The organism is uncultured Sphingomonas sp., from assembly GCF_964021865.1.
Lineage (GTDB): Bacteria > Pseudomonadota > Alphaproteobacteria > Sphingomonadales > Sphingomonadaceae > Sphingomonas.
On record NZ_CAXIAM010000017.1, the window covers coordinates 1 to 54,237 of the forward strand.

General features: G+C 68.3%; 62 protein-coding genes (1 of these 62 only partly in view). 32 read left to right on the forward strand and 30 right to left on the reverse strand.

Annotation, left to right across the window (positions count from 1 at the left end; genetic code table 11):
• Positions 1-161: 161 nt before the first annotated feature.
• Together AADI75_RS06495 and AADI75_RS06500 are read right to left on the reverse strand one after the other, a co-directional pair.
• A complete protein-coding gene (locus AADI75_RS06495) occupies positions 162-1,529 on the reverse strand; it encodes an HlyD family type I secretion periplasmic adaptor subunit (protein ID WP_341208229.1) in 1,368 nt (455 codons plus the stop codon).
• A 3-nt stretch (positions 1,530-1,532) separates the two neighbouring features.
• Complete coding sequence (locus tag AADI75_RS06500; RefSeq protein WP_341208230.1) at positions 1,533-3,296, reverse strand: type I secretion system permease/ATPase; 1,764 nt, start codon at positions 3,294-3,296, stop codon at positions 1,533-1,535.
• Positions 3,297-3,652: 356 nt separating this feature from the next.
• Here AADI75_RS06500 and AADI75_RS06505 point away from each other — a divergent pair, with 356 nt between their 5' ends.
• From AADI75_RS06505 to AADI75_RS06515, 3 genes are read left to right on the forward strand one after another with little or no spacing between them, the layout of a single operon-like run.
• Entirely contained in the window at positions 3,653-3,937 is a 285-nt protein-coding gene (locus tag AADI75_RS06505) for a hypothetical protein (protein ID WP_341208231.1), read from the forward strand.
• Entirely contained in the window at positions 3,934-5,502 is a 1,569-nt protein-coding gene (locus tag AADI75_RS06510) for a PepSY-associated TM helix domain-containing protein (protein WP_341208232.1), read from the forward strand. The genes AADI75_RS06505 and AADI75_RS06510 overlap by 4 nt, the downstream gene beginning before the upstream one ends.
• Positions 5,495-5,788 (forward strand): hypothetical protein, encoded by a 294-nt coding sequence (locus AADI75_RS06515; protein WP_341208233.1) that lies wholly within the window; start codon positions 5,495-5,497, stop codon positions 5,786-5,788. Before AADI75_RS06510 ends, AADI75_RS06515 begins: the two co-directional genes overlap by 8 nt.
• Positions 5,789-5,969: 181 nt before the next feature.
• Here the strand turns inward: AADI75_RS06515 and AADI75_RS06520 are convergent, their stop codons facing one another.
• The 3 genes from AADI75_RS06520 to AADI75_RS06530 all read right to left on the reverse strand — a co-directional run bounded on the left by AADI75_RS06520 (position 5,970) and on the right by AADI75_RS06530 (position 8,378).
• Positions 5,970-7,271: a cation:proton antiporter gene (locus tag AADI75_RS06520; protein WP_341208291.1), complete on the reverse strand. Its 1,302-nt coding sequence runs from the start codon at positions 7,269-7,271 to the stop codon at positions 5,970-5,972.
• 67 nt (positions 7,272-7,338) lie between these two features.
• Positions 7,339-7,713 carry a hypothetical protein gene (locus AADI75_RS06525; protein ID WP_341208234.1) on the reverse strand — a complete coding sequence of 125 codons (375 nt, stop codon included), beginning with the start codon at positions 7,711-7,713 and terminating at the stop codon, positions 7,339-7,341.
• Positions 7,710-8,378: an EI24 domain-containing protein gene (locus AADI75_RS06530; protein WP_341208235.1), complete on the reverse strand. Its 669-nt coding sequence runs from the start codon at positions 8,376-8,378 to the stop codon at positions 7,710-7,712. Before AADI75_RS06530 ends, AADI75_RS06525 begins: the two co-directional genes overlap by 4 nt.
• Positions 8,379-8,465: 87 nt before the next feature.
• Here AADI75_RS06530 and AADI75_RS06535 point away from each other — a divergent pair, with 87 nt between their 5' ends.
• The 6 genes from AADI75_RS06535 to AADI75_RS06560 all read left to right on the forward strand — a co-directional run bounded on the left by AADI75_RS06535 (position 8,466) and on the right by AADI75_RS06560 (position 13,685).
• A complete protein-coding gene (locus AADI75_RS06535) occupies positions 8,466-9,458 on the forward strand; it encodes an adenosine kinase (RefSeq protein ID WP_341208236.1) in 993 nt (330 codons plus the stop codon).
• A 75-nt stretch (positions 9,459-9,533) separates the two neighbouring features.
• Positions 9,534-11,954, forward strand: coding sequence for an ATP-dependent helicase HrpB (hrpB, locus tag AADI75_RS06540; protein WP_341208237.1), 2,421 nt, complete (start codon positions 9,534-9,536; stop codon positions 11,952-11,954).
• 133 nt (positions 11,955-12,087) lie between these two features.
• Complete coding sequence (locus AADI75_RS06545) at positions 12,088-12,516, forward strand: copper chaperone PCu(A)C (RefSeq protein WP_341208238.1); 429 nt, start codon at positions 12,088-12,090, stop codon at positions 12,514-12,516.
• Positions 12,517-12,580: 64 nt separating this feature from the next.
• The gene (locus tag AADI75_RS06550; protein ID WP_341208239.1) at positions 12,581-12,787 is read left to right on the forward strand and encodes a hypothetical protein; all 207 of its coding nucleotides are present in this window, start codon (positions 12,581-12,583) and stop codon (positions 12,785-12,787) included.
• On the forward strand, positions 12,778-13,248 hold the full coding sequence (locus AADI75_RS06555) for a vgr related protein (protein WP_341208240.1): 471 nt from the start codon (positions 12,778-12,780) through the stop codon (positions 13,246-13,248). The genes AADI75_RS06550 and AADI75_RS06555 overlap by 10 nt, the downstream gene beginning before the upstream one ends.
• Entirely contained in the window at positions 13,245-13,685 is a 441-nt protein-coding gene (locus AADI75_RS06560) for a hotdog fold thioesterase (RefSeq protein ID WP_341208241.1), read from the forward strand. The genes AADI75_RS06555 and AADI75_RS06560 overlap by 4 nt, the downstream gene beginning before the upstream one ends.
• A 58-nt stretch (positions 13,686-13,743) precedes the next feature.
• On the opposite strand, the gene gorA is transcribed toward AADI75_RS06560, so the two are convergent.
• The 4 genes from gorA to pgi form a co-directional block, all read right to left on the reverse strand.
• Complete coding sequence (gene gorA / locus AADI75_RS06565) at positions 13,744-15,093, reverse strand: glutathione-disulfide reductase (protein ID WP_341208242.1); 1,350 nt, start codon at positions 15,091-15,093, stop codon at positions 13,744-13,746.
• Between the two features lie 157 nt (positions 15,094-15,250).
• The gene (locus AADI75_RS06570; protein ID WP_341208243.1) at positions 15,251-15,649 is read right to left on the reverse strand and encodes a PIN domain nuclease; all 399 of its coding nucleotides are present in this window, start codon (positions 15,647-15,649) and stop codon (positions 15,251-15,253) included.
• Complete coding sequence (locus AADI75_RS06575; protein ID WP_341208244.1) at positions 15,646-15,858, reverse strand: type II toxin-antitoxin system VapB family antitoxin; 213 nt, start codon at positions 15,856-15,858, stop codon at positions 15,646-15,648. The genes AADI75_RS06570 and AADI75_RS06575 overlap by 4 nt, the downstream gene beginning before the upstream one ends.
• A 44-nt stretch (positions 15,859-15,902) precedes the next feature.
• Positions 15,903-17,393 (reverse strand): glucose-6-phosphate isomerase, encoded by a 1,491-nt coding sequence (gene pgi, locus AADI75_RS06580; protein ID WP_341208245.1) that lies wholly within the window; start codon positions 17,391-17,393, stop codon positions 15,903-15,905.
• 95 nt (positions 17,394-17,488) lie between these two features.
• On the opposite strand from pgi, the gene lepB reads away from it, so the two are divergent.
• The 3 genes from lepB (at position 17,489) to AADI75_RS06595 (ending at position 20,003) form a co-directional block, all read left to right on the forward strand.
• The gene (gene lepB / locus AADI75_RS06585; RefSeq protein ID WP_341208246.1) at positions 17,489-18,304 is read left to right on the forward strand and encodes a signal peptidase I; all 816 of its coding nucleotides are present in this window, start codon (positions 17,489-17,491) and stop codon (positions 18,302-18,304) included.
• 2 nt (positions 18,305-18,306) lie between these two features.
• The gene (rnc, locus tag AADI75_RS06590; RefSeq protein ID WP_341208247.1) at positions 18,307-19,002 is read left to right on the forward strand and encodes a ribonuclease III; all 696 of its coding nucleotides are present in this window, start codon (positions 18,307-18,309) and stop codon (positions 19,000-19,002) included.
• A 104-nt stretch (positions 19,003-19,106) separates the two neighbouring features.
• Entirely contained in the window at positions 19,107-20,003 is an 897-nt protein-coding gene (locus tag AADI75_RS06595; protein ID WP_341208248.1) for an alpha/beta hydrolase, read from the forward strand.
• Positions 20,004-20,145: 142 nt separating this feature from the next.
• Here AADI75_RS06595 and AADI75_RS06600 read toward each other — a convergent pair whose 3' ends face one another.
• The 4 genes from AADI75_RS06600 to AADI75_RS06615 all read right to left on the reverse strand — a co-directional run bounded on the left by AADI75_RS06600 (position 20,146) and on the right by AADI75_RS06615 (position 25,288).
• Positions 20,146-20,748 carry an opacity protein gene (locus tag AADI75_RS06600; protein WP_341208249.1) on the reverse strand — a complete coding sequence of 201 codons (603 nt, stop codon included), beginning with the start codon at positions 20,746-20,748 and terminating at the stop codon, positions 20,146-20,148.
• A 221-nt stretch (positions 20,749-20,969) separates the two neighbouring features.
• Positions 20,970-21,317, reverse strand: a complete 348-nt coding sequence (locus tag AADI75_RS06605; RefSeq protein WP_341208250.1) for an HNH endonuclease signature motif containing protein — start codon at positions 21,315-21,317, stop codon at positions 20,970-20,972.
• Positions 21,302-21,727 carry a YbaN family protein gene (locus AADI75_RS06610; protein ID WP_341208251.1) on the reverse strand — a complete coding sequence of 142 codons (426 nt, stop codon included), beginning with the start codon at positions 21,725-21,727 and terminating at the stop codon, positions 21,302-21,304. The genes AADI75_RS06605 and AADI75_RS06610 overlap by 16 nt, the downstream gene beginning before the upstream one ends.
• Before the next feature lie 315 nt (positions 21,728-22,042).
• Positions 22,043-25,288, reverse strand: a complete 3,246-nt coding sequence (locus AADI75_RS06615; RefSeq protein WP_341208252.1) for a glycoside hydrolase family 2 TIM barrel-domain containing protein — start codon at positions 25,286-25,288, stop codon at positions 22,043-22,045.
• Positions 25,289-25,440: 152 nt separating this feature from the next.
• On the opposite strand from AADI75_RS06615, the gene AADI75_RS06620 reads away from it, so the two are divergent.
• Both AADI75_RS06620 and AADI75_RS06625 read left to right on the forward strand, forming a co-directional pair.
• Positions 25,441-26,751 carry a sugar porter family MFS transporter gene (locus tag AADI75_RS06620; RefSeq protein WP_341208253.1) on the forward strand — a complete coding sequence of 437 codons (1,311 nt, stop codon included), beginning with the start codon at positions 25,441-25,443 and terminating at the stop codon, positions 26,749-26,751.
• Positions 26,752-26,809: 58 nt separating this feature from the next.
• The gene (locus tag AADI75_RS06625) at positions 26,810-27,187 is read left to right on the forward strand and encodes a hypothetical protein (RefSeq protein ID WP_341208254.1); all 378 of its coding nucleotides are present in this window, start codon (positions 26,810-26,812) and stop codon (positions 27,185-27,187) included.
• 14 nt (positions 27,188-27,201) lie between these two features.
• Here AADI75_RS06625 and AADI75_RS06630 read toward each other — a convergent pair whose 3' ends face one another.
• Complete coding sequence (locus tag AADI75_RS06630; protein WP_341208255.1) at positions 27,202-27,954, reverse strand: IclR family transcriptional regulator; 753 nt, start codon at positions 27,952-27,954, stop codon at positions 27,202-27,204.
• Between the two features lie 154 nt (positions 27,955-28,108).
• Between AADI75_RS06630 and AADI75_RS06635 the strand changes: the two genes are divergently transcribed.
• From AADI75_RS06635 to AADI75_RS06655, 5 genes are read left to right on the forward strand one after another with little or no spacing between them, the layout of a single operon-like run.
• Positions 28,109-29,410, forward strand: coding sequence for an aldo/keto reductase (locus AADI75_RS06635; protein WP_341208256.1), 1,302 nt, complete (start codon positions 28,109-28,111; stop codon positions 29,408-29,410).
• Complete coding sequence (locus AADI75_RS06640; protein WP_341208257.1) at positions 29,407-30,612, forward strand: UxaA family hydrolase; 1,206 nt, start codon at positions 29,407-29,409, stop codon at positions 30,610-30,612. The genes AADI75_RS06635 and AADI75_RS06640 overlap by 4 nt, the downstream gene beginning before the upstream one ends.
• On the forward strand, positions 30,613-31,344 hold the full coding sequence (locus AADI75_RS06645) for an SDR family oxidoreductase (protein WP_341208258.1): 732 nt from the start codon (positions 30,613-30,615) through the stop codon (positions 31,342-31,344).
• Between the two features lie 10 nt (positions 31,345-31,354).
• On the forward strand, positions 31,355-32,200 hold the full coding sequence (locus tag AADI75_RS06650; protein WP_341208259.1) for a fumarylacetoacetate hydrolase family protein: 846 nt from the start codon (positions 31,355-31,357) through the stop codon (positions 32,198-32,200).
• Positions 32,197-32,547: an L-rhamnose mutarotase gene (locus AADI75_RS06655; RefSeq protein WP_341208260.1), complete on the forward strand. Its 351-nt coding sequence runs from the start codon at positions 32,197-32,199 to the stop codon at positions 32,545-32,547. The genes AADI75_RS06650 and AADI75_RS06655 overlap by 4 nt, the downstream gene beginning before the upstream one ends.
• Before the next feature lie 136 nt (positions 32,548-32,683).
• Here AADI75_RS06655 and AADI75_RS06660 read toward each other — a convergent pair whose 3' ends face one another.
• Complete coding sequence (locus tag AADI75_RS06660; protein ID WP_341208261.1) at positions 32,684-34,321, reverse strand: Na+/H+ antiporter; 1,638 nt, start codon at positions 34,319-34,321, stop codon at positions 32,684-32,686.
• Positions 34,322-34,520: 199 nt separating this feature from the next.
• Entirely contained in the window at positions 34,521-35,708 is a 1,188-nt protein-coding gene (locus tag AADI75_RS06665; protein WP_341208262.1) for a thiolase family protein, read from the reverse strand.
• A 79-nt stretch (positions 35,709-35,787) separates the two neighbouring features.
• On the opposite strand from AADI75_RS06665, the gene AADI75_RS06670 reads away from it, so the two are divergent.
• From AADI75_RS06670 to AADI75_RS06680, 3 genes are read left to right on the forward strand one after another with little or no spacing between them, the layout of a single operon-like run.
• Positions 35,788-36,036, forward strand: coding sequence for a hypothetical protein (locus AADI75_RS06670; RefSeq protein WP_341208263.1), 249 nt, complete (start codon positions 35,788-35,790; stop codon positions 36,034-36,036).
• 8 nt (positions 36,037-36,044) lie between these two features.
• A complete protein-coding gene (locus AADI75_RS06675) occupies positions 36,045-36,782 on the forward strand; it encodes a prepilin peptidase (protein WP_341208264.1) in 738 nt (245 codons plus the stop codon).
• A complete protein-coding gene (locus AADI75_RS06680; protein ID WP_341208265.1) occupies positions 36,779-37,210 on the forward strand; it encodes a hypothetical protein in 432 nt (143 codons plus the stop codon). Before AADI75_RS06675 ends, AADI75_RS06680 begins: the two co-directional genes overlap by 4 nt.
• A 53-nt stretch (positions 37,211-37,263) precedes the next feature.
• Here AADI75_RS06680 and AADI75_RS06685 read toward each other — a convergent pair whose 3' ends face one another.
• Complete coding sequence (locus tag AADI75_RS06685; protein WP_159759275.1) at positions 37,264-37,422, reverse strand: YdcH family protein; 159 nt, start codon at positions 37,420-37,422, stop codon at positions 37,264-37,266.
• Positions 37,423-37,588: 166 nt separating this feature from the next.
• On the opposite strand from AADI75_RS06685, the gene AADI75_RS06690 reads away from it, so the two are divergent.
• Together AADI75_RS06690 and AADI75_RS06695 are read left to right on the forward strand one after the other, a co-directional pair.
• On the forward strand, positions 37,589-37,798 hold the full coding sequence (locus AADI75_RS06690) for a DUF465 domain-containing protein (RefSeq protein WP_341208266.1): 210 nt from the start codon (positions 37,589-37,591) through the stop codon (positions 37,796-37,798).
• A gap of 105 nt (positions 37,799-37,903) precedes the next feature.
• The gene (locus AADI75_RS06695; RefSeq protein ID WP_341208267.1) at positions 37,904-38,365 is read left to right on the forward strand and encodes a DUF1465 family protein; all 462 of its coding nucleotides are present in this window, start codon (positions 37,904-37,906) and stop codon (positions 38,363-38,365) included.
• Between the two features lie 78 nt (positions 38,366-38,443).
• Here the strand turns inward: AADI75_RS06695 and AADI75_RS06700 are convergent, their stop codons facing one another.
• The gene (locus tag AADI75_RS06700) at positions 38,444-39,400 is read right to left on the reverse strand and encodes a nitronate monooxygenase family protein (RefSeq protein ID WP_341208268.1); all 957 of its coding nucleotides are present in this window, start codon (positions 39,398-39,400) and stop codon (positions 38,444-38,446) included.
• 177 nt (positions 39,401-39,577) lie between these two features.
• A complete protein-coding gene (locus AADI75_RS06705; RefSeq protein WP_341208269.1) occupies positions 39,578-40,102 on the reverse strand; it encodes a gamma carbonic anhydrase family protein in 525 nt (174 codons plus the stop codon).
• 88 nt (positions 40,103-40,190) lie between these two features.
• Between AADI75_RS06705 and AADI75_RS06710 the strand changes: the two genes are divergently transcribed.
• Complete coding sequence (locus tag AADI75_RS06710) at positions 40,191-40,358, forward strand: hypothetical protein (RefSeq protein ID WP_341208270.1); 168 nt, start codon at positions 40,191-40,193, stop codon at positions 40,356-40,358.
• Positions 40,359-40,362: 4 nt separating this feature from the next.
• Here the strand turns inward: AADI75_RS06710 and AADI75_RS06715 are convergent, their stop codons facing one another.
• Positions 40,363-41,658, reverse strand: a complete 1,296-nt coding sequence (locus tag AADI75_RS06715; protein WP_341208271.1) for an MFS transporter — start codon at positions 41,656-41,658, stop codon at positions 40,363-40,365.
• A gap of 128 nt (positions 41,659-41,786) precedes the next feature.
• Here AADI75_RS06715 and pgsA point away from each other — a divergent pair, with 128 nt between their 5' ends.
• From pgsA to AADI75_RS06730, 3 genes are all read left to right on the forward strand, one after another.
• A complete protein-coding gene (pgsA, locus tag AADI75_RS06720) occupies positions 41,787-42,353 on the forward strand; it encodes a CDP-diacylglycerol--glycerol-3-phosphate 3-phosphatidyltransferase (protein WP_341208292.1) in 567 nt (188 codons plus the stop codon).
• A gap of 130 nt (positions 42,354-42,483) precedes the next feature.
• The gene (moaD, locus tag AADI75_RS06725; RefSeq protein ID WP_341208272.1) at positions 42,484-42,735 is read left to right on the forward strand and encodes a molybdopterin converting factor subunit 1; all 252 of its coding nucleotides are present in this window, start codon (positions 42,484-42,486) and stop codon (positions 42,733-42,735) included.
• Complete coding sequence (locus tag AADI75_RS06730; protein ID WP_341208273.1) at positions 42,732-43,163, forward strand: molybdenum cofactor biosynthesis protein MoaE; 432 nt, start codon at positions 42,732-42,734, stop codon at positions 43,161-43,163. The genes moaD and AADI75_RS06730 overlap by 4 nt, the downstream gene beginning before the upstream one ends.
• On the opposite strand, the gene AADI75_RS06735 is transcribed toward AADI75_RS06730, so the two are convergent.
• Positions 43,164-43,838 carry an energy transducer TonB gene (locus AADI75_RS06735; protein ID WP_341208274.1) on the reverse strand — a complete coding sequence of 225 codons (675 nt, stop codon included), beginning with the start codon at positions 43,836-43,838 and terminating at the stop codon, positions 43,164-43,166.
• Positions 43,839-43,954: 116 nt separating this feature from the next.
• On the reverse strand, positions 43,955-44,857 hold the full coding sequence (locus tag AADI75_RS06740) for a hydrogen peroxide-inducible genes activator (protein WP_341208275.1): 903 nt from the start codon (positions 44,855-44,857) through the stop codon (positions 43,955-43,957).
• 153 nt (positions 44,858-45,010) lie between these two features.
• Between AADI75_RS06740 and AADI75_RS06745 the strand changes: the two genes are divergently transcribed.
• Together AADI75_RS06745 and AADI75_RS06750 are read left to right on the forward strand one after the other, a co-directional pair.
• Positions 45,011-45,556 carry a peroxiredoxin gene (locus tag AADI75_RS06745; RefSeq protein WP_184032813.1) on the forward strand — a complete coding sequence of 182 codons (546 nt, stop codon included), beginning with the start codon at positions 45,011-45,013 and terminating at the stop codon, positions 45,554-45,556.
• 167 nt (positions 45,557-45,723) lie between these two features.
• A complete protein-coding gene (locus AADI75_RS06750) occupies positions 45,724-46,242 on the forward strand; it encodes a carboxymuconolactone decarboxylase family protein (RefSeq protein ID WP_341208276.1) in 519 nt (172 codons plus the stop codon).
• A 44-nt stretch (positions 46,243-46,286) separates the two neighbouring features.
• Here the strand turns inward: AADI75_RS06750 and AADI75_RS06755 are convergent, their stop codons facing one another.
• Entirely contained in the window at positions 46,287-47,057 is a 771-nt protein-coding gene (locus AADI75_RS06755) for a sulfite exporter TauE/SafE family protein (protein WP_341208277.1), read from the reverse strand.
• A 156-nt stretch (positions 47,058-47,213) separates the two neighbouring features.
• Between AADI75_RS06755 and epsC the strand changes: the two genes are divergently transcribed.
• Together epsC and AADI75_RS06765 are read left to right on the forward strand one after the other, a co-directional pair.
• The gene (gene epsC / locus AADI75_RS06760) at positions 47,214-47,909 is read left to right on the forward strand and encodes a serine O-acetyltransferase EpsC (protein ID WP_341208278.1); all 696 of its coding nucleotides are present in this window, start codon (positions 47,214-47,216) and stop codon (positions 47,907-47,909) included.
• On the forward strand, positions 47,909-48,253 hold the full coding sequence (locus tag AADI75_RS06765) for a DUF2794 domain-containing protein (RefSeq protein ID WP_028965627.1): 345 nt from the start codon (positions 47,909-47,911) through the stop codon (positions 48,251-48,253). The genes epsC and AADI75_RS06765 overlap by 1 nt, the downstream gene beginning before the upstream one ends.
• 28 nt (positions 48,254-48,281) lie before the next feature.
• Here AADI75_RS06765 and AADI75_RS06770 read toward each other — a convergent pair whose 3' ends face one another.
• From AADI75_RS06770 to pstA, 7 genes are all read right to left on the reverse strand, one after another.
• The gene (locus AADI75_RS06770) at positions 48,282-49,307 is read right to left on the reverse strand and encodes a hypothetical protein (RefSeq protein WP_341208279.1); all 1,026 of its coding nucleotides are present in this window, start codon (positions 49,305-49,307) and stop codon (positions 48,282-48,284) included.
• Positions 49,308-49,356: 49 nt separating this feature from the next.
• Positions 49,357-50,256 carry an SDR family NAD(P)-dependent oxidoreductase gene (locus tag AADI75_RS06775; protein WP_341208280.1) on the reverse strand — a complete coding sequence of 300 codons (900 nt, stop codon included), beginning with the start codon at positions 50,254-50,256 and terminating at the stop codon, positions 49,357-49,359.
• Between the two features lie 86 nt (positions 50,257-50,342).
• Positions 50,343-50,834 (reverse strand): hypothetical protein, encoded by a 492-nt coding sequence (locus tag AADI75_RS06780; protein ID WP_341208281.1) that lies wholly within the window; start codon positions 50,832-50,834, stop codon positions 50,343-50,345.
• A 110-nt stretch (positions 50,835-50,944) separates the two neighbouring features.
• Positions 50,945-51,637, reverse strand: coding sequence for a phosphate regulon transcriptional regulator PhoB (gene phoB, locus AADI75_RS06785; protein ID WP_022686745.1), 693 nt, complete (start codon positions 51,635-51,637; stop codon positions 50,945-50,947).
• Complete coding sequence (phoU, locus tag AADI75_RS06790; RefSeq protein ID WP_341208282.1) at positions 51,637-52,323, reverse strand: phosphate signaling complex protein PhoU; 687 nt, start codon at positions 52,321-52,323, stop codon at positions 51,637-51,639. The genes phoB and phoU overlap by 1 nt, the downstream gene beginning before the upstream one ends.
• A gap of 11 nt (positions 52,324-52,334) precedes the next feature.
• Positions 52,335-53,102, reverse strand: coding sequence for a phosphate ABC transporter ATP-binding protein PstB (gene pstB / locus AADI75_RS06795; RefSeq protein ID WP_341208283.1), 768 nt, complete (start codon positions 53,100-53,102; stop codon positions 52,335-52,337).
• Positions 53,099-54,237, reverse strand: the 3' portion of a protein-coding gene (gene pstA / locus AADI75_RS06800) for a phosphate ABC transporter permease PstA (RefSeq protein ID WP_341208284.1). 130 nt of this gene lie beyond the right edge of the window; 1,139 of the gene's 1,269 nt are visible here — the last part of the coding sequence; its start codon lies off the right edge, out of view; its stop codon occupies positions 53,099-53,101. The genes pstB and pstA overlap by 4 nt, the downstream gene beginning before the upstream one ends.

Consider the following 54,237-nt stretch of genomic DNA (forward strand, 5'->3'; position numbering starts at 1 on the left):
GCGAGCGGAGCGAAGCAATCCAGGGCCGGACCAGGACGCCCTGGATTGCTTCGCTCCGCTCGCAATGACGCATTATTCGACGCCATTCCGCTACCAATCCGGTCGCCGAGAAGAAGCCGGGCCCCGGAATCGCATCCGGGGCGACGACAAGGCCGAGCGGATCAATGCTCGCGGAACGAGGACCAGAAGGCGCCGACCAGCGGTTCAAGCGCGTAATCGAGCGCGGTGCGCTTGCGCAGCGGGATCAGCACTTGCGCGGGCATGCCCGGGCGGAGCTTGAACTGTTCGCCACGGAACTTCGACAGGACGTGCAACTCCTCGGGCGGCACGGTGATCTCGGCGGTGAAATAGCTGACGCCGGTCTTCTCGTCGGTGAAGCTGTCCGCCGAGAGGCGCGTCATCGTGCCGTTGAGCGGCGGGATATCGCGTTCGTGGAGGCTCGGGAACTTCACGGTGGTGTGCTGGCCGACCTTCAGATCGTCGGCGTCGTCGGGCGAGATGCGCGCCTGAATGCGCAGCGGTGCCTGTTCGGGGACGATGTCCATCAGCTTCTGCCCCGGCTGGATCACGCCGCCGGGGGTGAAGACCGTCAGCCCGACCACCGCACCGGTGGCGGGCGCGCGGATCTCGGTGCGCGCCAGTTGCTCGCGCGCCGCGCCCAGCTTCGGCAACAGCTCGCCGAGCCGCACCTCGACGTCGCGCAGATCGGCGGCGGTGCGCTCGGTGAACGTGCGTTCGGCCTCGAGCCGCTGGATCTGGCTTTCGCGCGCGGCCTCGCGGGTCTGTGCGACGCTGGCGGAATATTGCCCGCGCTGGCCCTGCAATTCGGCGCGCATCCGCTCCAGCTCGCGCAGCCGGGTCTGCGAGACGAAGCCCTTGGCCGCGACGGGCCGCAGCGCGTCGAGCTGTGCGTCGAGCAGCTTCAACTGCTCCTGCGCGGAGACGACCTGCTCGCCATAGCCGCGGCCCTGTTCGTTCGACTGCGCCGCGCGCTGCCCGAGCGCGTCGCGCTGCGCGGTTAGCGTCGCGGTGCGCGCGTTGAGTTCGGTCTGCTGGAGGCGCATCGCCAGCGCGGCCTCGGCGCGATCCTCGGCGTTGAGCGTCGCGAACTCGCGCGGCGCGGGGATGCGGGTCTGGCCGAGCTGTTCGGCCTGGAGCCGGGCACGCTGCGCGAGCAGGCGGATGGTCTGCGATGCGAGCGCGCGTTCGCTGGCGAGCACCTCCGGCGAGCCGAGGCGGATCAGCAATTGCCCCTGCTGGACGCGCTGGCCGTCGCGGACGAAGATCTTGTCGACCACGCCGCCGTCGCGGTGCTGGACCGCCTGCCGCTGCCCGGAAACCGCGAGCACGCCTTCGGCATAGGCCGCCGCGTCGAGCCGCGCGAACGCCGCCCAGCCGAGGAAGCCGATGAAGAACAAGGCCGCGACGATCAGCCCGTTGCGGATATCGCTGCGCGGATCGGCGGGCAGATGGACCGCATCGTCGCCGGTCGCCGACAGCGGGGAAGGGGAGAGGGGCAGGGTGGCCATGTGTCAGGCGCTCGCGCTGGGGGCGGTGATCGTCGGGGGCGTGCCGGGGCTGGGCACCGCGCGCGGCCGCTGCGGCGCGATCTTGGGCAGCACTTCGTCGCGCGGGCCGAACATCTCCACGCGGCCGCCGCGCATCACCAGCAGTTTGTCGACGACGGGCAGGATGCCGAGCTTGTGGCTGACCACCAGGATCGTGTGTCCGGCCTTCTTGTAATGGTCGATCGCGGCGAGCAGCGCGCTGTCGCCCTCGGCATCGAGGTGCGCGTTGGGCTCGTCGAGGATCAGCACCGCCGGGTCGCCGAACATCGCGCGCGCCAGCGCGACGCGCTGCGCCTGACCCGCCGACAGCCCGCGCCCGCCGGGCTTGAGTTCGTGATCGAAGCCGCCGGGCAACCGCTGGATCAGCTCGCGCGCGCGGGCGCGCTCGGCGGCCTTGATCGCGGCGGCGTCGATCGCGGCCGGATCATGCGCGAGTTCGGTGCGGAAGCGCGCGATATTCTCCTTCACCGTGCCGGCGAACAGCGACGGGTCCTGCGGGAGATAGCCGATATGCTCGGCGAGCAGCTCGGGATCCCAGTCGGTGACGTCGGCGCCGTCGATCCGCACGCGGCCGCGATCCGGGCGGATCGCGCCGGCGATGATCCGGGCGAGCGTCGATTTGCCCGCGCCGCTCGGGCCGACGATCGCGATCACCTCGCCCGCCGCGATCGGGATCGACACGTCGCTGATGATCGTGCCGTCGCGGGCGTCGTTGAACAGCGTGACGTTTTCGAGCCGCAGCGTTCCCCGCGGCGCGGGAAGCTGCGTGACGACGCCGGTGGTCTGCGTCTCGGTCAGCAGCTTGTCGAGCCGCAGGTAGCTGCCGTGCGCCTGCGCGATCCCCTTCCAGCTGCCGATCAGCATCTCGATCGGCGCCAGCGCGCGCGAGATCAGGAACGAGGCGGCGAAGATCGATCCGCCCGAAATCTGGTTGTCGATCGCCAGCAGCGCACCCAGCCCGAGCGCGAGGCTTTGCAGCGCGAGGCGCACGAACTTGGTGGCGGTCATGTAATTGCCGCTGGTGAAGCCGGCGCGGGTCTGGAGCGCGAGCATCGCCTCGCGATAGCGCAACTGGCGCGTCACCATCGCACGGCGCATCCCCAGCGCACGGACCGCCTCCGCACCGCCCAGCATCGCTTCCTGGCTGGCGTAGCTGGTGGTCGCGGCGATCTGTGCGCGTTCCAGCGCGGTGCGGGTGCCCTTCTCGTTGCGCCACGCGATCACGGGCAGGATCGTGCCCCCGACCAGCGCGACGACCCCCAGCACCGGATGCACGAGGAAGCACACCCCGATGTAGATCGGCGTCCACGGCGCGTCGAACAGCGCGAGCACGCCGGGGCCGCTGATCGTCTGGCGCACATTGTCGAACTCGCGCAGCGCCTGCCGCGCGACCGGCTGGTCGGGGCGGCCGAGGGTGGCGTCGAGCAGCACCGGGGCGAGCGTCGCGTCGAGCCGGACGCCTGCGCGCACCAGCAGCCGGGTGCGGACGCGGTCGAGCATCGACAGCGTGACGAGCGCGAACAGCAGCACCGCGGTCAGGAACCATAAGGTCAGCCGGCCATGCGTCGGCACGACCCGGTCATACACCTGCAGCATGTAGAGCGTTGGGGCGATATACAGGATGTTGACCAGCGCGCTGAACCCGAAGGCGGCCAGGATGTGGCGACGGCACAGCGACAGCGCCGCCCGCATCGGGCCTTCGGCACCCGGATTCGTGGTTATCATCATGGAACCAACGCCTAGCATCACCGTTTCGCCAAAGCGACGGGGTACGTGCGAGGCCCGGCCCTACTCCGGCGAGCCCCGCACGCGTTGCGGATCGTCCCTTTCCCACGCCGCACATCGCAGGAATGACTAAAGATTTTGCTAGGCCGCGCTTGTTTGCGCGCGCGATGCTGCTCGCCCGGTCATCGGATGTTTTCTTGACGCCGCCGCATTCTGCCGACTCGGCAGGCAAACTTCTATGATACGGCCCTATTGCTAGTCAGTCGCAATCGCTGTTATAGCGAGGCCATGCGAGGGCACAGGGAAAGTGGCGGATGCTGATGCAGCGGGTGGAGTCGCCCACGAAGGCAACGCCGCGTATGCGCCACCTCCGCATGGCCGCGATGACGATGGTCGTGCGGTGCCTGACCGCGTTCCTGGGCGGCTATGCGCTGATCGCCGTGGTCGCGATGCTGACCGCGCGACTGCTGCCGATCGCGCGGGTCGAGGCGACCGTCTGGGGGATGATCCCAAGCTTCCTGATCTACGCCGTCGTGGGCCTGTGGTGCTTCCATGAACCGAAGCTGGCGCGGGTCGTCGGCTGGGTGTGGGGCGGCACGATCGTCGTGGGAGCGGCGGTGTGGTTGCTGGGCGTCCGGCCGTGACCCGCTCGCTGCGACAGTCGATGGCGTGGATCCACAGCTGGCTGGGGCTGCTGGCCGGCTGGATCCTGTTCGCGATGTTCCTGACTGGCACCGCCAGCTATTTCCGGCCCGAGATCACGCGCTGGATGCAGCCCGAAATGCCCGTGAACCACACGCCCGCGACGATCGCGGCGCAGAATGCCGTGTCGCAGCTTTCGCGCGACGGCATCCACGACCAGCAATGGTTCATCCAGCTTCCGAACGACCGCGACGTCGTCACGCACGTCTATGCCACGCCCAAGCCCGACGCGGCGGAGGCGAAGGGGCAGAAGCCCGGCACGCGGCGCAAACGTGCCGAAGAGCAGGTGCTCGATCCCGCGACCGGCGCGCCGATCCATGCGCGCGACACGCGCGGCGGCGAGCATTTCTATCGCTTTCACTTCCAGTTGCAGCTGCCGCATCCCTGGGGCCGATGGCTGGCGGGCGTCTGCGCGATGTTCATGCTGGGCGCGATCATATCCGGGGTGGTGACGCACAAGCGTATTTTCGCCGACTTCTTCACGCTGCGCTGGAACAAGGGGCAGCGGAGCTGGCTGGACGCGCATAACGTCTCGGCGGTGCTGGCGCTGCCCTATCACGCGGTCATCACCTATACCGGACTGATGACGCTGGTGCTGATGTACCTGCCGTATCCGATCGCGATCAATTACAAGCAGCCGCTCGATTTCGGTCGCGAGGCCTATGGCCTGCCGCAAGATGCGGTCGCGACGGGCCGCGCCACGCCGCTGGTGCCGATCGCGCCGCTGGTGCGCGACGCCGAGGCGCGGTTGCAGCGGCCGGCGGCGCGCGTCGTGGTCCAGCAGCCCGGCGATGCCGCCGCGATCGTTGCGGTGACCGGTGCCGCCCAGTCGAGCCTGAACGCGCGCGCGGGCACGGTCGTCTATTCGGGCGCGACCGGTGCGTTGCTCCAGCCGCCGAGCGGCGCCGGCACGGGCGTGTCGACGGTGGGCGTGATGCTGGGGCTTCATCTCGCGCAATATGCCGCGCCGGCGCTGCGCTGGGTGCTGTTTCTGCTCGGGCTGACCGGGGCGGCGATGGTCGGCACGGGGTTGCTGCTGTGGACGGCGGCGCGGCGGAAGCCGGGGGCCAGGCCGTTCTTCGGTCTGCGGCTGGTCGAGCGGCTGAACATCGCGACGATCGCGGGGCTACCGATCGGGATGGGGGCCTATCTGCTCGCCAATCGCGTCATCCCCGCCGCCGCCGAAGGTCGAGCGGCGGCCGAGGTGGCGACGATGTTCTACGTCTGGGGCGGGGCGGCGGTGCTGCAGTTGCTGCGTCCGGCAAGACAGGCGTGGGCGATCCTGTTCGCGGCGGGCGCGGCGGTCTATGCCGCGATCCCGATCGCCAATGCGCTGACCACGTCGCGCGGGCTGGCGGCGTCGTGGCGCGCCGGTGACCAACTTTTCATGAGTTTCGATGTAGCGATGCTGGGGATCGCGGCGCTGCTGGGCCTGGCGGCGTGGCGCGCGGCGCGGCCGCGGCGGGTGCAGGTATCACGACGGACACGGGAGATGGTGCATGTTTGAAGGCGTGTTGCTGTGCGCGCTGGCGTTCGTGCTGCTGGCGGCGGCCTCGTACAAGTTCCGGCGCGAGGCCGGGATTTCCGGCGAGCGCGCGGTACGCGCCTTGCGCAGCGGCGCAGCGGTGCTGATCGCGCTGGCGCTGGTGCGGGTCGGCACGCCGATGGACGGCGAGCGCTGGGTGCGGCTGCTGACCTGCGCCTCGATCGCGGCGGTGATCGTGGTGCTGGCGCTGTCGGTGGCGCCGGGCACGGTCTTCTATCCGGTCCGCCGGGCGATCCGCCGCCGTTGAGATCGATCGACCTTCGACGTCGGGCGTTCGACGAGGCAGGGCTGGACCCGGACGCCCTGGATTGCTTCGCTGCGCTCGCAATGACGGATCAGATTGAGGCGATCACGCTCTAACAACCCGAAATGATAGGCTTACGCGGTGCACCTCCGCGCCGCCGCGTGATCTCATTCGTCTTCGCCGGTCATGAAGCGACGCGTTCCGACAGGGTGACGGGCTCGCTGTCGTCGAGCGTGCCGAGTTCGCCGCGCTGACGCGCCTTGCGGCCGTAGACCAGCTCAAACAGCGGCGAACTCATCAGCGTGGTCGCGATCGCCATCAGCACCAGTATCGAGAACAGCGCCGGCCCGATGATGCCGCGCGCCAGGCCGATGTTGATGATGATCAGCTCCATCAACCCCCGCGCGTTCATCAGCGCACCGACACCCATCGCCGTCGCGTTGTCCTGACCGGTCAGCCGCGCCGCAGCCCAGCATGCGCCGCCCTTTGCCACGACGGAGGCGACGAGCACCACCAAGGCGACTCCCAGCAGCGCCGGGTCTGCGACCAGCGCAAGCTGCGTGTTGAGCCCGCTGAAGGTGAAGAAGCAGGGGAGCAGCAGCAGGACGGTCAGCGGCTCGAGCTGGCGCTTCAGCCCCTCGGCAAAGGGGCCGCGCGGCATGACCGCGCCCAGCAGGAACCCGCCGAACACGGCATGCATCCCGACCGCATCCATCGTGAAGGCGGCGAGCAGGAACAGCATCAGCGCGATGCCGGTCTCGGTCTGCCCCACGACGCCGGTCCGTTCGGCCCGCGCGCCGAGCGGACGCAGCAGCCGCGGACCGACGCCGAGCACGACGACCGCGAAGATCACCGCGCCGCCGATCGCCTTGATCGCCACCCCCGCGCCGTCGCCGAACGTCGCCAGCACCACTGCCAGCACCGTCCACGCCCCGGCGTCGTCGATCGCACCCGACGATAGCGACAGCGTGCCGAGCGGGGTGCCGGACAGGCCGCGCTCGTGGATGATCCGGGCGAGCATCGGGAAGGCGGCGATCGCGATGCACGCGCCGGTGAACAAGGCCGCCTGCGTCGCGGTAACGGATGGACTGAACAGCCCGGGGATCGAGCGGAGCCACGGTGCGAGGACCACCGCGACCGCGAACGGCGCGAGCATTCCGGACAGCGACACCGCAGTGGCGCTGCGCGCATTGCTGCGGAAATGATCGGCGCGGAAGCCGAGCCCGACGATGAACATGTACAGCCCGACGCCGAGCTGCGCGACCGCGTAGAGCAGCCCGCGCGTCTCCGTGGGGAACAGCAGCATCTGCCACTCGGGCGCGAGCAGCCCGAGCAGCGACGGTCCGAGCAGGACGCCCGCGATCATCTCGCCGACGACCTGCGGCTGTCCGAGATAGCGTTTCGCCAGCCACCCGACGCAACGAGATACGGCAACGATCGCAAACAGCTGCATGAAGAAAAGGACGCTGAGCTGCGCCGGTGCCATCATCAATCCCCACCCGTTTTCCGCAGGCTAGCGGGAGAGAGGGGCGTGCTCAATGACGATGTTCGCGCTATCGGCCGCCCGTCCGGCGGGTGAGCGCGGCGACGCAACTGGCGCGATCGATGCTGCTGCCGTCGCGCTGGCGCGCGTCGACCCAGGTGACGCGCGGTTCTGCGCGAGCGGCGGAGGGGTAGAGATAGGCGTCGAGGATGCAGATCGCGCTGGAGAATTGCAGCTTGCGCGCGCTGCCCTCGCGTACGTCGGCGTCGGGTTGTCCGAAGGTGCTGGTCAGATGCGCGGCATCCTGCCCCATCACCGCCTCCAGCCCGAGCGTCGGCAGCGCGACCGGGATCGCGCGCGCGACCGCCGGTCGCTGCGCCGTGGTGGTCGCGCAGCCGGCCAGCACGGGCAGGAGCAGCAGCACGGCGGGGGCGAGGGACTTCATCGGCGGTTTCCGTGAAAGAGGTGCGTCGCCATCGCCGCGCCCAGCACGGGCGCGAGGATGTTGAGCAGCGGAACCACGAACAGCCCGGTCGCGGCAAGCCCCAGTACGAAGCGCCGCCCGGCGGTCGCCGCGCGCCAGTCTCGCATCGCCGCAGCGGGCAGGTGCCGCGCCGCGACCATCTCGCCGAGATCGCGCCCGAGCAGCCAGCCGTTGACGACGAAAAACGCCGCCGCGGTGCCGACCCCGGTGACGAGCAACCCGATATAGACCGGCGCGGCGAGCAGGTTGACCGCGATGAACCGTCCCGCCGAGGCGAGCCCCATCCGCAGGCCGCGCGCCAGCGATACCGGCCGCGCTTCTGCCAGCGCTTGCGGATAATGCCGCCGCTCGACCGCGGCGACGATCGCGTCGGCGAACAGCCCGACGACCAGCATCGCCACCGCGCGGAACAGCAGCCACCCGCCGAGCACCGTCAGCAGCGTGGCCGCCACCCCGGCGAGCGTGCCGTGCCAGCTGATCCCGGCCAGCGCGGTATCGATCAGCCACCATGCACCGGCGCCGAGCGCGACGAAGATGCCGAGCGTGATCGCCAGCGACAGCGCGAGCACGCGCAGGATCGCGGGGTCGCCGAGTTGCTGCACCGAGAGCCAGAATGCGCGGACCATCGTGTGGCGATGCGCCGCGCTTGGCCGTTGCGCAAGCCGCGACCGCGCTCTAGGCGGGCACTTTCCGCACTTCCAGGAAGTACGAACTTGACCGAACCCCGCTATGACGTGGTCGCGATCGGCAATGCCATCGTCGACATCCTCTCGCCCGCCACCGACGCGTTCATCGCCGACAACGGCATGACCAAGGGCGCGATGGCGCTGGTCTTCTCTCCCGAGGACGCCGACGCGCTCTATGCGAAGATGGGGCCGGGGCAGGAAGTGTCGGGCGGGTCGGCCGCGAACACGATCGCGGGCATGGCGGCGCTGGGCAGCCAGTGCGCCTTCATCGGGCAGGTCGCCGACGACCAGCTCGGCGAGGTGTTCGCGCACGACATTCGCGCGGCGGGCATCCGTTTCGACACCGCGTCGCGCGCCGGTGCGCCGACGACCGGCCGCTGCCTGATCTTCGTGACGCCCGATGGGCAGCGCACGATGAACACCTTCCTTGGCGCATCGCACTATCTGCCCGCCGAGGCGCTGGATGCCGCGCTGATCGCGGATGCGCGGTACCTGTATCTCGAAGGCTATCTGTGGGACCCCGAAGAGCCGCGCGCCGCGATGCGCGCCGCGATCGATATCGCGCGCGGGGCCGGGCGGAAGGTCGCCTTCACGCTGTCGGCCGAGTTCGTGATCGACCGCCACCGCGACGCGTTCCACGCGCTGATCGATCAGGGGCTGATCGACGTGCTGTTCGCCAATGAGACCGAGATCATGTTCCTGACGCAGACCGACACGGTCGATGCGGCGGTGGCGGCGGTGCAGGACAAGGTGCCGCTGGTCGTCGTCACGCTCGCCGAGCGCGGGGCGATGGCGGTCGCGGGCGGCGAGCGCGTGGTGGTGCCCGCGCAGCCGATCGAGAAGGTGGTCGATACGACCGGCGCGGGCGATCTGTTCGCGGCGGGCTTCCTCCATGGACAGGCGCAGGGCAAGTCGCTGGAGGCGTCACTGACGCTCGGCGCGATCTGCGCGGCCGAGGTGATCCAGCATTTCGGCGCGCGGCCGATCGTCGACCTGAAGGCGATCACCGCGGGGGTGTAAGCCGTCGCCCCTGCGCGGGCGCGACGGTGGTTGGAGCGGTTCTCAATCCCGCCTCGATCTGCCACAGACCTGCGCGTGACGTCGTTGCCGATCCATGCCGTGCTGCCCGACCTGCTCGCGACGCTGCGCGAGCGGTCGTCGGCGGTGCTGGTCGCGCCGCCGGGTGCGGGGAAAACCACCGCGGTGGCGCCCGCGCTGATCGATGAAACATGGTGCACGGGCGAGGTGCTGGTCACCAGCCCGCGCCGGCTCGCCGCGCGCGCCGCGGCCGAGCGGATGGCGGCGCAGGCGGACGAGCCGGTCGGGCGCACCTTCGGTTATGCGACGCGGCTGGACACAAAGCGCTCGGCGGCGACGCGCGTGACGGTCGTGACCGAGGGCATCCTGACCGCGCGGTTGCAGGACGATCCCGAACTGACGGGCGTGTCGGCGATCCTGTTCGACGAGGTGCACGAACGCAGCCTCGACGGCGATTTCGGGCTGGCGCTGGCGCTGGATGCGCAGGCCGGGCTGCGACCCGATCTCCGGGTGGTGGCGATGTCCGCCACGCTCGACGGCGCGCGGTTCGCGGCGCTGATGGACGATGCGCCGGTGATCGAGAGCGAGGGGCGCAGCCATCCGCTCGAACTGCGGCATATCGGGCGCGCCGCCGAGGCGCGGATCGAGGAGGCGATGGCGGCGGCGATCCGGCGCGCGCTGGCCGAGGCGGCGGGCGGGGTGCTCGCCTTCCTGCCCGGCGTCGCGGAGATCGAGCGCACCGCCGAGCGCGTCGGCGACCTGCCCGGCGTGCGGCTCCACCGGCTGCATGGCAGCCTCGACCCGGCGGCGCAGCGTGCGGCGATCCGCGCCGAGCCCGATGGCGCGCGCAAGCTGGTGCTGGCGACCTCGATCGCGGAGACGAGCCTGACCCTCGACGGCATTCGGGTGGTGGTCGATAGTGGTCTGGCGCGCCGCCCGCGCTACGATCGCGCCGCGGGAATGACCCGCTTGGTGACCGAGCGCGCGAGCCAGGCGGCGGCGACGCAGCGCGCGGGACGCGCCGCGCGGCAGGGGTCGGGAGTCGCCTATCGCTTGTGGGAGGCGGCGGCGACCGCCGGCATCCCGCGCTTCGACCCGCCCGAAATCCTCGAGGCCGATCTGTCGGCGCTGGTGCTGGCATGCGCCTTGTGGGGGGTCGCCGATCCGCGCGCGTTGCGCTGGATCGATCCGCCGCCGGCGGTGGCGATCGACGAGGCGCGGGCGCGGTTGCTCGGGCTGGGTGCGATCGACGCGGACGGGCGGCCGACCGCGCATGGTCGTCGGATCGCGCGGCTGCCGATGACGCCGCGGCTGGCGCATATGCTGCTGCGCGCGGGCGACAAGCGGCTGGCGGCGGAGATCGCGGTATTGTTGCAGGAGCGCGGGCTTGGGGGGCAGGATGCCGATCTCGAACTGCGGCTGCGGCGATGGCGGGGCGATCGCTCGCCCAAGGCGGAGAATGCGCGCGCGCTGGCGAAGCGCTGGGCGGCGATGGCCGGGCGCGACGGCAGCGGCGACACGATCGCGGCGTGCGTCGCGCTCGCCTTTCCCGATCGCGTCGCGCGGCGGCGTGATGCGAGCGGCGAACGCTGGGTATCGGCGGGCGGGCGCGGGTTCCGACTGGATGTGACGGCATCGCTGGCGCGCGCCGAATGGCTCGCGGTGGCGGAGACGCAGGGGATGGCGGCGGGCGCGCGGATTCTCTCGGGTGCGGCGATCGACGCCGACGATGTTGAGACGTTGTTCGCCGAGCGGATCGAGACACGGCGGACCGCGGTGTTCGACCCCGCGACCGGCGGCGTCCAGCCGCTGCGCGAGCGACGGATCGGCGCGATCCGCGTGTCGAGCGGCCCGGACAGCCAGGCGGACCCGGCGGCGGTGGCGGCGGCGCTGGTCGAGGGGGTACGGACGCATGGCGTCGACCTGCTGCCGTGGTCGGAAGCGGCGCAGGCACTGCGGACGCGCGCGGCCTATGCGGGGGTGCCGCTCGACGACGAAACGCTTGTCGAGCGACTCGACGAATGGCTGCCGGCGCTGGTCGCGGGCAAGCGCCGGCTGGATGCGATCGCGCCGGGCGCGTTGACCGAGGCGCTGCGCACGCTGCTCGGCTGGGACGCGTTGCGCCAGATCGACCGGCTCGCGCCGGCGGATTTCACCAGCCCGGCCGGGTCGACGAACGCGATCGACTATGGTGCCGAGGCCGGGCCGACCGTCGAATTGCGCGTGCAGACTTTGTTCGGGCTGGCCGAGCATCCGGTGGTCGGCGAGCGACGCGTGCCGCTGGTGCTGTCGCTCACTTCGCCGGCCGGACGACCGATCCAGACGACCCGCGACCTGCCGGGTTTCTGGCAGGGGAGCTGGCGCGACGTCGCGCGCGAGATGCGCGGGCGCTATCCACGGCATCCGTGGCCGGACGATCCCGCCGCGGCCGCGCCGACGCTGCGGACCAAGAATGCGGACGCGCGGCGGAACAAGTGACTCACCCGGTGAGAGCGGGAAGGTTCGGGTTCAAAGCGAGCTGTAAGTTTTCGATGCCGTAGCAGTGCTTGCCGGCGCCACCCCGCGACCGTACATCCGGTCGATTGACGGGGAGACGGTTATGCGCCGCTTGATGATGGCAGCTTTGATCCTCGCGGCGGCGGGATGTTCGGCGCAGGCGGCGGCGCCTGTCGCCTACGATGCCTATGTTCGACTGGCGGCGGTGCCAGGGCGACCCGCGGCGGGGTATTTCGCGTTGCGCGGCGGGGCAAAGGACACGACGCTGGTGCGCGTCGAAGCGCCTGGCGTGTCGCGTTCCGAGATGCACGGCAGCCGGATGACCGCCAGCGGCATGGTGACGATGGAGTCGCTGGCGACGGTGCCGGTGCCGGCGAAGACCGACGTGGCGTTCGCGCCGGGCGGTCGTCACGTCATGTTGTTCGATCTGCCGCAGAATATCCGGGCGGGTTCGGTCGTACCGCTGACGCTGCGTTTCGCCGATGGCGCGGCGGCGCAGGTGGAGGCGACGGTGATCGCGGCGGGCGATGTCGCCCCGGAGTGAGCCGGGGTTCCGAGCGGCGGACGATCGGCCGAGCGGGGCGGAAGCCGCTCTTGGCTCCGTCCTGATGCTTCTTATCGAGCTGATGGTCGCGGCGGTCGCCGGGTCGGCCGTGCTTCATCATGGCAATCGCGAGACCGTCGACATGATCGCGGCGCTCGGCAGCGCCCTCGCGGTGGTGCTCGGCGGAGTGTCGATCGTGTGGCTGGCGCGTTCCTGTCATCAATGCATCGAGACAGGTCCGTTCCTGCTGCTCGCGGAGATATGGCTATAGACGGTCGGCGGTCCCTGACGGCGGCGGAGGTCGCACTGGCGCGGTCTATGTACGGCGATGCGATCGACTATGACGCGGTGCGGCTGACGAACCGCAAATGGGCGTTCTTCCAGCCGCGCGACGTGGTGATGGCACCGCGCGGCTGCATCCACTTCCACCCGCATGGCGACCTGTGGTGCGAGGATTTCGCGGCCGCCGCGCTCGACCGGCAGGGGCTGTTTATCCACGAGCTATGCCATATCTGGCAGCACCAGCGCGGAATCTTCTTGCCGCTGAAGCGCCATCCGTTCTGCCGCTACGATTATGCGATCCGCCCCGGCTGGCGGCTGGAGCGCTATGGCATCGAGCAACAGGCCGAGATCGTTCGCCATGCCTTTCTGTTGCGGCATGGTGCGATCGTGCCGGGCGCGCCGGAACTGGCGCGTTACGAGACCATCCTGCCTTTCGGAGATCACTTGTGAGCATCTGGCATTCCCCCCTCGATCTGGGTGCCCTTACCGCGGGCTGTGCGGGGTCGATGCCCGGCCTGCTCGGGATCGAGTTCGTCGATGCCGGGGACGACTGGCTGCGGGCGCGGATGCCGGTCGATCAGCGGACGCGACAGCCGTATGGCCGACTGCACGGCGGCGCGTCGGTCGCGCTTGCCGAGACGGTCGCGTCGGTCGCGGCGATGGCGACGCTGGATCCGGCGCAGTCGGCCGCGGTGGGAATGGAAATTAACGCCAACCACCTGCGCCCGGTCGCAGAGGGGTTCGTCTATGCCACCGCGATCAGCGAGGCGCGCGGGCGGTCGTCACAGGTGTGGACGATCCGGGTGACCGACGAGGCGGAGCGGCTGGTGTGCCTGGCACGGATGACCGCGGCGGTGATCGCGGCGGGGCGTGGGGTGGTGCGGTGACCTGCGTCTCCGTCATCCCCGCGACGGCGGGGATGACGGGGCGGGCGACGACTACGTCTTATTTCAGCAGCACCAGCTCCTCCGCCATCGTCGGATGGAGCGCGACGGTTGCGTCGAATTGCGCCTTGGTCAGCCCGGCCTTCACCGCCACCGCGGCAGCCTGGATGATCTCGGGGACGTCGGGGCCGATCATGTGGATGCCGACGACCCGGTCGGTTTCGCCGTCGCAGACCATCTTGTAGAGCGCGCGTTCGTCGCGACCGGCGAGCACGTTCTTCATCGGGCGGAAATCCGAGGAATAAACCTTCACCGATCCCAGCTTCTGCCGCGCCTGCGCCTCGGTCAGCCCGACGCCGGCAAGCGGCGGGTGGCTGAAGACGGCGGAGGGCACGCATTCGTAATCGACCTTCGTCGCCTTGCCGCCGTACATATTGTCGGCGAACGCCTGTCCCTCACGAATCGCGATCGGCGTGAGCTGGATGCGGTTGGTGACGTCGCCGACCGCGTAGATCGACGCGCAGGTCGAGCGATTGTCGTCATCGACCACAACCGCGCCGTGATCGTCGAGTTCGACCCCGGCGGTTTCCAGTCCCAGCCCGTGGGTGTTCGGCTTGCGTCCGGTGGCGAACATGACGAGGTCGACGGTGACCGGCTCATGGTTCGACATCTGAACGGTCAGGCAGCCGTCGTCGCCCTTGTCGATCCCCTGGAAGGCGGCGTCGAAGCGGAATTCGAGCCCCTTCATCATGCTGATCTGGAGCAGCCGGTCGCGGATCTGCAGATCGTAGCCGCGCAGGATCTCCTTGGTGCGGTTCATCAGGATGACGTGCGCGCCGAGCTGATGAAAGATGCCCGCGAATTCGTTGGCGATATAGCCGGCGCCGGCGATCAAAATGCGCTTGGGAATGGCGTCGAGATGGAACGCCTCGTTCGAGGTGATGCCATATTCGTGGCCGGGGCATTCGGGGATCGCAGGATGCGCGCCGACCGCGATCAGGATCGTCTTCGCGGTCTTCTTCGTGCCGTCGGCCAGCGTGACCTCGTTGGGGCCGGAGACGGTGGCGCGCTGGTGGATGATCTCGGCGCCCGAGCTTTCGATCGTGGTGGTGTAGGCCGTGTTGATCCGGTCAACCTCCTTCATCACATTGTCGCGCAGCCGCGGCCAGCTGAAGGCGCAGTCGTCGGGCACGTCCCAGCCGAAATGACGCGCGTCACGCAGGTCCTCGGCGAAATGCGCGCCATAGACGAGCAGCTTCTTCGGCACGCAGCCGCGGATGACGCAGGTGCCGCCGACGCGATATTCCTCGGCCACCGCCACCTTGGCGCCATGCGCCGCTGACACCCGCGCGGCGCGGGTGCCGCCGGAGCCGGCGCCGATGACGAAAAGGTCGTAGTCGAAGTCGGACATGGACAGGCTCCGTTGGGCGCGAATGTTGTGAATGTTGAGACGATCGCGCGTTGGATTTGGATGATGAACCAGCGGCGCGCCGGATGGTGCCGCTGTTAGCAGGACGGGGCGGGGTAGGACAGGGTGGCTTTTCCCCGCCTCCTGGCACCGGAGAAGGTCAGGTCATGGCGGAGCGCAGGCCGAGATGTTCGACGAACGGATCGAAGTCGCGGTCGTTATATAGCAACGGCACTTCGGACATGATGCACCGCGTAGCGATCAGCGTATCGATGGTCTTGCGGATCGTGATGCCGCGCTGGCGCAGCGCGCGATAGTTACGGGCGCCCTGCTCGGCCACCGGCACGTCACTGATCCGTAGCTGCGAAAACTCCGACAGGAAGGCACGGGCTTCCTCGAAGGCGTTGCCGGTACGCGTGCCTTGCAGGACTTCCACGATCATCAGATCACCGACCGCTATATCCTGTTCGTCCAGCGACAGTTCCTCAAGCCGACGGGTCTGCAACGTTTCCCGGCTGTTCAGAACATCGATCAGAACGCTACTGTCGACGAGAATCATCCGCCGTCAGGGATGTATTTGCTGGTGCGCATGTCGGCGAGGTCGCCCTCCCAGCCTAGCCCGCGCAAACCGCGAATGGCATCCAGCTGCCGCCTCGCCCGGATCGAACGGCGAAGCGCCTCGGCGACCGCCTCGCGTTTGGTGGTTACGCCGAGCGCTTCCATGGCCTCCGCCATGAGCGCATCGTCAATCTCGATATTGGTCCGCATGTGTATGGCTCCGCCGAGCCATACACATAGTCGGTCGCCTGCGCTTATGCCAGACCGGCGCGCGCGATCAGGTCGGTCGTCGAGGGGTCGAAGTCGCCGCCGCCCTTCGCCGCCGCCTTGGCCATTTCCTTGCCCAGCTCGACGCCGAACTGGTCGAAGGAATTGATGCCGAGCAGCACGCCGTTCACGAAGACGCGATGTTCGTAGAAAGCGATCAGCGCGCCGAGCGTGCGCGCGTCGAGCCGGTCGAGCAGCAAGGTCGAGGACGGACGGTCGCCGGGATAGCTGCGCGCGGGATCGTCGACCTGCTTGCCCTTCATCAGCGCCGCGCCCTGCGCGAAGGCGTTGAGCAGCAGCTGCCGGTGATGCTCCGCGGGGAGCGTGTCGCCAGCCTCGATCACCGCGAGGAACTCGACAGGGACGAGGTGCGTGCCCTGATGGAGCAGCTGGAATACCGCGTGCTGCGCATCGGTGCCGACGCCGCCCCAAGTGATCGCGGCGGTCGGGCGGCCGACCGGCTGGCCATCGACCGTCACGCCCTTGCCGTTCGATTCCATCTCGAGTTGCTGGAGGTAGCTGGGCAGCAGCCGCAGGCGTTCGTCATAAGCGAAGGGCGCGCGCGTCTCGCAGCCGCGGACCTGCGTGTAGTAAAGGTCGGCGAAGGCGGCGAGCGCGGGCGCGTTTTCGTGGAGCGCGGTGAGGCGGAAGTGTCGGTCCATCTCGGCCGCGCCGTCGAGCAATTCCTCGAACTGTTCCCAGCCGAGCTTGATCGCCGCCGGGAAGCCGATCGACGACCAGAGCGAGTAGCGCCCGCCCACGCCTTCGGAGAAGGGCAGGATGCGCGTCTCGTCGACACCCCATTCGATCGCCTTCTCGGGCGAGGCGGTGAGCGCGACGACGCGGCCATAGGGGTCCTCGACGCCCGCGCCGCTCATCCACGCGATGACGCTTTCGGCATTCATCATCGTCTCGGTGGTGGTGAAGGTCTTAGAGGCGACGACCAGCAACGTGGTGGCAGGATCGAATCGGTCGAACACGTCGTCGAGCGCCATGCCGTCGACGTTCGAGACGATCGCGACGTCATAGCGGTCGCTGTCGCGGCCGAGCGCGTCGATCAGCAGATGCGGCCCGAGCGCCGAGCCGCCGATCCCGACGTGCAGGACGCTGCGGATCGGCCCGAAGGCGTCGGCCTCGATCGCGTCGATCACCGCGCGCATCCGTGCATGATAGGCGGCAGCGCGCGCGACGCTCTCGTCCGTGCCCTCGCCGCGTTCGGCGGTGTGCTCGACGGGGCGATCCTCGGTGACGTTGACGTTCTGCCCGCCGAACATCGCCTCGCGCTTGCCGGCGAGATCGGTCTCCTTCGCCAGCGCCTCGAACGCCGCGACCGCATCGGGGGTCAGATGCGTCTTCGACCAGTCGAAGTGGATGCCGGCGACGTCGAGCGACAGTTTCGCCAGCCGATCCGGGTCGTTCGCGAACAACGTCTCCAGCCGCTCGCCGGGGAGCGCTTCGATCTTCGACCAATCCGCCATCTGCATCTTCCTTCCGACCAATTGCGGGTCACAACCGTCCGCGCGCGCCAAGGCTCCGCTTGACGAAGCGCGGGCATTGCGCGACGCGGTGCTTCATGGCCACCCCCGCTGCCCCCGGCAAGCCCGCGCGTTCCGAAACCGGCGAGACGATCCGCTTCCTGCTGAAGCTGGCGTTGTTCGTGTTCATCCTGCGCAGCTTCATCTTCTCGCCCTTCTCGATCCCCTCCGAATCGATGCTGCCGCGCTTGCTGATCGGCGACTATCTGTTCGTATCGAAGTGGAATTACGGCTATTCGCGCTGGTCGCTGCCGTGGGGCATTCCGCTGATCCCGGGACGCATCTTCGCGAGCACGCCGACGCGCGGCGATACGGTGGTGTTCCGATCGCTGGGGCCGGACGATCACGACGTCATCAAGCGCGTGATCGGGCTGCCCGGCGACACGATCCAGATGCGGGACGGCCAGCTGTTCCTCAACGGCAAGGCGATCCCCAAGCAGCGCGTCGCCGACTTCATCGTGCCGTTGACCCCCAATTTCCCGGCCGAGAAATGCGGCGCGCAATTCCAGGACGTCGACAAGGCGGGGCAGCCGATCTGTCGCTACCCGCGCTTCCGTGAGACGCTGCCGGGCGGGCGCAGCTATGAGGTGCTGGATCAGGGCAACCTCCCGATCGCCGACGACACCGACGTCTATACCGTGCCGGCCGGCGACGTGTTCCTGATGGGCGACAATCGCGACGACAGCGCGGACAGCCGCTTCGCGCCGCCCGAGGGCATGGGCTACATTCCGATGGAGCGCATCCAGGGCAAGGCGCTGGTCACCTTCTGGTCGACCGATGGTTCGGCGGAATGGATCAAGCCGTGGACCTGGGTTTCGGCGGCGCGGTTCAGCCGGATCGGGCACGGCTTCTGAGCGTGAGCGACGATGTCGCTGCATGGGTGGACGAGGTGTTGGGCGTTCGGCCCGACGATCCCGAATTGTTCAAGCGCGCGCTGACGCATTCGAGCCACGCCGGGTACAGCTACGAGCGCCTCGAATTCCTCGGCGATCGCGTGCTCGGGCTCATCATGGCCGAGTGGCTGAGCGAGGTGTTTCCCGACGAGCCCGAAGGGCAATTGTCGAAGCGCTTCAACGCGCTGGTGACCGGCGCGGTGTGCGCGGAGGTGGCGCGCGGGATCGGTGCGGTCGCGCATGTCCGGCTCGGCAAGCAGGCGCGCGACGATGGCGCGCAGCATGGGGACAATCTGCTCGGCGACGTGATGGAGGCGCTGCTCGGCGCGTTGTATCGCACCGCCGGGCTGGATGCGGCGCGCGCGGCGGTGCGGCGGCTGTGGGCGGATCGCATCCACAGTGACGACAAGGCGCCGCAGCATCCCAAGTCGGCACTGCAGGAATGGGCGGCGGCGAACCGGCGGGCGGTGCCGGCCTATGAACTGCTCGATCGCGCCGGACCGGGCCATGCGCCGCGCTTCACGGTGCGCGTCGCGGTGGGGACGGACGAGGTGACCGCCGAAGGCGCGAGCAAGCAGGAGGCCGAAACCGCCGCGGCGCGCGCGCTGCTGGACGTCTTGAGCGCCCAGACCCCGGCTAGACGGAAACGGCGCCGCTAATTCCAGTCACTTGTCCGCTTGTCTTCATTAACTATGATGGCGTCGGAGCGGCAGGAGTCGTTGGTCATGACGCGGACGACGATCGTTCGTGCGGACGCGGGCACGTGAACGCCAGTTGGCACCCGCCGACCGACAGCGGGATGAGCGTGCGGCACATTGCGGCGCGCGGCCTGTCGTTCGAAGTGATCGAGGCCGGCGAGGGCGATCACCTCGCGCTGTGCCTGCATGGCTATCCCGAACTGGCGTATAGCTGGCGGCATCAGATCCCGCTGCTGGCGGAGATGGGGTATCGCGTCTGGGCCCCCAACCAGCGCGGCTATGGCATGACGACGCGGCCGGAGGGCGTCGATTTCTACCGGCTCGAATATATGGTCTGCGATGCGGCGGCGCTGTTCGAGGCCAGCGGGGCAAGAACGCTGACGCTGATCGGGCATGACTGGGGCGGGGTGGTGGGCTGGTCGTTCGCGATCCACCGCGTCCGGCCGCTCGACCGGCTGGTGGTGATGAACGCCCCGCATCCGCGCAGTTTCTCGCGCGCGATGCGATATTGGCCGCAGCAGCGGCGAAGCTGGTATCTGGCCGCCTATCAGGCGCCCGAGCTGCCCGAGCGGATGCTGCTGCGCAACGAGGCGGCGGCGCTGCGGCGGCTGTTCCTGCAACAGGCGGGCGATCCGTCGACATTCCCCGACGCGGTGGTCGATGTGTTCGCTCAGGCGGCGATGCAGCCGGGCGCGATGACCGCGATGCTCAACTGGTACCGCGCGGCGCCGCTGAACCCGCGGCCGCGGTGGCTGCCGTATCAGGCCACGGTCGAGGTGCCGACGTTGATCATCTGGGGCGAGGAGGATCGGACGCTGGGGCTGGAGACGCTGGACGGCACCGAGGAATTCGTGCCCGACCTGACCGTCCGCCGCCTGCCCGGCATCGGTCATTGGGTGCAACAGGAAGCGCCCGACGCGGTGAACGAGGCGCTGCGATCATGGCTGCCGGGCGGTCGCTGATACCGGCCGCCGACGGAAACAGGCCCGACACGGAAAAGGGCGGGGCCATCCGGCCCCGCCCTCTCCTTCCCGCACAAAACGCAACTGGTGCGGCCCGGTCGCCTGGTGCTCCCTTGGCGACCGGAAACTCTTCGTCAGCGCATCAGAAGTGCGCGACGATACCCAGCGTCGGCCGGAAGCTGTTGGTCCAGCCGTAGCTCGACACTTCGCCACGCAGGCGGATGCCCGAGTTGCTGGTGATGCCACCAAGACCGATGTCCTTCGGGCCGACCTCGAAGCCGATGCCGTAGGTCATGTCGTGGAAGTCACGATCGGTGTTCACGCGCTTGTCGAAATTCACCCACTGATAGCCGACCTTGCCGTAGATGAGGCCGCTGTCGCCAGCGCGAAAGCCGAAGCGGCCGGCGGCGCCGTACTGCCAGTCGATGTCGCCCGACACGCCCTTGGCGACGTTGCCCTCGGCGCCGACGAACACCGGCCCGAGCGGGATGTTGACGCCGGCCAGACCCTCGACCAACGAACCGTTCAGCTTGTTCTGACGCGGCGCGCCCGGAACGCTGTCGCTCTGGAATTCTTCCCAGCCGCCGCGCACGGCGACATACGGCTCGATCCCGAACGCGCGGGTGCCATCCGGTGCCGTCGCGGTCGTGGTGTCGGTGGTCGTCGTGGTGGCGTCCTGCGCCAGCGACGGGGTGGCGACGAACGCGGCGGATGCGGCGACGGCCGCAAGAACGAGCTTACGCATAAGATACCTCAATACAGTTTCGTTGCCCGGTTTCTCGCAGCACGATGTGCGGCCGGGCCGGGGACTGCTCTAACCACGCCTTACCGGCTTGGTTGCGCGCAAAAGCGCCGTTTCGGCATGGAAGATTCTTACTGTTGCGCAAATGCCACGCAATCTGTCGAGAAGATGAACGATCGTGCCGCATACCGGCCACAGTCGGCGTGACGGGCCGCAAAGCTGCCTTATTGCAGCGGATCACGCACGCGGCGGGTAGGCGCGTGGAAGTCGGCGGGCTTGTCGGCGATCCAGCGCAGGAAGCGACTCAGTGCCGGAATGGTGCGGATCGCATCGAGCGTGCCGGCGCGGGCGAGCGTGGCGTTATCGGCGGCGGCATGGATCGCGCGGTGGCAGATCGGGTGCACGGGCTCGGTGTCGGTGCCGCCTTCGCTGCGCGGGACGACGTGGTGCCATTCGACGCGGGTGCCGAGGGGGCGACCGCAGAGCGCACAGGTGCGCGGTGTCGTCTCCTCCGCGTGCGCGCGCGCCGCGGCCTCGGCGAGCCCGGCCTTGCGCCTTACGCGTCCAACCATGCCTTGGCGGTAGGGCGCGAGAGGATGAAGAGCGCGCACGCCGCCATCGCCGCCGCGACGATCACGCCGAGCGGCCAGTGCGGATGGGCGGTGGCGAGGAAGATCGCATAGCCGGCGGTGATGCCTGTGCAGGCGAGCCATTTGGCCTTGCGGGGGATGGCGCGGTCGCGGCGCCATGCGCGCAGCGTCGGGCCGAAGCGGGGATGGTCGAGCAGCCACGCCTCAAGGCGCGGCGACGAGCGCGCAAAGCAGCCGGCGGCGAGGATCAGGAAGATCGTTGTGGGCATGAGCGGCAGCAGCGCGCCGATCACGCCCAATGCGACGAAGAGGAAGCCGAGCGCCAACCAGCCGAACCGCACGGCGGCGTGGAGGCGGCCGGCTTTGACCGGGTCGGCGGGGAGGTCGGTCACGATCGTTGCGGTTCCTCTGCGGTGGGCGGGGAACGTTTCGGGTGGCGGATCGGTGCCGTGGCGGGGGGGCGCTGGAGGTATCTGGACCATCAACTGCGTCATTCCCGCGGAGGCGGGAATCCAGAACCTCTGACGTTGCGGCTCTTACGACGGCCTGCGCGTCTGGATCCCCGCCTTCGCGGGGATGACGGATAATAGGTCGCACGCCTTACTCACGCTCGTCACCCCGGCTTTGAGCCGGGTTCCCGCTATTTCGACTTCAATCGGGCGGAAGAAGCGGGGCCCCGGATCTCCTCCGGGGCGACGCAGGCGTCTTTATTCCTCGCCGGTCGCGCTGGCCGGCTTCGCGCCCGCGCCGTGCGCGTCGCTGGTGACCGGCGACAGCGTGAAGCCGTAGCGCATGGGCGCGACCTTGATGCGATATTGCTCGAGCGGACGGCCCCAGTCGCTCCATTGCGTGTCGCCGCCGACGCCCGATTGCACCGCGTCGACCAGCAGGCTGCCGTTCGCGCCAGGGACGATGTCGGTGCTCTTGCGCGTGCCGGGGGTGCGGCGGTTCAGCTCGGTGTAGGGGAAGGCGAGCGCGTTCATCGACAGCGGCTGGTCGCCGGTGATGCGCAGGCCGCCGTCGGCGCCGCGGACCAGCTCCATCCAGCGCACGTCGACCTTGTTGCCGGTTTCCTGCGGGCGGAGGTAATCGTGGTTCTGCGCCGCGATATCGCCGCGCCACAAGCCGATCGGCGCGGATGTCTTGCGGTCGCTGTAGCTCTCGTGCGGGCCGCGGCCGTACCATTGTACGGTCTTGTAGTCGCGCGGGGTGACGTAGGAGAGGCCGACGCGCAGCGGATCGCCGAGCGTGGTGTCGAGCGGCTGGAAGTCGCCCGTCACCGCGACGCTGCCGTCCGCAGCCATCTGGTAGCGGGTCGAGAAGCGCGCGACATTGCCGCCGGTCAGCCAGCGCACCGTGACCGCCGCGCCGCCGCCGGGCAGCTTCTGCGTGTCGATGCTCTCGACCACGCGCTCGTCGGTGGCGCGCTGCCACGGCACGTTGCGCTTCTCGCTGCCGACGCCGAGGTCGTTGTCGGTCAATGCACGCGTGAAGTTGGGCGCGCCGCCCGACAGCAGCACGTGACCGCCGGTCGCGTAGCGATCGACCAGCCCGGTCTTGCGGTCGATCACCAGCTCGGTTTCGCCCGCCGACAGGCGAACGGTGCCGCCGCGGTTGTCGAGCTTGACCGGGCCGTTGTCGGCGACCGCGGCGAATGCGGGGGCGGTGCCGAGCGGGAACTGCTCCCAGCCGACCAAGGTGCCCGCGGCGACGCCAGGGGTGGTGCCGGCTTTGGCGCGGTAGCTGACGGTCAGGAGATATTCGGCGTCGGGGCGGCGGGTGAAGCCGGTCGGCGCGAGCGCGACGCGCGCGCTCTGATGCGCGGCGATGGTCGGCGCCGCCAGCGTGCCGCGCGCGACCGCGACGCCATTCTCCAGCACTTCCCAGCTATAGTCATAGGCGTTCGCGCCGAGGAAGTCGTGGCGATTGGCGACGGTGAGCTGGCCGGCACTCGCGTCGTAGCCGGTGAACTGGACCGGGGCGTAGACCTTGCGGACCTCGTAAAGCTGCGGATTGGGGGTGCGATCGGCCTGGAGCATCCCGTCGCCGAATTCGATGTCACCACCCGGGTTCGGGCCGTATTCGCCGCCGTCGCCCCAATAGCGCCGCCCGTCCTTGGTGTAGCGATACATCGCCTGATCGACCCAGTCCCACGCGAAGCCGCCCTGCAGCTTGTCGGGATGCGCGTAGATCGTGTCCCAATATTCCTTCAGGTTGCCGCCGGAATTGCCCATCATGTGCGCATATTCGCACTGGATCATCGGCTGTTTGTAATTCCAGTTGGTCGCGTAATCCTCCATCTTGGCGACCGGATCGTACATCGGCGCGTAGATGTCGGCGAACCAGTTCGGGCGGTGCTGCTGCACGCCCTCATAAGTTCCCCAGCCGAGATAGCTGATGAGCCGGCCCGGATCACGCGTCTTGGCGGCGGTGCCGGCGGTCGCGAAGTTCGGGCCGATCCCCGCCTCGTTGCCGAGCGACCAGAAGATGATCGAGGGATGGTTCTTGTCGCGCTCGACCATGTTGAGCACGCGGTCGACATGCGCCGATTGCCATGCCTTGTCGAAGCCGAGCTGATAGACGCTGCGCTGGCGGGGGTTGTTGTTCCCCATCTCCATATAGGCGTGGCTCTCGATATTGGCCTCGTCCATGACATACAGGCCGTAGCGATCGGCGAGTTCGTAGAGATACGGATCGTTCGGATAGTGCGAGGTGCGCAGCGCGTTGATGTTGTTGCGCTTCATCAGCTGGATGTCGTGCTCCATCGACTCGCGGCTGACGACGTGGAAGGTTTCGGGATCGTGTTCGTGGCGGTTGACGCCGCGGATCGTGATCGGCTTGCCGTTGACGCTGACCAGCCCGTTCTTCATCTCGACGGTGCGGAAGCCGATCCGCTGATAGGTCGACTGGATGATCGCGCCCTTCGCGTCGTACAGTTCGACGAGCAGCATGTAGAGGTTGGGCGTCTCGGCGCTCCACGGCTTGACGCCGGCGACGGTGGCGGAAAGCGTGGTCTTGCGATCGGCCTCGCCCGCGGCGAGCGGGGCGCGGCCCTGCGACACGATCCGGTTGCCGTCCATCAGCACGTAGCGCGCGCTGACCGCCGCGCCGGGCGCGACCGTCAGGTCCACCGCGAGCTTGCCGTCGCGATAGTTTTCGTCGAGCCCGGCGTGGACGAAGAAGTCGCGGATGCGCGTCTTCGGCGCGGCCATCAGATAGACTTCGCGCTCGATCCCCGAGACGCGCCAGAAATCCTGATCCTCCAGATAGCTGCCGTCGGACCAGCGGAAGACCTGGATCGCGACGGTGTTCGCGCCGGGCTTGACGAAGCGGGTGACGTCGAACTCGGACGGCAGCTTGCTGTCCTCCGAATAGCCGACCTGCTGGCCGTTGACCCACACTTTATAGGCCGAGCCGGCGGCGCCGATGTGGAGCACCACGTCCTGCCCCGACCAGCCCGCCGGCAGGTCGATCGTGCGGCGGTACGAGCCGACTGGGTTGGTGGCGTGCGGGATCAGCGGGCGGTTGGCGGGGAAGGGATAGGTGATGTTGTTGTAGCGCGGCTGGTCATAGCCCTCGGTCTGCCAGTCGGCGGGGACCTTGATCGTCTTCCACTGCGAGGCATCGAAATCGGGGCGTTCGAACCCGGTCGGCAGCGTGTCGGCATCGGGCGAGAAGCTGAACTGCCACTGGCCGTTGAGCGACAGGAAACGCTTCGATTCCGTGCGATGTCCGGCGAGCGCCTTGTCGCGCGTCTCGAACGGGAAGCCGGTGGCGTGCGCCGGCATCCGGCCGATGTAATTGACGCCGGGGTTCTCCCAATCGGGACGTTGCGGGTCGATCTGCGGCTGGAGCGGCACCGGCGGCGCGTTCTGCGCGGCGGCATGGCCCGAAACGCTGGCGAGCAACGCTGCGACGAGAACAGCGCTCCGGCGCTGGCCGACATGATGCACGATAATCCTCCCGATTAAGTCATTTTGTAAGACAAGTATCGGCTGTCTCGGACTTTGCCAAGGGCGTGGGCGGGTTGACGGCGCGTGCGCTTTGCGGTCCCTGTGCGCGACCGCGCCATCTGGCGTGGAAGGTACGGGCGGAGCATGACGATTTGAACACGACCTTGCTGCGCGGCGTGCTGGTGGGCGGACTGGCGGGCCTGTTGTTCGGTTTCGATACCGCGGTGATCGCCGGGACGACCGAGGGCATTCGCACCGCCTTCGCGCTCGATGCGAGCGGAGTCGGCATCACCGTGTCGGCAGCGTTGTGGGGGACGCTGGCGGGCGCGTTGCTCGCCGGGCTGCCGGGCGATCGGTATGGTGCGCGCAATGCGCTGAAGGGGATCGCGCTGCTCTATTGCCTGTCGGGGCTGGGGTGTCTGATCGCGTGGAGCTGGCCGGCGCTGATCGTGTTCCGCGTGATGGCGGGACTGGCGGTCGGGGCGTCGTCGGTGCTGGCGCCGGTCTATCTCGCCGAGATCGCTCCGGCCGAGCGGCGCGGATTGATGGTGGGGACGTTCCAGCTCAATATCGTGCTCGGCATCCTGGCGGCATATCTCAGCAACGCGATCGTCGGCAGCTTCGATCTCGGCGCGGGCGACTGGCAGGTGAAGCTGGGGGTGAGCGCGGTGCCGGCGCTGTTGCTGCTCGCGCTGATGTTCGCGATCCCCGACAGCCCGCGCTGGCTCGCCGCCAAGGGGCGTGAGGAGGAGGCCGAGGCGGTGTTGCGACGGCTGGGCGTCGCGGACCCGCGACGGGAACTGGACAGCTACGCACGCGCCGCTGCGGCGGTGGCGGTCGGCAGCGCGCCGCGGCTGTCGTGGGCGCGGCATCGCAAGCCGATCCTGCTCGCCTTTGCGGTGGCATCGTTCAACCAGCTCTCCGGGATCAACGCGATCCTCTATTATCTCAACGATATCTTCGCGGCCGCCGGATATGATGCGGTTTCGGCGGACCGTCAGGCGGTGACGATCGGGCTGTGCAATTTCGTGTTCACCGCCTTGGCGTTGCTGGTGATCGACAAGCTGGGCCGGCGGACGTTGCTGCTGGTCGGGTCGGTCGGTTTGACGCTGGCGCTGGGCGGAACCGCGGCGGTGTTCCTGACCGGGCAGGGGCAGCAATATCTGCTCGCACTGCTGATCGCGTTCATCGCGTTCTTCGCGTTCAGCCAGGGCGCGGTGATCTGGGTCTATATCAGCGAGATCTTCCCGACCGACGTGCGGGCGCGCGGGCAGGCCCTGGGATCGTCGACGCATTGGGCGATGGATGCGGTGATCGCGATGGCCTTTCCGGTGATCGCGGCGCATACGCGCGGGCTGCCATTCGTCGTCTTCGCGGCGATGATGGCGGTGCAGTTCGTGGTGGTGCTGATGTTCTTTCCCGAGACGAAGCAGCGCTCGCTGGAGGCGATCGGCGCCGATTGATCTATTGATAATCATTCGCATCTAGGGTAAGGCCTGATCCGGTCGTGGAGGATCAGGCATGGGCGTCGTCACGCATCCGGCATCGTCACCGTCGCGCGGGATCGCGCACCTGTTGCCGACGCTCGCGCGCGGGTGGCGCGCCGCGCGCGACCGTCATGCCTGCACGCAGCAGAAGCTGCACCGCCTGCTCGCGCCGCACGGGGCGGGGATGCTGGCGCCGGTGTTCGACAGCCTGATGACGCTGTTTGAGGCGGCGCTGGGGCGGGCCGTTGCAGTGGGGACGGCGGCGGCGCTGTCGGCGGACGAGCGGATGCTGATCGACCTGCTCGACGGATCGCGGCCGCAGCGCGCGTGTATCGACTGCCCGGACGGCGCAGCGCGGGCGCTGCACTGCTCGATCTGCTCGACGCGGATCATGCTGGCGATGGTGGGGTGACGGGAGGAGCGGACTCAGTCGATCGTCGGCTGTAGCTGCGCGCTGACCGAGCGGACCGCATCGCGGAGCAGCGCGCGGGTTTCCTCCAGCGACACGCGCGCGGCGCGCCCGGCGACAAACGGGACGGTCAGCGCGGCGCGCGCCGCGCCATGTTCGAGGACCGGCGCAGACAGATCGGTGATCCCCTCCAGCATCGGGCTGGGGGTGACGGCATCGCCTTCGGTGACCAGCGCGTCGAGTTGCCTGTCGAGCGCCGGGTCAAGGTCACCCCCGGTTTCGCGGACCTCGGCCACCATCGCGGCGCGGATCGGCGCGGGCTGGAAGGCGAGCAGCACGCGGCCCGAGTTCGAGCGGTGAAGCGGCCGGCGGTAGCCGACACGGACCGCGAACCCCGATAGGCCGGGTGCCTCGACTCCGGCGATCACCACCATCTCCGCGCCCGAAGCGACGGCGAGATGGCAGCTCTGCCCGGTTGCGCGCGCGAGGCCCTGCATCACCGGCAGCGCGGTGACGGTCAGGTCGCGCACCGGCGGCCGGCCCATGCCGAGCGCGAACAGGCGGTTGGTGAGGCGATAGCCTTCGTCGTCACGCGCGATGTAGCGATGCTCCTCGAGCACCTGCAGCATCCGGAAAATCTCGCCCACCGACCGGCCGAGCGCGGCGGAGATGTCGGACATCGTCAGCGCCTCTTCGGAGGTGGCGAGCAGTTCCAGAATTTCCAGCCCTTTCTTGAGGGCCGGTGCCTGATAGCGGGGCGGAGTGGTCATGGTCGGCGCACCGTAGCCACGCGCATGAGGCAGCGCCAGCGTCTCCCTATTCGCGTTAATAAAAGCATATTTCACATTTCAATCGTGATGTCGGTGTCCTAGGTTGTCGATCCGGTGCTCACGCGACAAGGTGCGGCCGAGAGAGGAAGCGTGCATGTTCCATGACTTAACCCCCGGCTCATCGTCGCTCGATCGGGCCGGCGATGCGCTGCCGCGGTTCGGGATGGGAACGGCAGCGATCGGCAACCTCTATCGGGCGATCGATGATGCGACCGCGGAGGCGACGGTGGCCGCTGCGCTGGACGCCGGCATCCACTATTTCGACACCGCGCCGCATTATGGCTTCGGACTGGCGGAGCGGCGGCTGGGCGCGGCACTCACGCGGCTCGATCCGACGGGGACGTGCCAGATATCGACCAAGGTCGGGCGACTGCTCGCCCCGACGGATGCGACGGGCACCCGGCACGGCTTCGTCGACGCCGATCCGTTCGAGCCGGTGTTCGACTATAGCGCCGACGGCGTGCGGCGCTCGTTCGAGGCGAGCTGCGCGCGGTTGCGGCGCGACCGGGTCGACGTGCTGCTGGCGCACGATCTCGGCCGGTTGACGCATGGCGACGCGCACGAGCGGCATTTGCGGGATTTTCTCGACGGTGGCTATGCCGCGATGGTCGCGTTGCGCGACGCGGGCGTGGTTGGCGCGATCGGCGTCGGGGTCAATGAGGTCGCCGTCTGCGAGGAGTTGCTCGACCGGGTACCGCTCGACGTGATTCTGCTGGCCGGGCGCTATACGTTGCTCGATCGCAGTGCGAAGCCGTTCCTCGATCGTTGCGCGGCGCAAGGCGTTCGCGTCATTATCGGTGGCGCGTACAACAGCGGCATTCTCGCACGCGATCCGCAGGAAGCGGACCCGGCGCAATCGCATTACGACTATGCCGCGCCGCCAGCCGCGCTGGTGGAGCGGACCCGCGCGCTGGCGAGAACCTGCTTCACCGCAGGCGTTTCGCTGCCCGCTGCCGCGATCCAGTTTCCGCTCCGCCACCCGGCGGTGGCGTGCGTGCTCGCCGGGCTCGGCAATCCGCAGGAGGTAAGCGATCTGCGCGGGCGCGTCGCCGCGCCGATCCCCGAGGATCTGTGGCCGGCGCTGGAGACGCGCGCGCCGCAGCAACTGATCCTGCTCCATCCCGACGACAACGTGATGATCTGCGTAGCACCGATCGCGGCGGGCGACCTGCTGCCGGTGTCGGGCGGGACGATCCCGGCGCGCGAGGGCGTGACCGTCGGCCACAAGATCGCGCGTGCCGAACTGAAGCCGGGCGACAAGGTCATCAAATACGGCGCGCCGATCGGGTCGATGACCGATGCCGCGGCGGCCGGACAATGGGTCCATATGCACAATATGAAGAGCGACTATATCGCCAGCCATACCCGCAGCACCGTGACGGAGCAGCGCGCGTGATCGAGGCATGGCAGCGCGCCGACGGGCGCAAGGGCATCCGCAACGCCGTGGCGGTCGCCTATCTGGTCGAATGCGCGCACCATGTGGCGCGCAAGATCGTCGACAAGGCCGATGATGCCGACGTCCACCTGATCGGCTTCCCCGGCTGTTACCCCAATGCCTATGCGGCGCGGGTCATGGAGGCGGTGACGACGCACCCGAATGTCGGCGGGGTGGTGATCGTGTCGCTGGGCTGCGAGAGCTTCGATCGCGAGCGCCTGCAGCAAGTGATCCGCGACAGCGGTCGCCCGGTGGAACTGTACGTCATCCAGCAGACCGGCGGCACCGCGGCGACGATCGCCGCCGGGCTGGAGGCGGTGGCGCGGGTCAAGGCGCAGATCGCCGACGTGCCGCGCGTGCCGATGCGCGTCGACGAGCTGATCGTCGGCACGATCTGCGGCGGGTCGGACGGGACCAGCGGGATCACCGCCAACCCGGCGGTCGGGCGCGCGTTCGACCGGCTGGTGGCGGACGGCGCGACGTGCATCTTCGAGGAAACCGGCGAACTGGTGGGATGCGAAGGGATCATGGCCGATCGCGCGCTGACCCCCGAACTGGGCGAGGAGATCGTCGCCTGCGTCCGCAAGGCGGAGGAATATTACACGATCATGGGCTTCGGCAGCTTCGCGCCCGGCAATGCCGAGGGCGGGCTGACGACGCAGGAAGAGAAGTCGATGGGGGCGTATTCCAAATCGGGATCGTCGCTGATCAGCGGGATCATCAAGCCCGGCGACGTGCCGCCGGCGGGCGGGTTGTACCTGCTCGACGTCGTGCCCGACGGCGAGCCGCGGTTCGGCTTCCCGAACATTTCCGACAATGCCGAGATCGTCGAGATGATCGCGTGCGGGTGTCACCTGACGTTGTTCACCACCGGGCGCGGTTCGGTGGTCGGATCCGCGATCGCGCCGGTCATCAAGATCTGCGCCAACCCTGAGACGGCGCGGCGGCTGGCGGCGGATATGGACATCAACGCCGGGCGGATCCTCGAAGGCGACGCGACGCTCGACGACGTCGGTGACGAGATCGTCGCCATGATCATGGCGGTGGCCGGCGGACAGCCGAGCGTGTCCGAGGCGCTGGGCCACCGCGAATTCATTCTGACCTACAAGGCATTCGATCCGGTTGGCCCGGCGTGCCTGCCGGTCGCTGCACGGAGCCGATAAATGGAAGGCCGGTTGAAGGGCAAGGTCGCGCTGATCACGGCGGCGGCGAACGGAATCGGGCGTGCTGCCGCACAACGCTATGTCGCCGAGGGCGCGCGCGTGATCGCGACCGACATCAACGAGGCAGCGCTCGCCGGACTCGACGGGTGCGAGCAGCGCGCGCTCGACGTCACCGATGCGGCGCAGATCGCCGCGCTGGTCGATGAGATCGGGCGGATCGACGTGCTCGCCAACATCGCGGGCATCGTCCATGCGGGCACGATCCTCGACCTGACCGATGCCGAGTGGGAACAGGCGATCGCCATCAACATGACGGCGATGATGCGCACGATCCGTGCGGTGCTGCCGGGAATGCTGGCGGCGGGCGGCGGCGCGATCGTCAACATGTCGTCGATCGCCAGCGCGGTGAAGGGCATTCCCAACCGCTTCGCCTATACCGCCACCAAGGCCGGAGTGATCGGGATCACCAAGGCGGTTGCGGCCGATTTCGTCGGCCAGGGCATTCGTTGCAACGCGATCTGTCCGGGGACGGTCGATACCCCCTCGCTCCAGCAACGGCTGCGCGATACCGGCGATTACGAGGCAGCGCAGCAGGCGTTCGTCGCGCGGCAGCCGATGGGTCGGCTGGGGCGGGCGGAAGAGATTGCGGCGCTGGTCGCCTACTTGGGCAGCGATGAGGCCGCCTTCACGACCGGCGCGGTGCATGTCATCGACGGCGGCTGGGTCAATTGAGGAAACGCGCATGAAACTGGTACGTTACGGAGCGCCGGGCGCCGAGAAGCCGGGGATGATCGATGCGCAGGGGCAGGTCCGCGACCTGTCGGCGCATGTCGCGGATATCGCGGGCGCGGCGCTGGGCGATGCCGAGCTGGCGCGGCTGGCGGCGGTTGATCCGGAGACGCTGCCGCTGGTCGCGGTCGAGCGCTACGGTCCGTGCGTCGGCGCGGTCGGCAAGTTCTTGTGTATCGGACTCAATTATTCGGACCATGCCGCGGAAACCGGTGCGACCGTGCCGACCGAGCCGGTGATCTTCACCAAGGCGACCAGCGCGATCATCGGCCCGGACGATAACGTCGAGATCCCGAAGGGGTCGACGAAAACCGACTGGGAGGTCGAGCTGGGGATCGTGATCGGCACGGCGGCGCGCTATGTCGACGAAGCCGACGCCGAGCAGCATATCGCCGGTTATTGCGTCATCAACGACGTGTCTGAGCGCGCATTCCAGCTCGAGCGGCAGGGCACGTGGGACAAGGGCAAGGGCTGCGATACGTTCGGGCCGATCGGACCGTGGCTGGTGACGCGCGACGAGGTCGCCGATCCGACCGCACTGGCGATGTGGCTGGAGGTCAACGGCCATCGCTATCAGGACGGGTCGACGTCGACGATGGTCTACAAGCCGGCGTTTCTCGTCAGCTACGTCAGCCAGTTCATGTCGCTTCAGCCCGGCGACGTGATCTCGACCGGCACCCCGCCGGGCGTCGGCATGGGGCAGAAGCCGCCGGTGTTCCTGAAGGCCGGCGACGTGATGGAACTGGGGATCGACGGGCTGGGGCAGCAGCGCCAGACCGTCGTGGCGTACACGGCGTGACCGACCGCCACGTCCTGCTGGTCGATATCGCCGACGAGCCGGAGGCGGTCGCGGCCTACGAGGCGTGGCACGCGGCGGGCGCGGTGCCGGCGCCGGTGGTCGCGAGCATCCGGGCGGCGGGGATCACCGCGATGGACATCTATCGCACCGGCGGGCGGCTGGTGATGGTGATGGAGACCGACGCGTCCTTCGACGCCGCGCGCAAGGCGGCGGCGGATGCCGCCGATCCTGACGTGCAGGCGTGGGAGGCGAAGATGGATGCTTATCAGCGGCGTTTGCCGTGGGCCGAGCCGGGGGTGAAGTGGGTGGCGGCGCGGCGGATCTTTTCGCTGGCGGAGCAGGAATAGGGTTTTCGTCACCTCCCCCGTCATTCCCGCGAAGGCGGGAATCCAGACGCGCAGGTCGTCGTAAGAGCCGAAACGTCAGAGGTTCTGGATTCCCGCCTTCGCGGGAATGACGGATCGGGGGTAGGCGGGGACGCCCTTACCCCCGCAACCGGCCTTCCAGCAGGTCCAGTTCGCGGGTCAGCTTGCGGCCAGTCTCACTGCCGATCGCACGGGCGCGTTGGAGGCGGAACACCTCTTCGCGCTCGGCGCGGATCGCGGCCAGCCGTAGCAGGCGGTCGATGCGTTCGTTCTGCTGGATCACCGCCAGTTCGGGCTCGCCGTCGACGCGGACGCGGATGCGCTCGCGATACAGGTCCATGATCCGCGTCGCCGCCTCGGCATAGACGTCGGCATCGTCGCGGTCGCGCGACAGGTCGTGCTGCGCGCCGTCGACCGCACGGATCGCGGCGCGGGCGGCGGCGACGCGCGCGCGGTTCTCCTCGCCCTGCTTCGACGGCTCGGGAGGTAGGGCGAGGCCGCGCAGCACCAGCGGCAGGCCGATGCTCGCCGCGACCAGCGACACGATGATGACCCCGGCGGCAAGTGCGATCGCGAGGTCGCGCGCGGGGAAGGGCGAGCCGTCGTTCAGCGTCAGCGGCAGCGTCAGCACGCCCGCCAGCGTGATGACCCCGCGCACCCCGGCGAGCGACATTGCCGCGAACACCCGCCAGTCGGGGCTGCGCAGCGGCGAATCATCGACGCCGCGCCGCATGACGGTCAGCCGGAACGACAGCCACACCCAGGCGAAGCGCAGGCCCCCGAGCACCGCGACGATCGCCAGCACGTAGAGCGCCAGCCACCACGGATTGTCGTGATCGGTCAGCCGCACCGTCGCGCGCGCGCCGGCGATGATGACCGGCAATTGCTCGCCGAGCAGCACGAAGATGATGCCGTTGAGCGCGAACTGGATCGTGTCCCACACCGAATTGCGGCGCATCCGCGTGGCGGGGAGCGCCTGGCGTGACATCTCGGCGAAGGTCATCGTCACGCCCGCCGCGACCACCGCGAGGATGCCGGAGGCATGGAAGTGCTCGGCGATGATATAGGCGATGAAGGGGATTAGCAGGCTGACCAGCACCTGTGACCCGATGTCCTCGCCGAAGCGGCGCGATACCCACGCCTTGGCGCGGGTGATCGCCAACGTGGTGACCACGCCGACCGCGATCCCTGCGACGGCGAGCCACATGAAGCTGACCGCGGCGTCGGCGAGCGAGAAGGCGCCGGTGAGCGCGGCGGCGATCGCGAAGCGGAGGCAGACAAGACCCGAGGCGTCGTTGAGCAGCGCCTCGCCCTCCAGAATGTGCATCATGCGGCGCGGGATCGGCACCCGTGCGGCGATTGCCGACACCGCGATCGGATCGGTCGGCGAGACGACCGCGGCGAGTGCGAAGCAGACGGCAAGCGGCATCGCAGGGATCAGCCAGTCGATGAAGAAGCCGATGCCGATGACGGTGGTGAGGACAAGGCCGAGCGCCAGCTCGACGACGACGGGGACGTCCTTGAGCAGCTCGTCCTTCGGGATGCGCCAGCCGTCGATGAACAGCAACGGCGGCAGGAAGACGAGCAGGAACAACTCGGGATCCAGCGTCACCCGCAGGTCCGCGGCCATGCCGATCGCCGCGCCGAATGCGATCTGGACGAGCGGGGCGGGGATGTTGATCGGCAGAATACGCGCGATCGCGCCGCTGATGACGACGGCGAACAACAGCAAAAGGACGACCGAGACGACTTCCAAGGCGGGCACCCTCCTTTGGGATTGGCGGGAGGGAGGGATCGCCGGAAGCGGCGTGGGGCGCAACCGTTCAGGGCGCCGATCCGGGTCGGCGCAGCTTTACGTCACTGCGAGCGCAGCGAAGCGGTCCAGGGCCGGATCAGGACGCCCTGGATTGCTTCGCGTGCGCTCGCAATGACGATCAACTTGCGCCCGCTGGGGCTTAGTTCATCAGTTCGACCGCCATCGCGACGCCTTCACCGCCCCCGATGCACAGCGAGGCGACGCCGCGCTTCTGCCCGGTCGTCTGCAACCCGCCGAGCAGCGTGGCGAGGATGCGTGCGCCCGACGCACCGATCGGATGGCCGAGCGCGCAGGCGCCGCCGTTGATGTTGAGCTTCTCGTGATCGAGCGCGAGTTCCTGCATCGCCACCATCGCGACGCACGCGAACGCCTCGTTGACTTCCCACAGGGCGACCTCGCCAACCGACCAGCCGGCCTTCTCCAGCGCCTTGCGGATCGCGGGCACCGGGGCGGTGGTGAAGCGCGCCGGGGCGTGGGCGTGCGCGGCATGGCTGACGATCCGCGCGACGGGCGTGATCCCGAGCTTTTCGGCGACCGACAGGCGGGTCAGCACCAGCGCGGCCGCGCCGTCCGAGATCGACGAGGCGTTGGCGGCGGTGACGGTGCCGTCCTTGCTGAAGGCGGGGCGCAGTGCCGGGATCTTGGCGGCATCGCTCTTGGCCGGCTGTTCGTCGCTCGCGACGGTGACGCTGCCCTTGCGGCCCTTGACCTCGACGGGAACGATCTCGCGGTCGAACGCGCCCGACGCCTGCGCCTGCTGCGCGCGGGTCAGCGACGCGATCGCGAATTCGTCCTGCGCCTCGCGGGTGAATTGATATTCGCGCGCGGTATCGTCGGCGAACACGCCCATCGCCGTGCCGGACTGATAGGCATCCTCCAGCCCGTCGAGCGCCATATGGTCGAACAGCCGGTCATGCCCGAACCGCGCGCCGCCGCGATGGGCCTTCGACAGATAGGGCGCGTTGGTCATGCTCTCCATCCCGCCGGCGACCAGCAAGTCGATCGAGCCTGCGCCCAGCGCCTCGGCACCGAGGATCGCGGCCTGCATCCCCGACCCGCAGACCTTGTTGAGCGTCGTCGCCTCGACATGCTCGCCCAGCCCGGCGAGGATCGCGGCCTGCCGCGCCGGGGCCTGGCCGACGCCGGCTGACAGGACGTTGCCCATGTAGATGCGCTCGATCGCGGCGGCGTCGACCCCGGCGCGCTCGACGGCGGCCTTCACCGCCGCGGCGCCCAGTTCGCTGGCCGACAGCGCGGCGAGACTGCCCTGCATCGAGCCCATCGGGGTGCGCGCATAGGACAGGATGACGATGGGGTCGGTAGCCATGATTTCGCGGTTCCTCGCTTGATCTCGATCGGCATGTAAGCGCTCGTCCGGTGGCACGCAAACGCCTACGCACGCCTTCATGCAAGCCATTGACGAAGCGCTGAAATGGTACGCGGCGCTGAGCGGGATCGCGGCCGCGTTCATGGTGTCGCTGGACAGCGGCCGGCGGGTGACCGGGTGGGGGATGGCGATCTTCGTGACCTCGTCGATCGCGTGGATCACCGGCGCGTGGCTGACCGGCGACGAACCGCTGGGCGTGCAGAACGGCGTGTTGCTCGGCATCAACAGCTTCGGCGTGTATCGATACCTGATTCGCAAGCAGGGCTGAGACGGTGGATGTGGGTGACGGCGTTTGGCGTGCTGGGTGCCATCATCGGCAGCTTTTTGGCCACCATCGCGATCCGTTGGTCACAGGGACGGTCGGTAAAATACGGACGCTCCGCGTGCGACGGTTGCACCAGAACATTGCGCGCGAGCGAATTGGTGCCGCTTGTGTCGTGGCTGGTGACACGCGGGCGATGCCGGACCTGCGGCGCGCGGATCGATCCGCTCCATCCACTGATCGAGGCCGGCTGCGCGCTGGTCGGCATGGCGGCGGCGCTGGTCGCCCCGCCGCCGATCGCGCTGGCGGGTGCGGCGTTCGGCTGGCTGCTGCTGCTGCTGGCGGTGATGGACGCGCGCGACTTCTGGCTGCCCGATCCGCTGGTGGCCGCGCTGGCCGTGGTCGCGGCGGCGGGGGCGTGGGTGGCGCCGCCGGCATGGGACGAGCGGCTGATCGGCGGGGCCGGCGGTTTCGCGACGCTGTGGCTGATCGGTGCGGGCTATCGCCGGTGGCGCGGGCGCGAAGGGCTGGGCGGGGGCGATCCCAAGTTGTTCGGCGCGATTGGAGTCGCGCTGGGATGGCGGATGCTGCCGGCGGTGCTGCTGGTCGCAGGGCTGGTTGGGCTCGGCTGGGTGGTGTTCCAGCGGCTACGCGGGCGCGCGGTCGCCGCCGACGATGCGCTGCCGCTCGGCACATTGCTGGCGATCGCGGCTTACCCGGCGTGGCTGCTCATGATAGGCATGGCGGCATGAAGTTCGCGTTTCTGCTGCTCGCGGCGCAAGCGGCCGCCCCGGCCCCCGCCATCGACGGCCTGCCGATCGGCGCGCTGCCGCAACAGGCGCTGCCCGCGCGTGGCTGTGCGGCCTATCTGTTTTCGACCGGTACGACGCGGACGCTGGCGGCGATGGCGACCGCCGACCCCGGAACGTTGCGCCTGTCGATCGACGGCAAGGTGATCGATCTGCCGCGAACCGGAGCGACGGGCACCGCGCCGCTCGGCTTCAATGCCGAGAACGTCTATCGGCGGGACGACATCGTCGCGACGGTACAGATGACGGTGGAGCTGCGCCAGAATCTGACCGAAGGTGCCGCGGTGCCGGTGGCGACGTTGCGGCTGGATCGCGAGGGGCGCGATACGGTGGTGGTGCCGCTGGCCGGGCTGATCGGCTGCGCCGCCTAGCCCCAAGGAAAGCGCCCGGCGGAACGTGTCCACCGGGCGCCACCTTGCTCACCTTAATGCGAGGAGGTGATTTCCTCCTTCAACCGTAGTTTCTGCTTCTTCAGTTCCGCAAGCACGATCGTATCGGGCACGGGACGTTGCGACTCGGCGGCAATCCGCTGGTCGATCGTCGCATGCTTGGCCTCCAGGGCCGAGATGTGCGCGGTCTGCATGGCAGTCTCCTTCATGGTTGAGAGGGAAACCAAGGAAATCACGAAACGGGACAGATGTCCCGTGACTTTTGCTTGCATACGATCATCTGCGACTTTCGTACGACGGGTCGCGCCGCACGGGCGCGGCGGCTATGCAGGCGCGACTCAGGGGTCGGGAGTGCGGGCGATGAACGACGTGGGCGATGATGCGGCGGTGGCGACGCGGCTGGAGACGCTGCGGGTCGAACATCGCGATCTCGACGCTGCCATCGCCGCGCTGGCGGAGGGCGGCGCATCGGACCAGCTCCAGTTGATGCGGCTGAAGAAGCGCAAGCTGCGACTGCGCGACGAGATCGCGGTGCTGGAGGATCAGATGATCCCCGACATTATCGCCTGATAATGCGGCAAACGCCGCATTTCGGGACGGTTCGCCGCCAGCGGCCGCCGCAAACGTGATGAACGCGCTTGGCGGCGGGATCGGGGTCGTGGCAAAGACGCGGCTATGGCCGACCACGCCCATGACCCACGATTGCAACGCCGACTGATCGACTCGTTCTATACCGAGGCGATGGTGCTCGCCGACGAGGCGCGGCATTATTTCGACGAGGGCGGGCGTGCCGAGCGCGAGGCGCTGCCGCCGATGGAGCGCGTGGCGTTCAGCTGCGAATCGCTGAAGGTGACGACGCGGCTGATGCACGTCATCGCGTGGCTGCTGACGCAACGCGCGATTGCGGCTGGGGAGTTGCCGGCGACGCAGGCGCTCGATCCGGCGCGGCGGCTGGGCGCGGCACCGACCAGCGATGCGGAGATGCTCGCGCGCTTCCCGGCGCAGGCGCAGAATGTGATCGGGAGCAGCATCGACCTGCACCGTCGCGTCGCGCTGCTGGATGCCGCGCACGCCGGTGAGATGCCGGTGGTGAGCCCCGCGCGCTCGATGCTCGATCGGCTGGCGACGGCGTTTTAACGCTGGTCGACATCGTCCGTTCGAGGGCGCGAGCTCAGCACGAACGGAGTGGACCTAGACGCTCGCGCTGACGAGCACTTAGCGTCCCAGCAATCGCGCGCGCGCTGCGCGATATTCGTCCGCCAGTCGTGCGACGCGCTGGGCGGCGGGGACGATCGTGTCGATGGCGCCGATCCCCTGACCCGAGCCCCAGATGTCGCGCCATGCCTTTGCCGCGCCGCCGGAGGCGAAGCTCATCGTCTTCAGGTCGCCTTGCGGCAGATGGTCGGGATCAAGCCCGGCGGCGACGATCGAGGCGCGCAGGTAATTGCCGTGCACGCCGGTGAACAGGTCCGAATAGACGATGTCCGCGGCACGACCGTCGACGATCGCCTGTTTGTAGCGCGCGTCGGCATTCGCCTCGTCGGTGGCGATGAACGCCGAGCCGATGTAGGCGAAGTCCGCGCCCATCGCCTGCGCCGCCAGTACGGCGTCGCCGGTGGCGATCGCGCCCGACAGGGCGAGCGGACCGTCGAACCAGGTGCGGATTTCCTGCACCAGTGCGAAGGGTGACAGACGCCCGGCATGACCGCCCGCGCCCGCCGCGACCGCGATCAGCCCATCGGCACCCTTCTCGATCGCCTTGCGGGCGAAGCGATCGTCGATGACGTCGTGGAGCGTGATCCCGCCCCAGGCGTGGACCGCCTGATTGAGTTCCTCACGCGCGCCCAGCGACGTGATCGTGATCGGCACCTTCCATTTGGCGCAGACCGCGAGGTCAGCCTCCAGCCGGTCGTTGGATTTGTGGACGATCTGGTTGACCGCGAACGGCGCGGCCGGCGCATCGGGGTGCGCGCGATCGTGCGCGGCGAGTTCTTCGGTAATGCGGTGCAGCCATTCGTCGAGCATCGCCGCGGGACGCGCGTTGAGCGCCGGGAACGAGCCGACGATCCCCGCCTTGCACTGAGCGATCACCAGATCCGGATTGGAAATGATGAACAGCGGCGACCCGATGACGGGCAGGCGCAGACGCGAGAGGAGCGGGGGCATCGACATGACGGCGACTATGTGGGGCGGGCAGGGGCGTGGCAAGATTGACGCCACGTCAGGTGGCGCGGGTTTTTTGAACACCGTCCTTCCCGCGCAGGCGGGAATCCAGACGCGCAGGTCTGTCGATAGAAGCGACAGGTCAGAGGTTCTGGATTCCCGCCTGCGCGGGTATGACGGAGGGCCTTATTCCACCCGCTCCAGCCCGTCGGCCGCCGCACGCGCGTTCTCCACATAGTGCGCCGCCGAGATCCTCAGCCCTGCGACCGCGGCGTCATCCAGCTCGCGGACGACACGTGCCGGGCTGCCGACGATCAGCGAGCGCGGCGGGAAGACCTTGCCTTCGGTGACCAGCGCGCCGGCGCCGACGATGCACTCCGCGCCGATCACCGCGCGGTTGAGGACGATCGCGCCCATGCCGATCAGCGTGCGGTCGCCGATCGTGCAGCCGTGCAGCACCGCATGATGACCGATCGTGCATTCCACACCGATCGTCAGTGGCGCGCCGGGATCGGAGTGGAGCATCGCGCCTTCCTGCACGTTGCTGCGCGCGCCGACCGTGATCGTGGTGTTGTCGCCGCGGATCACCGCGCCGAACCACACGCCCACGTCTTCGCCCAGCACGACTTCGCCGACCACGTCGGCGCTTGGCGCGACCCAGGCGGAGGCGGGGCGGGTGGGTCGATGCCCCTTGAAGGCGTAGAGCGGCATCGCTTCTCTCCCTGCTGTCCCGTCACGATACATGGACGCCGACGGTCGGTGGTAGCCGAAAACGTAAACAGCGCGTTAAGACTTCGCCATGCAACGCCGACTTGTCCTGACGAACGAGGGTGCGCGACACCCCTTCCGCCGCACCCTTCCGCCGCCCCCCGCCATTGCGGAGGCGCAGACGGGGGATCACGACGTGCGGCTGTTCCTGCTCAGCTTCGCGGCCTTCTTCGTCACCTTCTCGACAATGATCTTCTAGTCGCTCAATCGCAGGCGCGGTGCAGGCGCTGTGCGATCAATGCCGAGATCACGCACATCCCGACCACCACCAGCAACAATTGCGAGGGGGTGACGCCGAGCGCCGTGATCCCGGCCACGGCGATCGATCCGAAGGTCATCGCCCCGGCGTTGACGACGTTGTTCGCCGCCACCGTCCGCGCCGTATGGTCCTTGGTGACGGTGGTGGTGAGGAACGCGTAGAGCGGCACCACGAACATCCCGCCGAACACCGCGACCCCCAGCAGGGCGAGCAGCACGAGCACCGCATGCGGTTGCCGGATGAAGCCGGTCATATCGAACAGCTGCCCCTCCGGCGCCGGGGTCCACAGCCCGACGACCCACCAGAAGGCGAGCACCGCCAACCCCATCGCGATCACCGAGGCGGGCGAGAAGCGCGCCGAGATGCGCCCGCGCAGCATCAGGTTGATGACGACCGAGCCGATCGCGACGCCGATCGAGAACACCGCGAGCACCAGGCTGGCGACGCTGGCGTCGGCGGTCAGCACATTCTTCACCAGCGGCGGAAAGACGATGATGAGCACCGATCCGATCGTCCAGAAGAAGCTGATCGCGCAGATCGCGAGGAATAATCGCGGGATGTGCATCGTCTCGGCAATCAGCCGCCACGAGGCGCGGATTGGGTTGTAATCGAGCACCAGCTTCGGCCCGAGCCGCGGCGCGGGCGGCACCGCGCGCGCGGTGAGCCAGCCGAGCAGCGCAACCGCCAGCGTCAGCACCGCGACCAGCAGCGGCGAATGATAGACGAAGCCCGCGACGATCGTGCCGAGCAGGATCGACAGATAGGTGCCCGCCTCGACCAGCCCGGTCCCGCCGAGCACGTCGTCCTCGTCCAGATGCTGCGGCAAAATCGCATATTTGATCGGGCCGAAGAACGTCGAATGCACGCCCAGGCCGGTGACCGCGGCCAGCATCAGGATCAGCGGCAGCGTGACCGCACCGGTGCGCGCGAGCATCAGCCCGGCGCTGCCGACGCCCATGATCGCGATCTCGACCGTCTTCACGAGCCGGATGATCCGCGCCTTGTCGCTCGAATCGGCGAGCTGGCCCGACAGCGCGGACAGGACGAAGAACGGCAGGATGAACAGCGCCGCGGTCAGCGCGTTGAAGAAGCTCTCCTGCGTTTCGTCGGCGAAGATCTCGTACGTGGCGAACAGCACCATCGAGGTCTTGAACAGATTATCGTTGAAGGCACCGAGAAATTGCGTGGTGAACAGCGGCAGGAAGCGCCGCCGCTTGAGAAGCCCGAGGGCATTGATCATGACGCGGGACCGGGCCCCCGGATAGTTGGCAATTCGCCGAGCCATAGCGGCTGGGCCGCTGCGATCCAACGGCGATTTTCGTGCGACCGGCGCTTGCGCTGCCCGCGCCGCGGGTCCACGTCGCACGCATGCTGTCCCTGCCCAACATCCTGACGCTGTCGCGGATCGTCGCGGTGCCGCTGCTGGTGGCGTTCCTCTGGTGGCCGAGCTGGCGGTTCGGGTTCGGGATCGCCTTCTGCCTGTATTGCCTGATGGGAATCACCGACTATTTCGACGGCTACCTCGCGCGCGCGCAGGGCACGGTGTCGAAGCTGGGCGTGTTCCTCGATCCGATCGCGGACAAGATCATGGTGGCGGCGGTGATCCTGATGCTGGTGGGCACGCGGCACGACGATGTCGCGGCGATCACCGGCGTGCACATCATCGCCGCTTTGGTGATCCTGCTGCGCGAGATTGCGGTGAGCGGGTTGCGCGAGTTTCTGGCCGGGCTGCAGGTGTCGCTGCCGGTGTCGCGGCTGGCGAAGTGGAAGACGACGTTGCAGCTCGTCTCGCTGGGCGGGCTGATCCTGTCGGGCGCGCTGCCGGGCGAGACGTGGATCAAGGTGGCGAGCCTCGCCAGCCTGTGGGGCGCGGCGGCGCTGACGATCGTGACCGGGTGGGATTACCTGCGGGTCGGGTTGAAGCACATGGACTGAGGAGCCGGCTTCTCCTCCGTTCGTTCTGAGGAGAGGCAGAGCTTGTCGAAGCCTCATCTGTGCTTCGAGACGGCATTTCGACTTCGCTCAATGCCTCCTCAGCACGAACGGAGGCGTGTCAGGAACGCGTATGAAACTATTGTATTTCGCCTGGGTGCGTGAGCGGATCGGCGTGGCCGAGGAAGACGTCGCTCCGCCGCCCGAGGTCGCGACGGTCGCCGATCTGGTCGCGTGGCTCGCCCCGCGCAGTGCCGGCCACGCCGCCGCGTTTGCTGATCCGGCCCGGCTGCGCGCGGCGGTCGATCAGGCGTTCGTGCCGCTCGATACCGCGATCGCTGGTGCGCGCGAGGTGGCGATCTTCCCGCCGGTGACGGGCGGATGATCCGCGTCCTCGTCGCACGCGACCCGATCGACATCGCCGATGAATTCGCGCGGCTGGAGCAGGGCGGCGCGGTCGCGACCTTCACCGGGCTGGTGCGGGCCGACGACGGTGTCGCGACGCTGGAGCTGGAACATTATCCCGGCGCGACCGAGGCGGCGCTGACGCGACTGGCCGACGACGCGATCGCGCGCTGGTCGCTGACCGCGGCGACGATCGTCCACCGGGTCGGGCCGATGGCGCCGGGCGAGCGGATCGTGTTCGTCGGCACCTGTTCGCCTCACCGCGCTGCGGCACTGGACGCGTGCGCGTTCCTGATCGACCGGCTCAAGACCGATGCGCCGTTCTGGAAACGCGAGACGGTCGATGGTGCGTCGCGCTGGGTGGAGGCGCGCGCCGCCGACGATGACGCGGCGGCGCGCTGGTCCTGATTACCGCGGCAGTTGCCAGCGGATCCGATCGGTGAAGGTCCCGGCGACCGGCGTGCCGGCATCGTCGCGCGCCGGGGTGAAGCGCGCGCGGCGCTGGTAAAGGCGGCAGGTCGCCTGATCGAGCGAGGCGTGGCCGCTGGGTTGGGTGACCGTGCAGGATTCGACCCGCCCGTCGGCACCGATCCGCATCGCGATACCCACGACGCCCTCTTCCTCGGCGCGCAAGGCGGAGGGCGGATAATCGTCGGTGCTGATCCAGTCGTTGCGGCTGCCGCGCGCGAGCACGCCGCTCGCCTTGCTGACCGTTGCGGGTTGTGCAGGCGGATCGACCGTCACGGTGCCGGTGCCGAAATCGACGGGCGGCAGCGGGGGCGTGACGACGACCACAGTGTCGCTGTCGGTTCGGCTGGGGACGATCGGCGTGACGGTGGTGAGGGGCGGCATCGTCGTGGTCGGCTGGTGCGGCGTCACCCTCTCCAGCTTGGGCGGGGTGATGTCGGGCGGCGGCGGGGTTTCGATCGGAATGTTGGTGGTGATGAACGGCTTCGACACCGATTGGACGAAGCTGGTCGCCATGCCGCTGATGAAGACATAGCCGATCAGGCCGTGGATCGCGGCGACGCCCGCGATCGTGGTGAAACGCCGTGAATTGTCGATCCGATTTGCATAAGCCATGCGACCAACCTCCCGACCGGAGGCGCCGCGACGGACACGTTGCCCGACGAACGACGAGCTCCAGATCGCGATGCTGCGTCGTTTGCGACTGCGCGTCAATCGCGGCGCGCACCCATTCAGGCGGCCGCCTTCAGCACTTCGCCGAGCAGGTGGAAGTCGCGTTCGCGCGGCGAGGCGCGGCGCCAGACCAGCGCCAGCGTGCGGACCGGCGCGGCGGCGTCGAGCGGGCGCGCGACGACCTTGGTGTGATCGAGGATGCCGGCGTCGAGCGCGATTTTGGGAAGCATCGTCACGCCCAGCCCGTTGTCAACCATCTGGACCATCGTGTGGAGCGAGGTGCCGAGCATGGTCGCCTCGGCGCGCAGCTCGGCGCGGTTGCACGCCGCCAGCGCATGTTCCTTGAGGCAATGGCCGTCTTCCAGCAGCAGCAGCCGCGTTTCGTCGATCTCTTCCGGGCGGACCGCGGCAAGGCTGGCGGGCATTTCACCCTCGGGGAAGGCAAGGAACAGGCGGTCGTCGAACAGCTTGAGCACCGTCACTTCACCACAGGCGTAGGGCAGCGCGAGCAGCACGCAATCGGTGCGGCCGTTGTGGAGCGCTTCGCATGCCGGGCCGCTCGGCTCTTCGCGCAGATAGAGCTTGAGATCGGGATAGTCGCGCCGCAGCCGCGGCAGGATGCGCGGCAACAGGAACGGCGCGATCGTCGGAATGACGCTCAACCGCATTTCGCCCGACAAGGGTCGTCCGGCGGCGCGCGCCAGGTCGCCCAGTTCCTCCGCCTCGCGCAGCACAACGCGCGCCTTGGTCGCGATCTGCTCCCCCAGCGGGGTGAAGCGCACGACGCGCCGGGTGCGCTCGACCAGGGTTACGCCGATCAGCGTTTCCAGCTCGCGCAGCCCCGCCGACAGCGTCGATTGGGTGACGAAACACGCCTCGGCCGCCCGCCCGAAATGGCCGTGATCCTTGAGCGCGACGAGATATTGCAACTGCTTGAGCGTCGGCAGGTAGGTTGCGGCCATTCATCGTCTCCGTCGATCACCGGGGATGGAATAGACGATTTGCTCGATCACGCGAAGCCCCCTATATCGGCATCACAACGAGAGGCGGCGCAGCGACGCGGCCCCGGCAAAGAGGATGACTGGAACTCCGCATTCATTCCACAGGAGCCAGACATGCTGACCATCGGCGATACCTTCCCCGCCATCACCGTCCCCGTGCAGCAGGGCACCAGCGCGCTCCCGAACGGCGAGACGCTCGACCTGACCACCGCCTATCCGGGCAAGTGGAAGGTGCTGTTCTACTGGCCGAAGGACTTCACCTTCGTCTGCCCGACCGAGATCGTCGGCTACAGCCAGATCAAGGGCGATTTCGAGGATCGCGATGCGGTGCTGATCGGCGCCTCGACCGATACCGCGCACGTCCACCTGGCGTGGCGCAAGTCGGACCCTGATCTCGCCGCCGCCGACTTCCCGTGGCTGGCGGACAATGGCCGCAAGCTGGCCGATGCGCTCGGCATCGTCGACAAGAACGAGCATGTCGCGTTCCGCGCCACGTTCATCGTCGATCCGGACAACGTCATCCAGGCGGTGCAGGTCAACGGCCTGAACGTCGGCCGCAACCCGGCCGAGACGCTGCGCGTGCTCGACGCGCTGCAGACCGACGAGCTGTGCCCGTGCAACTGGAACAAGGGCGACGACGTCCTGCAGGTCGCGGCCTGATCGATCTGGGGCGGGGCCGGTCGGTCCCGCCCTCTCAACCTTTAATCCTTTCGCCCGTTCGTCATTGCGAGCGCAGCGAAGCAATCCAGGGCCCCGCGCGTGCCGCTCTGGATTGCTTCGCTGCGCTCGCAATGACGGCGTCGGTGACGTACGTCTGGAGATATAACATGGCGCTCAAGGAATTCGCGGGCGCGCTGCCCGATTTCGCCAAGGACATTCGCCTCAACGTCGGCTCGCTGTTGAACGAGACGGTGCTCAACGACCAGCGCAAGTACGGCACGTTGCTCGCGTGCGCGCATGGCTCGGGCTACAAGCCGCTGGTCGAGGCGACCGAGGCCGAGGTGGCGGACAAGCTGTCGCCCGAGGCGGCGACGGCGGCGCGCGCGGCGGCGGCGGTGATGGCGATGAACAACGTCTATTATCGCTTCACGCACCTCGCCAGCAACGAGGAATATGCGCGGATGCCGGCCAAGCTGCGCATGAACGTGATCGGCGCGCCGGGGATCGACAAGGTCGACTTCGAGCTGTTCAGCCTGGCGGTCAGCGCGATGAACGGCTGCGGCATGTGCATCGACAGCCACGAGCAGGTGCTGAAAAAGGCGGGCGTCACCGCCGAGGTGATCCAGACCGCGGCGCGCATCGCCTCGGTGATGAAGGCGGTTGCGACGGTGCACGCGATCGCTTGAGGCCGGATCGTCATCCCCGCGAGGGCGGGGGATGACGGTGAAAATTACAGCAACACTGCGCGGATGAACCCGTAGGTGCTGGTGATCGTCAGCACGGTGCCGACCATCACCAGCATCACCTTCATCGGAATACGCTTGGCGAAGAACGCGCCGAGCGGCGCGGCGAAGACGCCGCCGATCAGCAGCCCGACCGTCGCCGTCGCGAAATCCTTGATGCCGAGATGGTAGATGAAGGTCGCCGAGACGACCGCGGTCAGGAAGAACTCCACCGCGCTGACGGTGCCGACGACCTTGCGCGGCTCGACGCCCTGCACCAGCAGGTTCGAGGTGACGATCGGCCCCCAGCCGCCGCCGCCCGCCGCGTCCATGAAGCCGCCGAGCAGCCCGAGCGGCTCGACGACCTTGGGCTTGCTGACCTTGGGCGGGAACATCAGCCCGCGCACCAGCAGATAGATGCCGATGATGACGAGATAGGCGAGCACGAACGGCTTCACGACGGCGCCGTCGATATTGGTCAGCAGATAGGCGCCGGCGACGCCGCCGATCACGCCCGGGACGAGCAACCGGAGAAACAATCCCTTGTCGATGTTGCCGGTGATCGCGTGGCTGATCCCGGAGATGGCGGTGGTGAAGGTTTCGACGATATGGACGTTGGCGGAGGCGCGTGCCGGGGGCAGCCCGATCACCGCGACGAGCAAGGTGTTGCAGATGACGCCGAACGCCATGCCGAGCGCGCCGTCGACCAGCTGCGCCCCGAATCCGACGGCGATGAAGGGCAACAAGGCCGAGAAATCTAGGTTCGTCAGCGCGTCCATCCGGTCTCCTCACCGCGATCGGATGATCGCTCGCCCGTTCCATCGGTCATATCCCATAGCCTGGATAGGAAAATACGGTTTGTCGATCGATAGCGCTGCTTATGGAAACGATCGCCGACACGCTCTATCTTGCGACGAGACGAAGAGGGGACGCGGATGTCGCGACTGACCAATTATCTGGATTCCATCCGCGCGCGTGACCCCGCGCCGCATTCGCGTCTGGAAGTGCTGACCTATCCCGGTGTGTGGGCGCTGGCGTGGCATCGCGTCGCCAACCGGCTGTATCGCGCCGGATTGTATCTGCCCGCGCGGATCGTGAACCACTTTTCGCGAGCGCTGACCGCGATCGACATCCACCCCGGCGCGACGATCGGGCGCAATTTCTTCATCGACCACGGTTTCGTGGTGATCGGCGAAACCGCGGAGATCGGCGACGACGTCACCATCTATCAATGCGTGACGCTGGGCGGCACCAGCCCTGACAATGGCGTCGCGGGCAAGCGCCACCCGACGATCGCCGACGGCGCGATCATCGGATCGGGCGCGCAGGTGCTGGGGCCGATCACGGTCGGGCGGCGCGCGCGGGTCGGCGCCAATGCGGTGGTGACGCGCGACGTGCCGGCGGGCGCGGTGATGGTCGGCATCCCGGCGCGTCCGACTATGGTCGAGGGCGGCGCCGCGCCCGAGCCGCCGCGCTTCGTTCCCTATGGCACGCCATGCCGCGAGATGTTCGATCCCGCGACGCAGCGGGTGGAGTCGCTCCGGTGTGAGCTGGAGGCGATGAAGAAGCGGCTGGATGCCCTGATCGAGGAGCAGAAAAACGTCGCCGGGCAGGAGCGTGACCGCGCCTGATGGGAATCGTCACGCCCTTTCCGGCCGGTGCCGGGCAGCCGCGACAGGTGGCGTTCGATCGCGCCGAATTGATGCGGATCCTCGACCTGTACGGCCGGATGGTCGCGGCCGGGCACTGGCGCGACTATGCGATCGATCTGGGGCGCGAGGCGGCGGTGTTCTCGGCATTCCGCCGCGCGACCGAACGGCCCGAGTTCCGGGTCGAGAAGCGCCCGGCCTTGCGCAACCGGCAGGGCATGTGGGCGCTGGTCGGCGAGGCGGGGCAGGTGGTGCGGCGCGGGCATGAGCTTGGGCCGGTGCTCGCGCCGGTCGAGCGGCGGCTGATGAAGCTGGTCGAGGAATAAGCGCGCCGCGGCGTGGCGCTGCGGCCGATCACCCCGCCATTTGCACCGGGGGCAGCCGCGCGCCCCATGCGCCCAGTTGCGCGACGACGCGCGCGCGGATCGGTTGCCAGAATGCCGACAGCGACAAAAGCGCCGACCCGATCACCAGCGAGGTGAACGCCAGCGACAATTCGGTGGAGCCCGCAGTGCGGATCAGCACCGACATCGCATAGAGAACGTAGACGAGGCTGGAGACCAGCAACGCGCGCCGATCGACCACCAGCGCGACCAGCGCGAACGCGATGTAGAGCAGCAGCACCACCACCGCCTTGCCCAGCCCCATATCGCCTTCGAACACGCCCATCATCTGGAAGGTCGAATGCGCGATCATCGGCGCGGCGACCAGATGCAGCCAGAAGGCGACGTCGGCGCGGCGCGTCTGGCGTGCACGATCCGACAGGTCCCAGCGCATCGCATAGGCGAACACCGCGATGCCGCCGACGAACAGCAACGGCCAGGCCAGCCGCAGCGATTCCGGCAGGATCGTCAACAACAGGCTGACCACCAGCCCGACCGCCGCCGCGGCGCCGGCCGCGGGGGTGATCGGCACCATGAACCGGCGCCAGTGCAGCCACGCGCCGGCCGCCGCGACCGCCGCGGCGACCGCGCCGATCGCCGCGGCCTGTCGGTCACCGGGGTTTTGGACCATTGAGAAGCCGAACGCGACGACGATTGCCGCCAAGCCGCCCACGAAGGCCAGCAGCAGCACGATGCTGGGCAGCGCCATTCGCCGCTTTGCGGTAAAATAGGTCGCCAGCAGCCACGCCACGCCCGCCACCGCGACGCCGCCGGCCACCGCGTGCACGTTGCCGGCGATGTTGCCGACCGCGACCAGCAGCAGCGCGATCGCGATCGTGACGAAGATATCGTTGAAGCCGGTCAGGAAGCGGAAATGCTCCTCATCGACCGCCGGAGTCGCGCGAAGCGCGGCGACATGGTTGCGAAAGTCGCTGGCGACCTGTTCGGGCATCACCCCGGCCGCGACCGCCTGGTCGATATCGCTCTCGCTGTACATGATCCTTCCCCCCCGATCTAGCGCAGGCTATCGCGCGATCGCAGGCGGCTCAACCGCCTTGCAAGGTGCGGGCGATCGACATCGCCTGCTCTGCGCCCGACGACGGCACGATCTCGCCGGTGCGATCGGTGATCGCCGTCCAGGACCGCGCGACGCCCTCGGCCGAAAGATCCTCGCCGCTCAGCGCGACGCCGGGGGTGAGCGTGATGTAGCTCGCCTGGACCACGCCGGCGCCGGCGCCGACGATCTGGCCCGAGGGCGCGTCCTCGCTGACCAGATACAAAGCGGCGGGGGCGACCTTTTCGGGCGCGAAGGCCGCGAAGGCGGCGTCGGGGAACAGCCCCTCGGTCATGCGCGTGCCAGCGGTGGGTGCGATCGTGTTGACGCGAATGTCGTTCTTGGCGCCTTCCAGATGCAGCGTGCGCGCCAGCCCCGCGATGCCGAGCTTGGCGGCGCCGTAATTGGCCTGTCCGAAGTTGCCGAACAGCCCGGAGGATGACGACGTCATCAGCACGCGGCCGTAATTCTGCGCGCGGAACGTGTCCCAGCACGCCTTGGTCGCGTAGGCGCTGCCGAGCAGATGGACCTGCACGACGAAGGCGAAGTCCGCCGGGTCCATTTTGGCGAAAGTCTTGTCGCGCAGCACGCCGGCGTTGTTGATGAGGATATGGACGCCGCCCCATTCCTCGGTCGCGCGGGCGACCATCTCGACCATCTGATCATAATCGGCGACGCTGCCGCCGTTCGCCATCGCGGTGCCGCCGGCTGCGCGGATTTCCTCGACGACCGCCAGTGCGGCGTCCGAAGCGCCCTGACCGCTGCGATCCCCGCCAAGGTCGTTGACGACGACGCGGGCGCCGCGCCGGGCGAGTTCGAGCGCATAATGCCGGCCAAGGCCGCCACCCGCGCCGGTGACGATGGCGACGCGATCGTCGAAACGGATCGACATGGAAAAGGCGCTCCCTCCTGAACGGATGAAGCGCCTTCCATACCTAGTCTTCGAACGGGCGCAATGCCCGTCCGAACGCTGCGGACTTAGCGACGGCGGCGCGTCGTCTTGCGCGCGTCGCTCGCCTGCATGCAGCCGTCGTACTGACCCTTCTTGCAGATCGAGTAGCTTTCCTTCGCGGCGGGCGCCGGGAAGGCCTGCGACGGCGAGGGAGCCGGCTGAAAGCGGACGGTCGCGCCCGGCTGCGGCGTGCCCGACACCGCCGGCTGCGACGGCTGGTAACCGCCCGCGCTCTCGGTGCCCATCGCGCCACCCGATTGCGGGGTCATCGCGCCGCCGGCCGGCGGGGTCATCGGCGCATTGGCCTCCGGCGCAGGAGCGGCGGGGTCCGCCTGCATGGTCGGTGCCGTGGCATCGGTCTGCGGCGCGGCGGCCGGATCGGCGGCCGCAGGGTCTGCGGTCGTCGCGGGTGCCGCTCCGGTATCGGGGGCGGTGGTCGTGGTCTGCGGCGTGTCCTGCGCAATCGCTGTGGTCGGAATGGCGATCACGGCCGCTGCCGCGAGAAGAATGGCCTTCATCTTATCTTTCTCCTGCCGTGTGCGTTCGGTCAGAAACGCGTTGTTTATCACGCGGTCCGGCCAACGCCTCACGACAGAAAAAAGGTCCCTCGTTGCGAGAGCGAAAAGAATCAGTGCCCGGTGTCGAGCGCGTAACCTGCTGATCTGACGGTACGAATGATGTCCGGCCGTCCGCCTTCATTGATCGCCTTGCGCAAACGTCGAATGTGAACGTCGACGGTGCGGCTCTCGATGTCGCTGTCATGGCCCCAGACACTGTCGAGCAAGCGCTCACGCGAGAAAACATGGCCCGGATGTTCGAGGAAGTGCTTGAGAAGGCGGAATTCGGTCGGTCCGAGCGCGACGACGTCGCCACCGCGGCGGACCTTGTGGCCGACCGTGTCCATCTCGAGATCGGCATAGGTGAGTTGCTCCCCGGCGAGGGCGGGACGCACGCGGCGCAACACCGCGCCGACGCGCGCCACCAGTTCGCGCGGCGAGAACGGCTTGGTGACGTAATCGTCCGCACCGGTTTCCAGCCCGCGCACGCGATCCTCCTCCTCGCCGCGCGCGGTGAGCATGATGATCGGCACGTTCTGCGTCTCGGCCGCGCGGCGCAGGCGACGGCAGACCTCGATCCCCGAGATACCCTCGACCATCCAGTCGAGCAGCACGATGTCGGGCGGCGTCTCACGCGCGAGCAGCAGCGCCTCCTCGCCGTCGATCGTGTGCTGGACGTCAAAATGCTCGCGGGTGAAATGCCACACCAGCAGCTCGGCGAGACTGGCGTCGTCCTCCACCAACAACATGCGGGCCTTGGCCATCAATCGACTCCTCTTTCCCGTTCCACGAGCCGCACCCCGGTTGCGGCGAAATAGACCATCTCGGCGACGTTGGTGGCGTGATCGCCGATCCGTTCGAGATTCTTGGCGACGAACAGCAATTGCGCGCACTCGCTGATCGTCTTCGGGTTCTCGACCATGAAGGTGACCAGGGTGCGGAAGATGCTGTCGTAGAAATCGTCGAGCGCATTGTCGCGCTCGCACACCGCCAATGCCGCCTCGGGATCGCGTGCGGCAAAGGCGTTGAGCACATCGTGAACCATCGCGGCCGCCATGCGGCCCATTGCGGGCAGGATCGACAGCGGTTCGATGCGATGTTCGCTTTCGATCCGCGGCACACGGCGCGCGATGTTCTTGGCGTAATCGCCGATCCGCTCGATCACGCTGGCGATCTTGAGCGCGGCGACGACCTCGCGCAGGTCGTCGGCCATCGGTGCGCGCAGCGCGATGATGCGAACCGCGGTGCGCTCGACCTCAGTCTCCATCGCATCGATGCGCTTGTCGTCGGCCGCGATCCGCTCGGCCAGCGTCGCGTCGCCGCGCTGCAACGCGATCATCGCGTCGGCGATCGCGCTTTCGGCCAGTCCGCCCATCTGCGAGATCAGCCCGCGCAACTGCCCGATGTCCTGATCGAACGCCTTGACCGTATGTTCCTGGGTATTCGCCATGCCTGCGATCCTTAGCCGTAACGGCCTGTGATATAGTCCTTCGTGCGATCCTGCCGCGGGTTCGTGAAGATGTCCGACGTGTCGCCATATTCGACGAGCTGGCCGAGGTGGAAGAAGGCGGTCCGCTGACTGACGCGCGCCGCCTGCTGCATGTTGTGGGTGACGATCACGATCGCATAGCGGCCGCGAAGTTCGTGGATCAGTTCCTCGATCTTGGCGGTGGCGATCGGATCGAGCGCCGAGCACGGCTCGTCCATCAGGATCACCTCGGGATCGACCGCGATCGCGCGCGCGATGCACAGCCGCTGCTGCTGGCCACCCGATAGTGCGGTGCCGCTTTCGGTGAGGCGATCCTTCACCTCGGCCCACAGCCCGGCGCGGGTCAGCGATCGCTCGACGATCTGCGCAAGGTCGGCCTTCGAACGTGCCAGCCCGTGGATGCGCGGGCCGTAGGCGACATTCTCGAAGATCGATTTCGGAAACGGGTTCGGCTTCTGGAAGACCATGCCGACGCGCGCGCGAAGCTGCACGACATCCATCGCTTTGGCATAGATGTCCTCGCCATCCAGGCGGATGTCGCCCTCCACCCGCGCGCCGGGGATCGTGTCGTTCATGCGGTTGAGCGTGCGCAGGAAGGTCGACTTGCCGCAGCCCGACGGGCCGATGAAGGCGGTGACGTCCTCACGCCGGACGTCGATCGACACGTCGCGGATCGCCTGTTTGCGCCCGTAGAAGACGTTGACGCCGGTGGCGGTCATTTTCGGCGCGGCGTTGCTCATTTCCAGCGGGTCTCGAAGCGATTGCGAAGGTAGATGGCGAGACCGTTCATCGTGAGCAGCACGACGAGCAGGACGATGATCGCCGCCGAGGTCTTCTCGACGAAGCCGGTCTGCACGTCGTCGGACCACAGAAAAATCTGCACCGGGAGGACAGTGGTCGGGTCGGTCAGCTTGCCCGGCGGCGCGGCGATGAACGCGCGCATCCCGATCATCAGCAGCGGTGCGGTCTCGCCCAGCGCGCGCGCCATCCCGATGATCGTGCCGGTGAGGATGCCGGGCAGCGCGAGCGGCAGGACGTGGTGGAAGACGACCTGGATCGGCGAGGCGCCGAGCGCGCGCGCGGCGTCGCGGATCGACGGCGGCACCGCGGTGATCGCATTGCGCCCGGCGATCACGATCACCGGCATCGTCATCAGCGCCAGCGTCAGCCCGCCGACGATCGCGCCCGAGCGCGGCATGTGGAAGGTGCCGAGGAACACCGCCAGCCCGAGCAGCCCGAAGATGATTGACGGGACCGCGGCGAGATTGTTGATCGAGACTTCGATAAGATCGGTCCAGCGGTTCCGCGGCGCATATTCCTCGAGGTACAGCGCCGAGAGCACACCGATCGGAAAGGCGAGTGCCAGCGTGACGACCATCGTCAGCAGCGAGCCCTTGAGCGCGCCCCAGATGCCGGCGCGGGTCGGATCGGTGGCGTCGGCGCCGCCGAAGAAGCTGACGTTGAGGCCGCGCGATAGATGCGGGCCGAGCGCGGCGACCGCTGCCTCGCCTTCTCGAGTGCCCTCTCCTTTGTACGCCATGTCGATGTCGGTCGCGACCGGTACGTCGAGTATGGAGGGCGCGGACAGCATGTGCGGATCGCGCTTGATCGCGTCCCGAACGCGCAGCCACGCCCCGTCCGACAGCAGCGCCGCGCCGCCCTGTGCGGGATAGGCGCGATCGGCGGCGGCGTCGACGGCATGCTCCAGCCCGGCGCCGGCCAGCGCGAGGTCGGCGGCGGGGCCGCTCAGTTGCGCGGGGCTGACGACGACACGCGCACGCAGGTCGAGCGGGAGAGCGAGGCGGGTTTCGGTGAAGCCGCTCGCCCCCTGTCCGATCATCGTCGCGAGCAGGTACACAAGGAACGCCGCCGAGA

Coding starts and splice junctions, on each gene's coding strand:
- AADI75_RS06755 (WP_341208277.1), bottom strand. CDS start 47,057: ATGGACGCGCTGACGAACCTAGATTTCTCGGCCTTGTTGCCCTTCATC.
- AADI75_RS06675 (WP_341208264.1), top strand. CDS start 36,045: ATGTGGGTGACGGCGTTTGGCGTGCTGGGTGCCATCATCGGCAGCTTT.
- phoU (WP_341208282.1), bottom strand. CDS start 52,323: ATGGCGAATACCCAGGAACATACGGTCAAGGCGTTCGATCAGGACATC.
- AADI75_RS06630 (WP_341208255.1), bottom strand. CDS start 27,954: ATGACCACTCCGCCCCGCTATCAGGCACCGGCCCTCAAGAAAGGGCTG.
- AADI75_RS06570 (WP_341208243.1), bottom strand. CDS start 15,649: ATGATTCTCGTCGACAGTAGCGTTCTGATCGATGTTCTGAACAGCCGG.
- AADI75_RS06770 (WP_341208279.1), bottom strand. CDS start 49,307: ATGTACAGCGAGAGCGATATCGACCAGGCGGTCGCGGCCGGGGTGATG.
- epsC (WP_341208278.1), top strand. CDS start 47,214: ATGTCGCGACTGACCAATTATCTGGATTCCATCCGCGCGCGTGACCCC.
- AADI75_RS06775 (WP_341208280.1), bottom strand. CDS start 50,256: ATGTCGATCCGTTTCGACGATCGCGTCGCCATCGTCACCGGCGCGGGT.
- AADI75_RS06530 (WP_341208235.1), bottom strand. CDS start 8,378: ATGGTCCGCGCATTCTGGCTCTCGGTGCAGCAACTCGGCGACCCCGCG.
- AADI75_RS06645 (WP_341208258.1), top strand. CDS start 30,613: ATGGAAGGCCGGTTGAAGGGCAAGGTCGCGCTGATCACGGCGGCGGCG.
- pgi (WP_341208245.1), bottom strand. CDS start 17,393: ATGGCGGATTGGTCGAAGATCGAAGCGCTCCCCGGCGAGCGGCTGGAG.
- AADI75_RS06740 (WP_341208275.1), bottom strand. CDS start 44,857: ATGGCCGCAACCTACCTGCCGACGCTCAAGCAGTTGCAATATCTCGTC.
- gorA (WP_341208242.1), bottom strand. CDS start 15,093: ATGTCCGACTTCGACTACGACCTTTTCGTCATCGGCGCCGGCTCCGGC.
- AADI75_RS06515 (WP_341208233.1), top strand. CDS start 5,495: ATGTTTGAAGGCGTGTTGCTGTGCGCGCTGGCGTTCGTGCTGCTGGCG.
- AADI75_RS06745 (WP_184032813.1), top strand. CDS start 45,011: ATGCTGACCATCGGCGATACCTTCCCCGCCATCACCGTCCCCGTGCAG.
- AADI75_RS06715 (WP_341208271.1), bottom strand. CDS start 41,658: ATGATCAATGCCCTCGGGCTTCTCAAGCGGCGGCGCTTCCTGCCGCTG.
- phoB (WP_022686745.1), bottom strand. CDS start 51,637: ATGGCCAAGGCCCGCATGTTGTTGGTGGAGGACGACGCCAGTCTCGCC.
- pstB (WP_341208283.1), bottom strand. CDS start 53,102: ATGAGCAACGCCGCGCCGAAAATGACCGCCACCGGCGTCAACGTCTTC.
- AADI75_RS06685 (WP_159759275.1), bottom strand. CDS start 37,422: ATGCAGACCGCGCACATCTCGGCCCTGGAGGCCAAGCATGCGACGATC.
- AADI75_RS06765 (WP_028965627.1), top strand. CDS start 47,909: ATGGGAATCGTCACGCCCTTTCCGGCCGGTGCCGGGCAGCCGCGACAG.
- AADI75_RS06545 (WP_341208238.1), top strand. CDS start 12,088: ATGATGGCAGCTTTGATCCTCGCGGCGGCGGGATGTTCGGCGCAGGCG.
- moaD (WP_341208272.1), top strand. CDS start 42,484: ATGAAACTATTGTATTTCGCCTGGGTGCGTGAGCGGATCGGCGTGGCC.
- AADI75_RS06730 (WP_341208273.1), top strand. CDS start 42,732: ATGATCCGCGTCCTCGTCGCACGCGACCCGATCGACATCGCCGATGAA.
- AADI75_RS06635 (WP_341208256.1), top strand. CDS start 28,109: ATGTTCCATGACTTAACCCCCGGCTCATCGTCGCTCGATCGGGCCGGC.
- AADI75_RS06710 (WP_341208270.1), top strand. CDS start 40,191: ATGCAACGCCGACTTGTCCTGACGAACGAGGGTGCGCGACACCCCTTC.
- AADI75_RS06495 (WP_341208229.1), bottom strand. CDS start 1,529: ATGGCCACCCTGCCCCTCTCCCCTTCCCCGCTGTCGGCGACCGGCGAC.
- AADI75_RS06695 (WP_341208267.1), top strand. CDS start 37,904: ATGGCCGACCACGCCCATGACCCACGATTGCAACGCCGACTGATCGAC.
- pgsA (WP_341208292.1), top strand. CDS start 41,787: ATGCTGTCCCTGCCCAACATCCTGACGCTGTCGCGGATCGTCGCGGTG.
- AADI75_RS06555 (WP_341208240.1), top strand. CDS start 12,778: ATGGCTATAGACGGTCGGCGGTCCCTGACGGCGGCGGAGGTCGCACTG.
- AADI75_RS06520 (WP_341208291.1), bottom strand. CDS start 7,271: ATGGCACCGGCGCAGCTCAGCGTCCTTTTCTTCATGCAGCTGTTTGCG.
- AADI75_RS06500 (WP_341208230.1), bottom strand. CDS start 3,296: ATGATGATAACCACGAATCCGGGTGCCGAAGGCCCGATGCGGGCGGCG.
- AADI75_RS06525 (WP_341208234.1), bottom strand. CDS start 7,713: ATGAAGTCCCTCGCCCCCGCCGTGCTGCTGCTCCTGCCCGTGCTGGCC.
- AADI75_RS06690 (WP_341208266.1), top strand. CDS start 37,589: ATGAACGACGTGGGCGATGATGCGGCGGTGGCGACGCGGCTGGAGACG.
- AADI75_RS06700 (WP_341208268.1), bottom strand. CDS start 39,400: ATGTCGATGCCCCCGCTCCTCTCGCGTCTGCGCCTGCCCGTCATCGGG.
- AADI75_RS06665 (WP_341208262.1), bottom strand. CDS start 35,708: ATGGCTACCGACCCCATCGTCATCCTGTCCTATGCGCGCACCCCGATG.
- AADI75_RS06600 (WP_341208249.1), bottom strand. CDS start 20,748: ATGCGTAAGCTCGTTCTTGCGGCCGTCGCCGCATCCGCCGCGTTCGTC.
- AADI75_RS06550 (WP_341208239.1), top strand. CDS start 12,581: ATGCTTCTTATCGAGCTGATGGTCGCGGCGGTCGCCGGGTCGGCCGTG.
- AADI75_RS06680 (WP_341208265.1), top strand. CDS start 36,779: ATGAAGTTCGCGTTTCTGCTGCTCGCGGCGCAAGCGGCCGCCCCGGCC.
- AADI75_RS06705 (WP_341208269.1), bottom strand. CDS start 40,102: ATGCCGCTCTACGCCTTCAAGGGGCATCGACCCACCCGCCCCGCCTCC.
- AADI75_RS06575 (WP_341208244.1), bottom strand. CDS start 15,858: ATGCGGACCAATATCGAGATTGACGATGCGCTCATGGCGGAGGCCATG.
- AADI75_RS06735 (WP_341208274.1), bottom strand. CDS start 43,838: ATGGCTTATGCAAATCGGATCGACAATTCACGGCGTTTCACCACGATC.
- AADI75_RS06505 (WP_341208231.1), top strand. CDS start 3,653: ATGCGCCACCTCCGCATGGCCGCGATGACGATGGTCGTGCGGTGCCTG.
- AADI75_RS06670 (WP_341208263.1), top strand. CDS start 35,788: ATGCAAGCCATTGACGAAGCGCTGAAATGGTACGCGGCGCTGAGCGGG.
- AADI75_RS06650 (WP_341208259.1), top strand. CDS start 31,355: ATGAAACTGGTACGTTACGGAGCGCCGGGCGCCGAGAAGCCGGGGATG.
- AADI75_RS06750 (WP_341208276.1), top strand. CDS start 45,724: ATGGCGCTCAAGGAATTCGCGGGCGCGCTGCCCGATTTCGCCAAGGAC.
- AADI75_RS06605 (WP_341208250.1), bottom strand. CDS start 21,317: ATGGTTGGACGCGTAAGGCGCAAGGCCGGGCTCGCCGAGGCCGCGGCG.
- AADI75_RS06780 (WP_341208281.1), bottom strand. CDS start 50,834: ATGAAGGCCATTCTTCTCGCGGCAGCGGCCGTGATCGCCATTCCGACC.
- lepB (WP_341208246.1), top strand. CDS start 17,489: ATGGCCACCCCCGCTGCCCCCGGCAAGCCCGCGCGTTCCGAAACCGGC.
- AADI75_RS06625 (WP_341208254.1), top strand. CDS start 26,810: ATGGGCGTCGTCACGCATCCGGCATCGTCACCGTCGCGCGGGATCGCG.